This is a genomic window from Mesorhizobium sp. M1307 (assembly GCF_040318155.1).
GTDB lineage: Bacteria > Pseudomonadota > Alphaproteobacteria > Rhizobiales > Rhizobiaceae > Mesorhizobium.
Genome location: NZ_JAMYLR010000010.1, coordinates 56009 through 113679 on the forward strand (window position 1 = coordinate 56009; position 57671 = coordinate 113679).

Below are 57671 nucleotides of genomic sequence, written 5' to 3' on the forward strand. Positions count from 1 at the left end.
AGCCAGCGGCGGTAGGCGATGGAGGACCCGTCGGCGCGGGTCGGGATTTCCATCCGCGGCTCGAGCGGAAGGCGCAGCGGCCGCTGGTTCTCCACGATGATCCGATCCTGCAGGAAGATGACCTGTTCGAAGTTGAGCAACGCCGTCTGCGTCGAAGCGGAGTCGAACAGATACATGACCGGCTGGGCGCGGCAGAGGTCTTCCTCGATGGGCTGAATGAACAGCGCGATCGCGTCGAGCCGGTCCGGCGCTCCAGGGCATACACGGTAAAGCATGACAACGAATGGGCTCGGCACACGATAGGTCAGATGCACAAACGCGCCGGAGCTTTCCGTTGCGGCAATGCGCGGCTGGAAGAACGTGCAGTTGGTCGCCCAGACCTCGTCCACCTCGCGACGTATCTCGCTCAGATAGGCCGGCACTTCCGTGTGCGGCTCCGAACCGAGAATGTCGGTATGCACGAACGGGAAATGCGCCATGTCGAGGAAATTCTCTACGACGCGCAAACCCGACGCCCGCATCGTCACCCAGCCGCAGGGCACGTAGCGGCGGTCGGGTTCCGATGCCTCGGCGATCTCGAAGATTTCCTTCCCGGGCAGGCCCAGCGTCGTCCAGACGCAGCCGTAGCGCTGCCGGACGGGCAGCGCCGGGCCGCGGTTGCCATCGTCCAGGACCTCCCGAACCGTGATTGCACCCGTGATGTCACGGACCAGTTCGATGTCCTGGCCGAGCAGCCGCGTGCGGCTCGGCGCGCCACCCAGGTCGGCCACCGTCGCCACCGCGTACCAATCGTCCAGTGCCGCGCTGTCCGTCGTCTTCATCACCGAGGCCGCCCTATTGTGTCCACTGCAGGCTGCCGCCGGAATTCTCGGCGAGGAAGGCGGCGCGCCGGGCGAACAGGCCAGGCGCTACGCGATGGATTTCGGCGATGATCTCGCGCAGGTCGCCGGTGCGCAGCACGCCGTCCTCGACGAGGATCTCGCCATCGACCATCGTCAAAGACACGTCGCTGCCGCGCACGGCGTGGACGAGATTGTGGTGGAAGTTGAAATAAGGTCCGTCGCGGAAGACCGGCGTCATGCGCGGCGTATCGGTGCGGACCGCGATGATGTCGGCGCGCTTGCCGACTTCAATCGAGCCGATCTCGTGGTCGAGGCCGATCGCCCTGGCGCCGAGGATGGTGGCCATCCGCAGCACCTGCCAGCTATCCATGGCGGCGGCGTCGAGGTCCTTCAGCTTGCCCAGCAGCGATGCCACCTTCATCTCTTCGAACATGTCGAAATTGTTGTTCTCCTTCTCGCCGTCCGTGCCGATCCCGACAGGCACGCCGGCCTTCAGCATCTCTGCCACCAGCGCGATGCCGCTCGCCAGCTTCATGTTGGAAACAGGGTTGTGGGCCACCGAGACGCGGCGCTTGGAAATGAGCGCTATCTCCTCTCGATCGAGCCAGACGGCGTGGGCGATCATGGCGCGCGGCGTTTCGAAGAAGCCGAGGTCGTCCAGCGCGAACATCGGCCGTTTGCCGTAGCGCCGCTCAAATTCCGCGATCTCGATCTCGGCCTCGCTGCAATGTGTGTGGAAGCCGGTCTCGTATTTCCTTGCGAGTTCGATCGCCCGGCGCTGGCCGGCTTCGTCGGCATAAAACAGATGCTCCAGCCCGACCCAGACGTTGATGCGGCCGCCCGCCTTGCGATGCCAGCCCTCGATCATCGCCTCGTTCATGTCGAGCGTGTCGAAATAATTGTAGTCGGGATGCTCGCCGACGTAAGGCACGGCGACCAGGCGGTTGCCGATCGCCTCGGCCGCCCTGGCGCTGCCTTCCATGAACCGCCACATGTCGACGACGGTGGTCGTGCCGCCGAGCACGGATTCCGCGTAGCAGAGCCACGACGCCGCCTCGGCCTCGTGTGGCCGCAGCACGCGATGCATCGGATTGATATGGAGCGTCAGCCAGTCCCAGACCGGCAGGTGCTCCGCCGTGCCGCGCAGGAAACCGGAATGCGCATGCGCATTGACCAGCCCGGGCAAAAGCACCGCATTGTCGAGCTTCTTCACGGCCACGGCCGGATACGCAGCGCGCAATGCTGCGAGTGCGCTGACCGCGGCGATACGACCATCCTCGACCAGCACGGCGCCATCAGGCAACACGTGGTTATCTTCATCCATGGTGAGCAGCGTGTCGGCAGCAAGGATGAGGCCTTGGGTCATCGCAGGTACTCCGTGTGCAGTCCGTCGGTCATGACATCCTCAAGCTGCCGCCGCGAGCAGGAAATCGGCGGCGCGCTCGCCGATCATCGTGGCGGGCGCGTGGGTGTTGCAGGTCGGGATCGTCGGGATCACCGAGGCATCGGCAACATGCAGGCCGTCCAGCCCGTGCACGGCGAGACGGCTGTCGACGACGGCCATCGCGTCCTCGCCCATCTTGGCTGTTCCGCAGGTGTGGAAGAACGTCGTGCATGCCTCGCGGATGAAGGCGATTGTCTCGGTGCGGGTCAGTCGGCGGTCAGGTGCGGCAAAGTTGCGGAAGACACCGGCGTTCGCCTTTGCAGACGCCATCTCCATCACCATCTCGACCGCAGTGACCATGGCGTCGAGGTCTTCCGGTTCCGCCAGAAAGTTCGGTTGGATTTCGAGCGGCCCGCCGGGCTTGCCGTCGAGCAACTTCAAGTGCCCGACGCTCTTCGAGCGCATCAGGCCCGCACCGAAGGAAAAGACATCGCCGGATAGATCGTAGCGCGCGCGCATCGCCGGTTCGGCGCTGTTGCCCTGGACGGGGAAGGCATGCAGGTCGGGCTGCGGCAGGTCCGGCCGCGACTTCCAGTTGACCATCGAGCCACCGCCATTGCCCACTATCGGTCCGATCGGTCGTTTCGCGCGGAAGACGCAGGCCTGCGCCAGCGGATGGTCCTGAAGATTCCTGCCGACACCCGGCAGGGCGCGAACGACCGCAATGCCAAGGCGCTGCAGTTCGATCGGATCGCCGATGCCCGACAGCATCAGCAGGCGTGGCGTGTCGATGGCCCCGGCCGCGAGCACGATGCTCTCTTGCGCGCGCGTTTCGCAGATTTCGCCGCCGACGAGGTGCTTGACCGCGACGCATCGGCTGCCTTCGACCGTCAGGCCGATGGCCGCGGATCCGGTCAGCACCGTCAGCATCGGGTGATCCAGGATCGGCACGAGATAGCCTGTCGCCGAACTCCAGCGCTTGCCGTCGCAGATGTTGAAATTCGCGGCCGCCGCCCCCTCGTTGCTGGGGCCGTTCGGATCGTCGATTACGGGGATGCCGATCTCGGCCGCGCCATCGATCAGCGCCTGCGCGACCGGGTGCAGTGCCGTCGGCCGCTCGATATGGAGCGGACCGCCCGCTCCGCGAAACTCGCTTGCACCGTCGCGCCAGTCCTCGCAGCGCCGGAAATAGGGCAGCACGTCGGCGAAGCTCCAGCCCTTGGCGCCGCCAGCCTCCCAGGCATCGTAATCATGCGGATGGCCGCGATACCACATCATCGCGTTGATGGCGCTTGAGCCGCCAAGCAGGCGCCCGCGCGGGATTCCGATGGTACGGCCGTTCACGCTCAGTGTCGGAGCATAGTCATAGCCCCAGTCATAGGTGCCGCGACCAAGCGGCACCCACTTGCCGGGGTCCTCGATCTCTTCGACCCCAAGACCCGTCGGGCCGGCCTCGATCAGGAGGACGTCGGCGCCGGCATCGACCAGTCGCCGCGTCACCGCACAGCCACCGGAACCCGAGCCGACCACGACGTAGTCGTAGCTGGGTTTCAGCGCGCGTCGGGGGACGACAGGTCCGAGGGTGCTCATGATCTCGTCAGTTGTGCTCGCTCGGGCCCATGATGACGATGCCTTCGCTCGCCTCGACGTGGCGGACGAAGATATACTTGTCCTCGCGGCCGTCGCTGTATTTGCGCTTGATGTCCGGCTGAACCGTTCCCGAGACCTTGGCGACCACCACATAGGGAGCGTCAAAGGCGAGCCCCCTCGCGCAATGCGCGTCGAACTCCTCCACGGTGCGCGCCGTATGGGCGTTCTCGACGCCGGCGCCGCGCGCGATCGCGGCAAGGTCGACGCGGCCCAGCGCCGTATGCGTCGGCGGGCCGCCGATCGACTGGTAGCACTCATTGTCCCAGACCACGATGAAGAGGTTCTTCGGTTGTTCGTTTCCGAGCGTGGCCAGGATGCCGAGATTGAAGAGCAGGCCGCCATCCGTATCGAGCGAAACGACGCGGCGGTGCGGCAGGCCGGCGGCGAGCCCGAAGGCCTGCGGCGTGACGCAGCCGAGTTGCTGCTGGAACAGGCTCGCTTCGCGCATATGCGGCGCGGCGTTGTACCACTCGTCGACGCTGCCGCCGAGCGAAAGGATCACCAACTCATCCTTCAACCGCGCGGCAAGCGCCTTCATGCAGTCGAATCGTTTCATCGCACCACCTCGCCGCCGAGCGCCACGGCCGAATGGTAGTAGGACGCATAAGACCAGGAATAGGCGTCAACGATGGCGCGCTCGATCTTCGCCTCCTCGGTGACGATCCGGTACGGAACGCGCAGCGCATTCAGCACCGGCTCCATGGTGATGCCATGCGGGATTGCCCACCAGTTGTTCTCGCCAAGCTCGCCGCGATAGCTCATCAGCATCACGACCGGGATGCCGGCTCCGAGGCCCATGCGGGCCAGCGGCTCGACCGAGGCGCGCAAGCCGGAGTTTTCCATGACCAGCGCCGCGCGCTTGCCCGACAGGAAGACCCCGCCGCAGATCGCCGCGCCCTCACCCTCGTTGGTGACGCGGATCGTGCGGATATCCGGATCAGCATCAAGGGCCGGGTAGAGCTCCTTGAACAGCGAATCGGGCAGGTAGCAGACGATGCTCACTCCCGCCCGCTTAAGCCCCCGAATGACCGCGTCGACCGCACTCTGCTTCATGACATCCCCTTCGGCCGGGAAGTCTCGCAAAGCTCAGTTGTTCGAGATAGGGACAAATTGCTCTCTTTATCGATGCGCAAAATGCAACAACTAATCATGCAACGCCTCGACCATGCGGGCCAGCAGCGCCGCGAATGCGGAGGCCGCATCCGACATTTCGCGTTCAAGTCGGGCGAGCAGCATCAGTCGGTGCGGGTTCATGCGAGAATCGCGCAACGGCACGAAAACGATCGATCCGTCAGCCACTTCCGGTTCGATGCCGAGCTTGGTGCGAAGCACCACGCCGAGGTTGAGGCGCACCATCTCGGTCATCAGTCCGATCGAGTTGGTCCGCGACCGTCGCGAGATGTCGATCATGGAGCGCCCGATCGCATCGTCGATCGAAATGCCCAAAGCAAGGCTGTTGTCCGAGACGATGACCTGTTCGCCGGCAAGATCGAACAGCTTCACTTCCTTGCGGCCGGCAAGGCGGCTGTCCGGATGAGCGACGACGCCCAGCGACAGAGGCGTGCTCGCGATCTTGCGCACGTTGCGCGGCACGCGCACGTCGAAAGCAAGCGCCAGATCGCATTCGCCGTCGGCAACCGCATCGCAGGCCCGCTGCGACCCGGCGACATGCACATCAACCGAGATCTGCGGGTGGCGCTTCCAGAATTCCTTCAGCGCGTTCGGCACCAGCCCACGCGCCGCGCTCTCCACGATTGCCACGGACAACGAGCCGCGGTTGAGGCCACTGAGATCGTTGATCTCGGACGAGGCGCGCGCCAACTCGGTGATGCTCTGACGCGCGTGGTAGAGCAGAAGCTCGCCTGCGCTGGTCAGTTTCAGTCGCTGGCGCACGCGTTCGAAGAGCGGTGTGCCCAGTTCGTCCTCCAAGCCCTTGATGACGCGGCTGATAGAGGATGGCGCCACGTTGAGCGCCTGCGCGGTCTGGCGCACCGAGCCCAGCCGCGCGACCATTTGGAAATAATGGATGCGCGGTGAGACCAGGCCAAGCCGGAAGGGGTCCACTCAGACGGCCTCGAAGGCGGGGACGATCTCCATTTCCGGCACCAGCACGAGACCCTTGTCGGTGATGCGGATTTCGGGGATGACCGAGAGCGGGATGAGGTTGAAGCCCATATAGGGGATGGAGCAGCCGGCCGCCTGCCATTCCCGCTTGAGGACCTTCACCTCCTCCGCGACCTCAGTGACGCGCTTGTCGGACAGCAGACCGGCGATCGGCAGTTCGACCATGGCAGTCACTTTGCCGTCGACGACGACACAGACGCCGCCTTGCGTTTCCTCGATCGCCCGCAGCGCCACCCGCATGTCGGCCTCGTTGAGGCCGGCGATGATGATGTTGTGGCTGTCGTGGCCGACGGACGATGCGACGGCGCCGCGTCGCAGCGTGAAATTGCTGAGCAGCCCGTAGGCGACGTTGCCGTCCGACTTGCCATGTCGCTCGACCACGGTGACGAAGCACAGGCCGTGGCGGTCGAAATGGTTCTGCCAATCGTTGGCCGGATCGAGCGTGATCTTCTGGTGGCCGAGCGTGATCCCCGGCAGTTCGGTGCGGATGGTATGCGCCACCACCTTGCCGGTTGGCAGGTCCGGCGTCAGCTTGATCTGCTTCGGCAGCTTCACTGTGTGGTAGGCCGTGTCCGGATAGCGGTAGCGGGTCGAGAGGGCCTGATCGAGCAGCGGCGTGATCTTGCCGTCATCGACGACGAGTTCGCCGCCATACCACGTGCTGACGGGATCGAAGCCGTCGTCGAGCAGCACCAGGTCGGCACGGCGGCCACCACCGAGGCCTCCGATTTCGCCTTCCATTGCAAAGCGCGTCGCGCCATGCAGCGAGCCCATCGACCAGGCCTGCTCCGGCGTCATGCCGGCCTTCATCGCCTCGCGCGTCACCCAGTCCAGGCCGAAGAGCATCAGGTCGTCAGCATCGCGGTCGTCGGTGCAGACCGCGATGCGTTTGTGCGAGGCTCCGAGTTCCGTAATCGTCTTGATCGCTGCGGGCAGGCTGTGCCACGGTGTCGTCGGCGGGCCGCCACGCAGGAACAGCCAGATGCCGGCCTCGAGCATGTCGTCGGCGATCTCGCGGTCGATCGCCTCATGGGTATCGGTGACGCCGGAGGCCGCATAGGCCGACACGAATTCGCGCCCATAGACGTGTCCCGACACCGGGCGGCCGCGTCTCAGCGCCGCAGCGAGGATGGCATGGCTGCGTTCATCGCCCATAGCCACTGGCACGAAATCCATCTTCTCGCCGAGCGCCACGGCTTCCGGCCATTTGTCGAACAATGCGCCGATCTTCTCGGCTGTCAGGTCGCCACCGGCCGTTTCCAGCAACGGCGAAGTTGCCGGGACGGTGCTCGGAACCGTCAGGAAAATGGACAACGGCGCCAGGCGCGCGTCCTCCAGCATCGCCTCGATGCCAGCAACGTCCATGACGTTGCCGATCTCGTGGCTGTCGCAGAAGAGGGTCGTGGTGCCGTTGAGCAGCGCCGCCTCGGCATAGGCGCAGGCCGTCACCATCGAGGATTCGATGTGAATGTGCGGATCGACAAGGCCGGGCGCGACGATGCCGCCCCTGGCGTCATATGTCCGGGCGCTGCCGCCCTTGTAGGTGCCGGCCGGCTTCACGGCGGCGATCCGTCCTCCCGACAGCCAGATCTCGCGGCCTGGAAGAATGCGCTCCGAATAGGTCGACAACACGCGTGCGCCGGCAATGACCAGATCGGGATCGGCTCGCCCGGAAGCGACACCGGCCAGTCGCCGGGTCATGGACGAGAGCGGCTGGACGGACAAGCGCGTGAGAGAGGTCATTCTGTTGCTAGCCTCGTTCTCGAATGTTGGCGTCAATGGTAATCGGGGATGCCCGGCATGGTCATGAAGCCGGGAAGCGCGCGGAAGCGACGCGCCCAGCGGCGCAGCGCCGGATACTCGTCATGGTCGACGCCGAAATCGCGGCTCAGCGCAAACGCCGGAAAAAGCGCGATGTCGGCGATGGTCGGGCGGTCCGCAGCGAACCATTCTTTCTTCTCGAAACCCCGCGCGGTCATATGGTCGTCCATGGCGCGGAGCGCTTGCGCCGCACCGGCACGCAGCCCAGCCTCGTCGCCGGCGGCACCGAACATGGCATGGCGGCGCGCGGCGCCGGCAACGCCGAGATCGCCGGCAGCAAAGAAAAGCCACTGCATCACCTTGGCGAAATCCGCACCATCCGCCGGCAGCCATGCACCCGTTGAATCGTGGCTGCGCGCCAGATGGGCGATGATGGACTCGGCGCCGAACATCGTCATCTCGTCGTCGTGGAGAATGGGCAGGCTGCCCGCCGGGTTCATGGCCAGGAATGGCGGCGTCTTCTGCTCCGCCCCCGGAAATACATCGACTGCAACGGTCTGCCATTCCAGGCCGAGCATGGAAAGCGCCAGCCGCACCTTGTAGCAGTTTTCGTCCAGCTCGTAGTTGTAGAGCGTGATCCTCGCCATCATGCGGCCCACGTCGTCGAGGTCGCGCCGGTACGCCCGGTCTCGAGATGATGACGCAGCTCGCTCGTCCAAGCGAAGAAATGCTCCTGCCCCTTGCCGGCATACTTGGCCGCCGGTCCGTCAATCACGACGTGCAGGGCCGATCGTTTGCCGGTCAGCTCTTGCAGGCCAAGAAGCAGCGTCTCTTCGCCGACCTTCAGGCTGAACAGCGTCCCGCTCAGCGCCTTCAGATCAGCGAGCCCGGATCCGCCGGAGGAAGATGTGGGCGGCATGGCCTGCACGACATCGATCACCATCCCGGCGGAACAGTCGAGATACAGGCTGCGGACCGGCACCACCTCCTCTGGCAAGGCAGGCAGTTCAGGCAATGCTGCTGCCGGGTCCAGCGTCGTCCAGATCATGCCAGCCGCCTCGGCCGTGCTGTAGACCGACACGGTAATGGACGCCGGCACCCTGAGATCGGGGTGGGCCGGAATGTATCGGCACTGGCCGGCCGTGTCGTACTGCCAGCCGTGATAAAGGCAGGCGATATGGTCGCCGCGGACAAAACCGAAGCTCAGCTTCATGCCGCGATGCGGGCAGCGATCCTCCCACACATGCGCTGCGCCACTGTTGTCGCGCCACACCACCAGTTCGTTTCCGCCAAGGCGGATCCCGGCCGAACTGCCCGGCTCGATCGATCCCGACAGCGCCACTGGGTGCCATCCAGCCTGTATCGTCATCCTGCGTCTTCCTCTCTGGAATATCCCCGAATTTCGGCCCGTTCGCAGTCCATCACCAGACAGTCGATTGGTCCCAGGCTACATGCCATCTCGAAGGCATCGATGAGATCGGGCTGGCCCGAAACCTGGACGACAAAAAAATCGTCCGCGGCTTCGTGCACCAGCAGATCGAGATTGAGCCGAGCGGCACGCCTGTCGGCGAACTCGCTAAAGCTCGACGACACCAGTTGGCCGACGAAGCGCAGGCGCGTTGTTTGAGGCGGAGGCGCAAGGTTCTGCGCTTCCAGTAAGTGCTTCATGCCTATATTTCTCCCGGCCTGCACATTTTTTAAGCAATTTTAGAATGTGTCTAGTTAGGCATCATTTTTTGGCTTGTGCAAGCCCCGTTTCCCTGACATCTGTTGCGTATCAGGTGATTGGACACTTGGAAAAAGCCGCGATTATCGAACAACTCGGCAGCCGTCCGTCGCCCAAGAAAACCAGGTGCGGCTTGGGATTGCCGGTCCGGGCGGGTGAGCGTCGATGTCGTTGTCAAGTTTCATTCAGCTTATACCCAAGGTCGAGTTGCACTTGCACCTCGAGGGTGCCGTCTCCACAGAGACATTCGCCGAGCTGGCGGCGCTGAACGCGGTGTCGCTGCCGGACGGCAGACCGACATCGGAGCTCTACAGCTACGGCAACCTGCTGGATTTCCTGAAGATTTACGATCTGGTTTGCGCCTCGATCAGGACTGCGGACGATTTCTCTCGCATCACCTTCGAGGCACTGGAGCGCTGCGCGAAGGCCAGTGCGCGCTACGTCGAACTGTTCTTCAGCCCGCATGCGCATCTGGCTCATGGCGTGGCCTATTCGACTATGCTCGAAGGCATCCTCGACGGCTTTCACCGCGCAAAGGAGCGCTATGGGCTTATAGCAAAGCTGATACCGGCGCATGCGAAGCCGCTCGGCGCGGCCGGTGGGGAGCGCTTCCTGGACATGGTTCTGGCCGAGCGCCCGGCAGAGGTGATCGGCATCGGCTTCGATTACGACGAACGCCCGAACCCACCGCCGATGTTTGCGCGCATCGTCGAGCGAGCGCGGGCGGCCGGGCTCAATGTCACCAACCATGCGGGCGAGGACGGCCCGGCGGGCTACGTCCGCGATACCGTCGACGTCCTCGGCCTGAGACGGATCGACCACGGCTACCACGTGGTCGACGACCCAGCGCTGATGGAACAGTGCAGGGAAATGGGTATCGTCTTCACCTGCTGTCCGAGCACGACGCTGGCCACCACTGTCTGGCGCGACCTTTCCGCGCCCGACCACGCGATCCGCCGCATGATCGAGGCCGGGCTTACCGTGACGATCCACTCCGACGATCCGCCCATGTTCGCCACGACGCTCGACCGCGAATACGCGCTGATCGCGGAGAATTTCGCGCTCGGGCCGCCGGCACTGAAGCGGATCGCGCTGGCTGGCCTGTCCGCCGCATGGCTCGACGACGACATCAAGCAGGCATGGCTGGCCGACTGGTCGGCAGAAATCGACCGCCTCATGGAAACCGAACTGTCTCTCCCGAACTGAACACAACACGGAACAAAGGACCGACGCATGATCGACCTGCGCAATCTCTCCCGCCGAGGCTTCCTCAACATGGGCGCCGCAGCCGGCGCCTCGCTGCTCCTGCCGAAATCCGGCCTTATCACGCCCGCCCATGCACAGACGCCGCTCGCCGCCGTCGCCGAGGAAAACGCTGTCATCGCCTTCGGCCACACCGGTCCGGTGACCGATGAAGGCTGGACCTGGAGCCACGACCAGGGCATGAAGGCCGTGCAGGAAGCGTTCCCGAAGCTGAAGACGCTGTTCGTCGAAAGCATCCCCTATTCGGCCGACGCGACCCGCACCTTCCGCCAGTTCGTCTCGGAAGGTGCCAACATGGTGTTTGCCACCTCCAACTATGGCGACTTCCTCTACGACGTGGCCAAGCGTTCGCCGGACGTCGCCTTCTATGAATGCGATGGCCGCAACCCGCTCGAAAATCTCTCGACCTATTACCTCGCCCATTGGTACCCGACCTACGTCACCGGTGTCGCCGCGGGCCTGATGAGCAAGAGCGGCAAGCTCGGCTACGTCGCCTCCTTCCCTGTTCCGTCGGTCTTTTCCGGCACCAACGCCTTCCTGATGGGCGCCCGTTCGGTCAATCCCAACGCCACGGTGCAGACCATCGTCATCAACTCGTGGTTCGATCCGCAGGCTGCCACCCAGGCCGGCACCGCACTCATCGATAACGGCGCCGACCTTCTGTTCGGCATCATGGACGAAGCAGGCTATCTGCAGGTGGCCGAGCAGCGCGGCGCGAAGGCCGTCATGTGGAATACCGACATCCGCCGCTACGGGCCGAAGGCCTACGTCTCCTCGATCGCCATCGACTTCAAGAAATTCTATGTCGACCAGGTGCGCCTGCGCCTCGAAGGCAAGTGGACGCCCTCGCAGACCATCCTGCCGATGGGCGGCGGTATCGACCGCGATGCCTGGGGCGAGACGGTGCCCACCGAGGTCGCAAAGCAGGCCGATGCCGTGCGCGACAAGATTCTCGGCGGCTGGAGCCCGTTCGAGGGCGAGATCAAGGACACCAAGGGCAACGTCAAGGTGGCTGCCGGCCATCGCATGACCGAAGAGGAACTCTACAACTGGGATTGGTCGATCGAAGGCGTCAGCGGCCTCCAAGCGTGATCCCGAAAGATTGCAGAGTTTTCGGATAGACTATGCGGCAGAAGGCAAAGAGCTGAGCGGGATGAATGATTTTGTTCCAGTTCATCATGCTTCGAGCGAGCACCGCTACGGCGGCATGGAGGTGCCGTCCACCTCCCCGGGGCGTTACGAGCCTGGCTCCGGCGCGCCGCCGCTCGTGCTGCTCAAGGGCATCAGCAAATATTTCCCCGGCGTCGTTGCCAACCAGGATGTCGACCTGGACGTGATGCCGGGGGAGATCCACGCCTTGCTTGGCGAGAATGGCGCCGGCAAATCGACCTTGATGAACATCCTCACCGGCATCTATCAGCCGGATGCCGGTGAGATCGTCGTCGACGGCTATGCCAAACGTTTCGCATCTCCAGTCGATGCGATCTCCGCCGGTATTGGCATGGTCCACCAGCATTTCAAGCTGGTGACCGCCTTCACGGTTGCCGAGAATATTCATCTCGGCTGGTCCGAAACGCCCAAGCGTATTGGCTCGTCGGTGCTCGAGGCGCGGACTGCCGCACTGGCCGACAAGCTGAACCTCGCGGTACGGCCATCCGCGCGCGTCGCCGATCTTTCGACCGGCGAGCAGCAGCGCGTGGAAATCCTACGCGTGCTCGCGCGCAACGCTCGCGTTCTGATCCTCGACGAGCCGACTGCAGTGCTTACTCCGGCGGAAGCGCGCGAGCTCTTCAAGGCGCTCAAGCAGTTCGTGTCCCGGGGCAATGCGGTGGTCTTCATCAGCCACAAGCTCGACGAGGTCCTGGAGATATCCGACCGCATCACCGTGCTGCGCGGCGGCCGCAAGGTGGCCACCGAAAAGACTGCGGACTGCGGCGAGAAGATGCTGGCGCGCCTGATGGTTGGCCGTGAGATCGTGCTTAGCAATCTGCGTGCCAGGCAGCCAGGCGCGGCCGGCATCTCCGCCGAGCCGGTGCTCAGCCTCAAATCCGTCGTCGCGCGTGACGACGTGGGCGGCATCCTTCTCGACCAGGTTTCGCTCGACATCCATGCCGGCGAGATTCTCGGCATCGCCGGTGTGGCCGGCAACGGCCAGAAGGAGCTGACCCAGGTCGTCACCGGCTTACGGCCGATCCACTCCGGCCAGATACTGCTCGGCGGAAAGGACGTCACGACCGCCGGCGCGGTCGATTACGCGAAGTTCGGCGTCGGCCACATTCCCGAAGACCGGTTGCACAGCGGCCTGGCGCCGGCGCTTTCAATCACCGATAACGCCATAATCCGCGAATATGCGTCGCCGCCTGTTTCAAAGGGCTTTGCGTTCCGACCGCGCCTTGCGGCAGCTCTCGCGCGCACGATCGCCGAAGCGGCATCCGTTGCGGTGCCCGATTTCGGCATGCCCATGCGCAACCTTTCCGGCGGCAACCAGCAGCGCCTCGTCGCACGCCGCGAGATGCGCATCGCAAGCAAGGTTCTGATCGCCGCCTATCCGAGCCGCGGCCTCGATGTCGGAGCGATCAACACGATGATGCACTACCTCGTCGAATTGCGCGATGCCGGCGTCGGTGTGCTCTTCATTTCCGAGGAGCTGGAAGAGCTGTTCAACCTGTCGGATCGCATCGCCGTGATGTTCCATGGCAGGATCATGGGCGCGGTGGAGACTGCCTCCACCGACATCGAGGAAATCGGCCTGATGATGGGCGGGCAGATGCGGTCCAGTGCTGGCGCCCAGGCCGCTGCCGGGAAGCACTGACCTTGGCGATCAAGCTTCAGCGCGTTCCATCCGCGCAGCCCTCCGTTGCCTTTGCGGCACGTGCCCTGGCGATCGTGCTGGCGCTGGGGGTCGCCGGCCTGGTTCTGGCCGCTCGCGGCAATGCTCCCGTCGAACTCGCCTGGGAGGTGCTCAGCTCGACTTTTGGCTCGAGCTTCGGGCTGGAAGACGTCGGACTTCTGGTCACTCCCCTGATCCTGACCGGCCTGTCGGTCTGGGTAGCGCTGAGAATCGGCGCCTGGAACATCGGCGCGGAGGGCCAATTCTATGCCGGCGCCTTCAGCGCCACGGCGGTCGCGCTGTTCATTCCCGGCCCGACCTGGCTGATCCTGCCTGTTATGTTCACCGCTGGCGCGCTCGGCGGGCTGCTCTGGATACTGGTGCCGACGCTGGCGCGCGCCTACGCCGATGTCAGCGAACTCATCACCACCCTGCTTCTGAATTTCGTGGCGACGCTGATGGTTTATTACGTCGCCACCGGCCCATGGCTCGACCCGAGCGGCCATGCGCTCGCGACCACTGCACGTCTGCCGCATGACGTGCCTGAATTCTGGGGTATCGTGCACTACGGTTTCCCGCTGGCGATCCTGCTCACTTTTGTCATCGCAGGACTGCTCAACTACACGCGCTGGGGTTACGAGGTGCGGGTCGCTGGGTCGAACCCGAGCGCGGCGCTTTATGCGGGCATGCCGTTCCGGCGCCGCCTGATCGTCGTCCTGCTGATGTCGGGAGCGATCGCCGGCATCGCCGGTATGCTGGAAGTAGCTGGCACGGTGCATCGCCTGCAGGGCGGCATCTCCAACAATTTCGGCTATCTCGGCATCATGGTCGCGGTGCTGGCGCGCGGTTCCTCACTTGGCGTGCTCGCAGGCGCGGCTTTGATGGGCGTCATCCTGAATTCGGGCATCATCCTGCAGACGCAAGGCATCACCGTCTCGGCCGTGCTCGCCATCACCGGACTGATCCTGTTCTTCACGGCGATCGGCAACGAACTCGCTCACTACCGCATCACGCGGACCGAACCGGCCGCGAGCTGAGGAAACACCCATGGACATGATCGCCGGACTGATCCAGACCTCCATTCTCGCCGGCGGCGTGCTGGCGCTGGCGGCGCTGGGCGAGACGCTCTCCGAGCGCGCCGGCGTCGTCAATCTCGGCGTCGAAGCGCTTATGGCACTCGGTGCAATCACTGGCATCGCGGTCGTCGTCGCCACGCCGCACCCTATGCTCGGCTTCGTCCTTGCGCTTGCCGTCGGTTTCCTCGTTGGCTGCGTCTTCGCTCTTGGCACCGTCGTCGTCAAAGCGAACCAGGTGTTGTGCGGCCTGGCGCTGACGCTGATGGGCACCGGCATGGCCGCAACGATCGGTCGCGCCTATTCCGGCATGCCGGCGCCGGCGACCTTCGCGCCGATCGCTATTCCCTATCTTAGCGACATCCCGCTGCTCGGTCGCGCGATTTTCACGCAGAACATCCTTGTCTACCTGATCTACATCGTCCTGCCGGTTGCGCTGCACTACATCATGTTCCGCACGCGCCACGGGCTGAACATGCGCGCGGTGGGCGAAAACCCCGCGGCAGCCGACGCCGCCGGCATTTCGGTGCAAAGCATCCGCTTCTGGTATGTCGCCGCGGGCTCGGCGCTGGCGGCCGGCGCCGGCGCTTACCTCACGCTTGCCTTCGTTCCCTCTTGGTCGGAAGGCGTCGTGGCCGGCCGCGGCTGGATTGCCGTCTCTCTCGTCATCTTCGCAGGCTACCGGCCCCTCAACGCCGTGCTGGCCGCTCTGCTGTTCGGTCTCATCACCTCTCTCGGCTTCGTCGGCCAAGCACGCAACTGGCCGATCGCGGCGCCGATCCTGTCGATGCTGCCCTATCTCGGCACGATCGCCCTGATCATCGTGCCGGTGCTTGCCTGGCAGCGCATGCGCCGGGTAATGGCCGCGCCGGCTGCTCTCGGCGAACCCTATTTCCGCGACATGCGTTGAGACCATCATGCCCCGCCTGCTTGTCAAGAACATCGATCTGCTCGCCACCTTCGATGGTACGCGCCGCGAGATTTCCGACGGCGCCTTGTTGATCGACGACAACGTCATCGAAGCGGTCGGCACCACCGCGGAACTCAGTGCCTCCAGTGCCGACGAGGTGCTCGACCTATCGGGCCATGTCGTCATGCCGGGCATGGTGAACACGCATCATCATATGTACCAGAACCTCACCCGTGTGATGGCTCAGAACGACGAGCTGCTTGTCTGGCTGAAGACGCTCTATCCGATCTGGGCCGAGCTCGACGACGATGCGATAGGCGTCTCGGCGCGCGTAGCGATGGCCGAGCTCATCCATTCGGGCTGCACGACCAGCTCCGATCATCTCTACATCTTGCCCAACAACTGCACGCTCGACGCGACGATCGGTGCGGCCCGCAATATCGGTCTGCGTTTCCACGCTGCGCGTGGAGCCATGTCGCGCGGCGAAAGCCAGGGCGGCTTGCCGCCGGATCGCTGCGTCGAAAAGGAAGAGGATATCCTGAAGGATGCCGAACGGCTGATCGGCGGCTATCACGACGCGTCGCGGCATTCGATGAGCCGAATCATCCTGGCTCCTTGCTCGCCGTTCTCGGTGACTCCGGAGTTGATGCGCGATGCGGCATCGCTGGCGCGCAGCCACAAGGGCGTGAACCTGCATTCGCACCTTGCCGAAGAGCTTTTCGAGGAGAAGTACTGCCTCGAAATCTATGGCAAGCGGCCGGTCGAGTTCGCCGAATCCGTCGGCTGGCTCGGTGACGACGTCTGGTTCGCCCACTCGATTTTCATGACCAGCGACGAGATCGACCGCTTCGCCGAAACCGGCACCGGGGTCGCCCATTGCCCGTCGGCTAACATGCGCTGCGGCCAGGGCATCGCGAAGATCCGCGAGATGCTCGAAAAGGGCGTGAAGGTCGGCCTTGGCGTCGACGGCTCGGCCTCGAACGACACGTCGAACCTGTTCATGGAAGCGCGGCTGGCGCTGATGCTTCAGCGTGTCGCGCCGCACCACTACCTCTCCGAAAAGCCCGGCGGCCGCGGCGGTTTCGGCGGCACGCCGACGGCGCTGTCCGCGCGCGAGGCCCTCGAAATGGCGACGCGCGGCGGCGCTGCCCTGCTCGGTCGCAATGACATCGGCCATCTCGCGCCCGGCATGTGCGCCGACTTCATCGCGGTCAAACGCAGCCAAGTCGGCCTTTCCGGGACCGAGCGCGACCCGCTCGCCGCGCTGGTGCTTTGCGGACCCTTCAAGGTCGACTATTCCTACATCAACGGCCGGCAGATTATCGCGAGAGGCGACTTCGCCTCTTTCGATGTCGAGGCGGCGATGGCCGACCACCGGGCTGTGATGGACCGCATCTATCGGCAGTGAGATAGCACAGGAAGGACGCAACAATGACCATTAAGCGAGCTGCGGAGCAGGCGGCCCTCGATCAATGGTATTGCATTGACGCGCTGAACGAGATTCCGGTCGGCACGATGGCGAGCCGGCTTCTGGGCATCGATCTGTTGGTAGCCCGCGATACGGCAGGCGCGGTCAATGTGTCGCGTGCCGGCGACGGCAGCCAAGTCCCGGCCAAGGAACGCTACGGCTATCTATGGATCACGCTCGGCATGCCGGCCGGCGATGTGCTGTCGATCCCGGAGGCCTATGAGGACGATCGCCGGCCTGTCGTTTGCGGAGCGATCGCGGTAAAGGCGTCCGGCCTGCGCATCGTCGAGAATTTCCTCGACATGGCGCATTTCCCCTTCGTCCATACCGACATATTGGGCGCCGAGCCGCACACGGAAGTGCGGCATTACACAACCGAAATCCGCCGCGACGTGGATGAGGTGTGGGCGACCAACTGCGAATTCTTCCAGCCGCAGGCAGCACTCTCGGCGACCGGCGGCATCATGACCCAATACATGTACCGGGTCGCCAATCCTTTCGCGGTGATGCTCTACAAGACCTGCCCCAACGCGGCTACCCGGTGGGACGTGATCTGTCTGTTCGTGCAGCCCCTCGATCCGGACCGCTGCCGCGCGCACCCCGTCATGTTCCTGATCGACGACGTATCGACCACGACCGAACTTGTGCAGTTCCAGCAGCTCATCTTCCTGCAGGACCGCATCATCCTGGAGAACCAACGGCCACTTCTTTTGCCGCTCGAGCCGCGCGCGGAAATCCCGACGCGGGCCGACGGCTCGTCGATCGCCTATCGCCGCTGGCTGAAGGAGAAGGGCATCACCTACGGCACGACGGCGCAAGCCGCATGAGCGGCAGCCCTTCCGATATTGTCATCGGCACCGACGGACAGGCAATCGCGCTCTGGCGCTTCGCGACGGCAGTGCGTAGCTGTTCTTCGGCGGAGGACAGGTGAGCGACCTGAGCGGCAAGACGCTTCTGGCCAGCGGCTTTCACGCGCCAGAGCGCGGGCTCGTGGAAGAGTTGCTCCATGCCCTGATCGCAATCGATCAATCAGGCATCATCGTCTCGGTGCTGCATCCGCATGATGCCGGCTATGACGAGGCGCTGGAGGCCGCGCGCCGGACCGGTTCGCTGGCGACCTTGCCGGCGCAGAGTTATCTGCTGCCCGGCTTCGTCGATCTTCACGTGCACGCGCCGCAATATCCGCAGCTCGGCCGGGCGCTGGACGTGCCGCTCGAGGCCTGGCTCCACAAACACACGTTTCCCCTGGAGGCGCGCTACGCCGATCTCGCCTTCGCGCGGCGCAGCTACGGCCTGCTGGTCGACGACCTGATCGCTAACGGCACGACCACAGCGCTCTACTTCGCAACCATCCACCAGGACGCGACAAGGCTGCTCGTCGACATTTGCCTCGAACGCGGGCAACGTGCGCTGGTCGGCAAAGTGGCGATGGACAATCCCGACGAGTGCCCGGCCTATTATCGCGATACCTCGGCGGACGAGGCCATTGATGGCACGCGCGCTCTGATCGACTACGTGCATGGGCATCCAGACAATGCCACGGGACGGGTAAAGCCGGTCATTACGCCGCGCTTCATCCCCTCCTGTACCGACGCCGCCCTCGAAGGGCTCGGCACGCTTGCGCAGGAATGCGGCTGCCATGTGCAGACGCATTGCTCGGAGAGCGACTGGGCGCATGGCTACGTGCTGCAGCGCCACGGGATCAGCGACACGTCTAGCCTTGATCGCTTTGGCCTGCTGCGCGCCGGCAGCGTGCTCGCGCACGCCAATTTCATTACGCTTGCCGACATGGAGACGATCCGCGTGCGCAAGGCGGCCGTGGCGCACTGCGCCGTCTCCAACGCCTACTTCGCAGGCGCCGTGTTCCCATTGAGGGCGGCCCTCGAGAAGGGTGTCAAGGTCGGGCTCGGCACCGACATTTCCGGGGGACCGAGCGCCTCGATGTTCGATGCGATGCGCGCGACGGTCATGTCGTCGCGCATGCTGGAAACCGGCACCGACCCGGCGCTAGCGGCCGAGACGCGCGGCACGGCTGGAACGGCACGCGTCGACTTTCGCGAGTCCTTCCACCTGGCGACGGCAGGCGGTGGCGCGGCACTCGGCTTGCCTGTGGGGCGATTCTCTCCTGGCTACCATTTCGATGCGATCCTGGTCGACACCGCCGCGCCCAGAGGCACAATTCACCTGTGGGACGAACTCGACGACGGCGACGGCATCCTTCAGAAGATCGTCTACTCCGCTTCCAGGGCCAACATCGCGTCGGTCTGGGTCGGCGGGAGAGCTGTTCTCGCCTAAGCGGACGGGAGGCTGTGCCGAGAACCAGGAATCTTCCCGTGTTATTCCTTACGGTCGGGGCACGTCATGGATTTTGATCAGTATTCGCCGACGTCGATGACAGCCTGGGCAAAGGCTTGCGGGGCTTCTTGAGGCAAGTTGTGGCCGATACCGCCGGTGATGATCCGGTGCGTGTATCTGCCCGAGAATTTCTTGGCGTAGGAACTGCTGTCGGGATGGGGTGCGCCATTGGCATCACCCTCAAGGGTAATGGTCGGCACTGTGATCACGGGAGCTTCGGCCAGCCGGTTTTCCAGAACGTCATATTCCGGCTCGCCCTGTGCCAGGCCGAGCCTCCAGCGGTAATTGTGAATGACGATGCTGACGTGATCCGGGTTGTCCAGTGCTGCGGCGCTGCGCTGGAAGATGTCATCGTCGAAATTCCACTGCGGCGAAGCGAGTTGCCAGATGAGTTTGGCGAAATCGCGCGTGTATTTCTCGTAGCCGGCGCGGCCGCGATCCGTGGCGAAGTAATACTGATACCACCATTGAAGCTCCGCCTCCGGTGCCAGCGGCACCATGCCGACGCGCTGATTTCCGATGAGATAGCCGCTCACCGAGACGATCGCCTTGCAACGCTCAGGCCAGAGCGCGGCAACGACATTGGCCGTTCGGGCGCCCCAGTCGCAGCCGGCGATCGTGGCCTTTTCGATCCCCAGCGCATCCATCAGGGCGATCGTATCCGCGGCGAGCGCCGACTGCTGGCCATTGCGCATCGTCTCGTCCGACAAGAATCGTGTGGTGCCGTAGCCGCGCAGGTAGGGCACAATCATGCGGTACCCCTTTGCGGCAAGCAGAGGAGCGGCGTCGGTGTAGGTGTGAATGTCATAGGGCCAGCCATGAAGCAGGATCACTGGAGCACCTTCGGCAGGCCCCAGCTCCGCATATCCGACGCTCAGTTTTCCGGCATTGACCTGTCTGAGCGAGCCGAATGATTCCGGCCTGGCTTGCGTCGCGGACGCCCTCGCCTCGACCATCCAAGTGGCTGCCGGCGCGCTCAAGCCGAGTTCGGTGGCGGCGAACGTCATTGCTGTCGCACCGACAATGCGCCGGCGGCGATGATCGACCGTGTCGGGAGCCTTACTCGCATTCATGATGAAGCCTCTATGATGACCAACAAGCGGGAACAACTAGACCGGCCGCCGCATCGGCCAACAAGAAACATTGCGCTTATTTCGACGGTGACTGCGGCGAATCCAGGATTGTAACCCTCGGCCAGGAGGCAGTGGGGCGAGCTCTGACTGAATGTCGGTAAGGTCCAGCGTTTCCTCGATTTCCCTCCGGAGAAATTCGAGACGTAGGCCATCCCCGCGGTTGGAAGCGGCTGGATGTAGCATCCGCAGGAACGGCAGCATGAGAATGACTCCTGATCTTCTGTTGGGGCGAGAGGATATGTTGCATCTGATCTTATGCTCGAAGTCGCCCTCAGCTTCAGACGAGGCCCTCACGATCCATTGCGATGCGCACGGCCGGCCGGGCAGCCATTCGGGCGCGAAGGGCTTGCAAGGGCGCGGGAACAGGGACGTGGAAGCGCGCCGCCCAAAGCAGCATCACGAAAAGATAAAAATCCGCGACGCTGGGTTTGTCGCCGAACAGATAGTCGGTCTCGAGCCCGTCAGCGAAGAACTCGAGTTGGCTCGTAATCGTCGCGCTCGCCTTGGCCTTTTCGGCATCGCTGCTTTGGTGCCACATCGGCTTGAAGCTTCGGTGTATTTCAGTTGAGACGTAGGTCAGCGCTTCGAGAAGGCGGGTACGGCCCAACGGCCCCGCCACTCCCAGTGGCGGGTATTGCGACGCAATCCAGTCGAGGACGGCGATATTTTCCGTCAGCGTTTCGCCGCTATCCAGCACGAGGGCTGGAACGTAGCCCTTGCGCGTGACGGTAGTGAAATCATCCCCGGAGCCTGTTCGTTTGGTCTTGAGGTTGACACTTTCGCGCTCGAAGGAAACACCGGCCTCTTCCAGAGCGATGTGGTCCGCCAGGCTGCAGGCGAGAGGGCTGTAGTAGAGTTTCACCGCTTTTCCCTTTTCTAAACCCGATTGAATCCCGCAACTGGTCGTCGCCGAGCGGAAAACCTGCCCCGCGCCACGCGAGACGACCGCTCCAGAAACTCGCATTTGGCGGAGACGACGACTACGACACCGACAGCTAGACGTGCCTATGCCGAGGTATGGTCGGGCTGAAGTTCGGGATCGCCGTGCGCAATGCCGGGGCGTATGCCAGCTCAGTGGGCAACGGTTACCTGGAGGAATCCAGAACCTTCCATGATGGCATCGCCAGGCCAGCCAGTCCTTCGCTCAGGAAATCCTAAACGAAAGTATTGGACGCACGTGCCGTTGGCACGATGGCTCACATCCGGCCACGGCCGGCATATTCCGCGCGGCATGAGCAGACTGGAAAGGCGAAAGCCGTGGTCTGCTTTTGCTCGATTGCCACCAACGCGATGACGCAGCTTCCGACAATAGGAGTCGCCATCATGGCCGACCTTTCCGAAACCTCCACAGCCGAGCACACATTGCGCGTCGAAGCGCCCGCCGCGATCGAGGTCGACGTCTCCTCGCTGACGCCGGGAACGTCGCTGATCGTCGACTGGCACGGCAAGCCGGTGGTCGTGCGCAACCGCACCGAAAAAGAGAGGAAGGACGGCCAGGCAGTCAGTCTCGCCGAGCTCAAGGATCCAATTGCCCGCAACGCCAATCTGCCGGCCGATGCGCCGGCAACCGACGCCAATCGAACTATGCCGGGCAAGGAAGCCTGGGTGGTGATGATCCAGGTCTGCACCCATCTCGGCTGCATCCCGCATGGTCAGGAAGGCGATTTCGACGGCTGGTTCTGCCCCTGCCATGGTTCGCAATACGACACCGCCGGCCGCGTCCGGAAGGGGCCGGCACCCGAGAACATGGCGGTACCGGTGTTCCAATTCGTTTCCGACACCAAGATCCGTATCGGCTGAGGCAAGGGCATTTCGATGAGCGGCGACAAACACTCGACCTATACGCCCAAAACCAGAATCGAACGTTGGTTCGACGCCCGCCTGCCGCTGCCGCGGCTGGTCTATGACAGCTTCATCGTCTATCCCGTCCCGCGCAACCTGAACTACGCCTATACGTTCGGCGGCATTCTCACGATCATGCTGGTTTCACAGATCCTGACCGGCATCGTGCTGGCGATGCATTACGCTCCTGATACGGGGCTGGCCTTCAACTCGGTCGAGCAGATCATGCGCGACGTGAATTCGGGCTGGCTGCTGCGCTATCTCCATTCCAACGGCGCGTCGTTCTTCTTCATTGCCGTCTACATCCACATCTGCCGCGGACTCTACTATGGTTCGTACAAGGCGCCGCGGGAGCTGCTGTGGGTGCTCGGTTGCACCAATCTCCTGCTGATGATGGCGACGGCCTTCATGGGTTACGTGCTGCCTTGGGGGCAGATGTCGTTCTGGGGCGCTACTGTCATCACCAGCTTCTTCACCGCAGTCCCACTGATCGGCGACTGGCTCCAGCAGCTTTTGCTCGGCGGCTTCGCGGTCGATAATCCGACGCTGAACCGCTTCTTTGCGCTGCATTACCTGCTGCCATTTGTGCTTGCGGGTGTGGTGACCTTGCACATATGGGCGCTTCACGTCGTCGGCCAGAACAATCCGACCGGCATCGAGGTCAAATCGAAAACTGATGTCGTGGACTTCACGCCCTATGCAACCGTCAAAGATGCCTTCGGCATCCTCGTGTTCCTGTTCTTCTTCGCCTATTTCGTTTTCTACGTGCCGAACTACCTCGGCCATCCCGACAATAGCAGCATCGCCAATCCGCTGAAGACGCCGGCCCACATCGTCCCGGAATGGTACTTCCTGCCGTTTTACGCGATCCTGCGGGCCATCACCTTCAATATCGGGCCTATCGATTCCAAGCTCGGCGGCGTGCTCGCGATGTTCGGCTCGATCGCCGTGCTGTTCCTGGTGCCGTGGCTCGACACCTCGAAGGTGCGCTCGGCGGTCTATCGGCCCTGGTACAGGGTGCTCTTCTGGCTGTTCGTTGCCAATGCCCTCTTTCTCGGCTGGCTCGGCTCCCGGCCGGCGGAAGGCGCATACGTCGTCATGTCCCAACTAGCGACGCTTTACTATTTTGCGTTCTTCATCATCGCGATGCCGGTGCTCGGGCTGATCGAAAAGCCGCGACGGCTGCCGAATTCGATCACCGAAGCAGTTCTCGAAAAAGACAAGGCCAGCGGCAGAGGCCCGATCGCCGGGCCGGAGACCAAACGTTGAACTGCCATGGCGGTGATCGTTCATGAACTGGTGGAACTCTCCTCTGGTCTACATCGTGTTGCTCGGCCTCGCCGGGATCGTCGTTTGGACCCTCATCCCCAGCCGCTTCGCCAATGCGAAGCTGGTCGTCCAACTCGGCTTTTTCCTCGCGATGTCGGCCATGGTTCTCCACCTGCGCGTCGTGCCATACGAGGCCGCAGGAGACAACGAGACAACCGGAGGAGCGATCCTCATCGGCTCGGTGAAGCTGCTCTGGTGGGTTCACCTTGCCTGGGCGCTGATCGGATTTGTCCGTATCTATCTCGTCTTCGAGCGACAGCCGCGCGAGGCACGTCTCCTGCAGGACGTCGTGGTCGGTGTCGTCTACGCTGGAATGTTCCTGTCGATCCTGGCGTTTGTCTTTGCAGTGCCGGTCGGAACGCTCATTGCCACGTCGGGCGTCTTTGCCGTCATCCTGGGACTGGCGCTCCAGAATACGCTTGGTGACGTATTTTCGGCGATCGCGCTAAACCTCGGCCGCCCTTACGTGCTTGGAAACTGGATCATTCTGGGCGACGGAACCGAAGGCCGCGTTGTCGAGACCAATTGGCGGTCGACCCAACTTTTGACCCCGACACACAATGTCGTGGCGCTGCCAAACAGCCTTCTCGCCAAGATCGGGGTAACAAATCTAAGCGGTCCGGACGAGAGCCATGGACTTGCCGTAACCGTCAAGGTGGCGCCAACGAAGACGCCGGCGATCATCGTAGACCTCATGCGCACTGTCTTGCTGAGCTGCAATTCAATCCTCCAGGAGCCTTCGCCTTCGGTCACCATCAGAAGCCTGGATGCCGCAGCTATCGAGATCGAGTTGTTTTTTCGCGTCGCAAGTATCGACCAGCGAAGTGCCGCTCGGAACGAAATCTTCGATCTCATTTATCGCCATTCAAAGTCGACCGGCATGCTGCTGGCGGAGCCATTTTCGGGCTCGATTGCCATGACCAACCGGCCGGGCCACGAGACGGCGGCCTCCCAAGGCTTCACCCCGATCGAACTCATCAATTCCATACCGGTATTCTCGGCGCTAACGGATACCGAGCAGGAGTCGCTCGCCAAAGCGGCCTCGGTTCGCACCTACCATAAGGGCGAAATCATCGCACGACAGGGAGAGATGCTGCCGTCGCTCATGATCGTACGGAGGGGAGTCATCGTCCGGCAAATTGGCCAGGGCGATGATCAACTGCAGGAGATCGGCCGGCTTGCACCCGGCGATTTCTTCGGCGAGACCGGTTTGCTCGCCGGCATTGGCGAGATGTCAAGTTTGCGGGCAATGACCCCCATCACGGTTTACGAGATAGACCAGGAAAGCTTTGCGCCGCTGCTGCACGACAGGCCCGAAATGGCCGAAGATCTTGCCGCGATCCTGTCGATGAAGGTGTCGGCTCTTAATGAAAGCGGCATCGCCGGACAGCACCACGCGGGCTCCAAATTCGCGCTCCTCAAAGCCATTCAGACAGTCTTTCGCGCCGCTCCGTTCAAGCGCGTTCGAGCACCTGGCTGATAAGGCATGCAGAAGGACAGAGATCCATGACCCATCCGCCAAAGCGATATCACAGGCATCGATACACTCATCCAGCCGGCTATCCGTGATTTTGCGGACGGACTGAAGATAAGGCGCGTATTGCCGTCCTCGAATCGCCTGATGATCGGGCCCTTCATCCTGTTCGACCATTTCGGCCCCGCTATGTTCGACGCAGGTCACGGTTTCGATATGGGACCGCATCCGCATATCGGCGTTGCGGCCGCGAGATCGTCCATTGCGACAATTTGGGTAAAGTGCAGACCATCCGTCCTGGCGAGGTCAACTGGATGACGGCCGGGTCGGGCATCGTCCATTCCGAGCGCACGCCACCGGACGTTCTCCGACATGGTCTATGCCGAAATTGTGCTCACGAGCGGCGCGCGCTACCAGGTGAAACCCGAACACCGTGAGCGTGCGATCTACATCGTCGCCGGTGAGGTTGGAATTGTCGGCCAGTTCGGTACGTTTCATGAGGCCGAATTAGTAGCTCTGGCGCCCGGCGCTGAGATTGTGCTCCAGGCGCCTGCCTTCCATGCGGCGAGACTGATGCTGATAGGAGGTGAGCCCCTGGCCGAGCCACGTCATATCTTTTGGAACTTCGTCTCCTCTTCAGCCGAACGGATCGAGCAGGCAAAGGCGGATTGGCGCGAACGCCGCTTCCCCGGCGTGCCGGGAGAGCACGAGCTCATGCCTCTGCCAGATGGCAGCGTGTGAGGGATAAGGCAGCGGATGGTGACCTCAGCGCCGCGACAGCTTTACGCCGGGTGGCGCAGGCAGACCACTACGATATCAAGTAGAGATCGTTCATCGTTTCCTCATCGAGCAAACCGTCGAACCAGACGTCGAAGATTGTCTCGAGCAGGAACTCGTCGTTGCTTGCTTCGGAAAACAGCGTGAGGGACGCGTGCAACTTCTTCGCATCAACGTCACCGAAGACAGCGCGAGCGCTTAGGCCGGAGAGCCGTTGCAGGGTGCCAACGCATTCCCGATAACGGCCTCCGAGGATCGGAAACGAGAGATAGGCGCTGGCTTCGTCGAGCGATGTGATTGCATATGGCTCAGGCGCTGTACCACTTCGCCTTGTGGCCAACCTTGGGAAGATGAACTCCATGTAGGGAGTGCACATCATCCCTCGACGTAGAATGGCCAGCGCGTCGTCGTAGACCGGATCCTGTGCGCTGACGAATCTCTGCAAATCATACTCGTCAGGCATTTGGATAGATCCTTGGGAAACCCTCAACATTCGTGCCCATGACTAGCCGCCGACGACATCTGCATAGTCCGGGTGCTTGGCGAAAAAGCGGCTCATGAGGGGACATTTCAAGATCGCTTTACGGCCGGTCTTGCGGAGCAGTTCGAAGGTTCCTTGGGCCAATTGCGACGCGATCCCTTGTCCGGAAAATTCCGACGGGACTTCGGTGTGTATCAGCGCAACCTTCCCGCCCTCGAGCCGATAATAGGCCGCCGCAAACATATCGCCGGCGATCGGCAGCTCGAAACGGTGCTGTTGGACGTTTTCGACGACTTGTGCATCCATCTTTATCTCTCGATTGTATGTCACGTTTGTCACCGGAGGCAGATTGGCGGGCCGCTATCGCATCGCAGGCAACCGCAGAGTGACGGTCGTGCCTGCCCCAAGTGTGCTCTGAATATCGATGCTTCCGCCTGATTGCTCGGCAAAGTGCTTCACCATCGGCAAACCGACGCCGCCGAGGCCTTCGCTTTTGGTGGTGAAGAACGGATCGAAGGCGCAGACCATCGTCTCGCTGGTCATCCCGATACCGTTGTCCGCGACGCGGATGTCTACCTGACCGGCGGCAGAGTTCTCAGAGGCCAAGCCGGCATCGATCGAGATGAAACCGCCGTCAGGCATTGCATCGCGCGCGTTGAACAGAAGATTCAGAACCGCATTTTGCAATCCAAAGCGATCGCATCTCACCAAAGGCAGGTCGGATCCAACCCGAAGCTCAAGACCGAAATTGGCATCCAAGGCGCTCCGTACGAGGGTTTCGATCTCAGCCAGGCAAGCACCTACGTTTGTGTATTCGATTTCCGCGTGGCTCTCTCGGGCCAGGCTGATGGTTTGCCGGACAAGGCCACCAGCCCGCTCCAAAGCCGTTTTGGCGCCGGCTATTACAGGCCCGAGCGCCGGAGCCGCTTGGATGCTCGGATCGCGGGCCAGGTGGTTCAACGCCGACGAGGCGACCTGAATGAGATTGCCCAGGTCATGGACGATGCCGGCCGTCGACATTTGCACGGACATACCACTTCCAGGGCCATCGGGCGGGCCGTCGAAGACATCTTCTTTTATGTCCGGACGAAACATTTCGTTCCCCGCTGGCTAAGTCGGCACCTATTGGCTTCAACACGCTATAATTTATGGCTTTTATTTTCCATTATATCTAAGCAGTCGCCGATACATACTTCCGTATATTCAATCGCGAGACGATGCTCTATTGATAGCCGATCCCGCTGATGTAGTTGGCAAGCAGCCGTTCCTGCAGTTCCTCTTGTTTGAAGAGCGCCTTCATCGCATCACGGATATCGAGGACGCCTAGCGGTTTCGAGTCGGCCCCGAGCACCGGCACATTCTGAAGGCCTTGCGCGGCCATGGTCTGCCAGACTGAATGAAGGTCGTCATCGGGACCACAGGACACGATGGACCTGCTCATCAAAGCCGCAATCGGCGCTTCTGTTGGCCCTGAATTCGCCAGATGGCGGACAAGGTCGGACTTGCTCAGCACGCCTGCCGCCTCCCCACTGCCGTGGCACACCACGACCAGGCCTATTGCGGGCCTGGAAAGTGAGAGTGCCGCACTGCGGAGTGGAGCGTCGACATCGACCACCATGAGACGGGCCGATATTACTGGATGCAGACTGTCAATTCGCATGACGCCCTCCTGAGAGCGCCTCGCGGCCGCGGCCGCGGGGCTGGGATCGGTTCCAGTGTTGGTCGCCGAGCTCGGCGCCTTCGTCCGGTCGGTCAGAATGGCGCGCAAACAAGCGCCATTCTGACCCATTCCAAAGATTAGCTCAGTGCTGCTTTGCTCAGGCCAAACTTCGCATCGCCCGAGCCCGGGACGGGTTTGAAGCCGATGTTCAGACGGTTCCAAGAGTTGACCGCCATGACAACGAAGGTCAGATCGGAGATTTCCTTCTCGGAAAGCTGCGACCTGACCCGATCGTAGATCTCGTCGGGGACACCCTGCTCGGGCAGCTTGGTCAAGACTTCCGTCCATGCCAAGGCTGCGCGCTCGCGAGGAACGAACAAGGTCGAATCCCGCCAGGCTGCCAGGTGGTAAAGGCGCAGTTCGCGCTCGCCATGGATCTTCGCCTGTTTGACGTGCATATCGAGGCAGAAGGTGCACCCGTTCAGCTGCGCGGCTCGGACTGCAACAAGGTCGCGGATTGGCTCTTCGATCGACCCCTCTCGCGTCGCACCAAGAAATTCAATAAATTTCTTCAGAAGTTCCGGCGACTGCTCGGCATAACTCGCGCGTTGGGCGACGGCTTTTCCTTTCGGAGCGACCGGTGGCGCTGCAATATTCATTACTTATCTCCTTGAGGTGTTTGCAATCCATTGCAGCGTAAGGATGACCGGTGAGACGAACTGTTGCTATCGTGCCGATGATATGTATTGCCACTCGATTAGGTTGGGGCGCCTAAACCGAAGTATAGGAGGTGGAAATTGGCACCTGACCGCTGCCCCCGGCAATTCGCTTTGGCGCAGGCATGCGACGGGCGCACAGCGTTTGGGTCACTTGAAGGGCGAGGCTGAACCGACCGGTGTCGATAGAACCTGGATCGAAACTGCGTTCACTCTTCGAAGGGAGCGTTCATCACAAGATCAACTGCCGAAGTCGCCTTGTAGCCTGAAACAAAGCGCTCGCCGAAGTCCCGGGCAAAGTTGTCGTAGGTGGTTTCCGGCCTGACCTCGGCGATATGGCAAAAGCATCGCGTCATCCGTCGCTTCATTTGGAGGCGTGGAAACTCACCGATGATCTTTGCAATCTCGGCTGACGAAACGAGGCTGTATTGCAAGCCGACGACATCGAGACAGATGCCGGCTGTGCACAGCGCCACCTCAGCCTCCTTGTAGAGGCCGATTGACGGCGTCGAGTTGAGGGCGACGCTGTCCCAGATCAATTGGGCGCGCCGCTCGTCGAAGCCGCCTTCCCGAACGAAGGCGCGGGCGAGATCGGCGCCTTCCACTTCGAAACGGCGCGGCCCGGCGAAGTCCTCATTGAGCGTGACGTCATGCAACAGGGTTGCAACCGCAACAACCTCCGCGTCGTGCTGGATATTCTGAATCTGTCCGATCCGGGCCGCGAAAAGCCAGGATCGGACCACGTGGTTGAACAGGTAGGGTTCACATCGAGCGCGGGCATGTTCGATCGCTCGGCCAACAAGCGGAGTATCGGGGACCAAAATCCCCGCAAGTGTGCGGATGGCGATCGAATTCATGTCACTGACCGTCCCTTCGCGTACGCCCCGATGGTCCCGGGGCTACGATTTCATTTAGCGTTCGTCGTCAGTTCCGTCTCGCTGGTGTCGACGACGAAAATAGCAAGCAGACGAGCGCCTTCCGTCTTGCTGGCGTTTTCGCTGACGGCATGACGGTCGCCAGGGAATTCCGAGAAACTCTCGCCGGCGCCATAAGTCTTCACCGGCCCGTCGTTGACCTGGCTTCGGATCGCCCCCTCCAGGACCGTGGCATAGATGAACGCGGATTTGGGATGGGTATGAGCCGGCGACGTACCCCCAGGCGCGTACTCGACGAGCACGGCTTTCATGCTCTTGCCGGGCACGTTTGGCAGAGCCTGGTCGTAGACAAGCTTCACGCTGGCGGCGTCATTGGCCATTGCTGCGGTGACGGAAGCGGAGGTGAGCGCGGCGCAGAGAAGTGTTTTGATCATGTCTGGTCTCCTTGTTGTGCGAATGGCGGGCCTATCCGATGACTACTTACTTCGGTGGTGTGTATCGGCTGAGCCAATCATCGAAACGCACGGCGCCGATGCGCGCGTTCTCGCCGGGCACCAGCGTTCGATCGTCGATTGCCACTTGGCCGTAGTAGAGCGCGCCGGGATCCGGGACGACTTTGCGCGGGTCGTTGGTGGCCTTCAGGAAGCGCTCGACAAGTTCGCTCATGCGAACACGCTCCGGGCCGGCAATTTCGATCATGCCATTCAACGGCGCGGCAAGCGCGACGTCCGCCATCGCATCGGCAACATTATCAGCCGCCATGGGTTGGAAGTAGGCCGGCGACATATGAATGGTATCCCCGACGGCGCCCGTGTTTGCGATGGCGGCGGTGAATTCGAAGAATTGAGTGGCGTGAACGATGGTGTAAGGAATTCCGGACTCCCTGATCAGCTTTTCCTGAAGCAACTTGCCGCGGAAATAGCCCATGCCCTGCAGCCGGTCGGTACCGACGACCGACAGCGCCACGTGATGACGGACGCCGGCGGCCGTTTCGGCAGCAAAAAGATTACGCCCGGATGCCTCGAAGAACTCCAGGGCAGCCTTTTCCTCGAACGACGGCGAGTTCGCGAGGTCGACGACGACCTGCGCACCGGCAAGCGCGGCCGCCAGACCCTCTCCCGTAACGGTGTTGACGCCCGAATTCGGCGACGCCGCAAGCACGTCGTGTCCTTTGTTTCGCAGTCTCTCCACGGTCTTTGAACCGATCAGCCCGGTTCCGCCGATGACGACGATCTTCATGTCTAGTCTCCTGGTGTTGCGTGTCTATTTTCGTTGCTAGATCGGATGCTGGGCGTTTCCGGCCTGCTACTGACTGACCGATGCAGCAGCATCCTCGATGAGTGACGTGACCTCGTCGGGATGCGAAACCATGAGCGCATGGGACGCACCCTCGATGACGACGGTCTTTACCGCGTGCGCACGCTTGGCCATGAAGCTCATGACGGCTGCCGGGATGTTGCGGTCATCCGAGCCGTAGATCATGTAGGACGGCAGCGTCTTCCATGAGGCGACGCCCGAGGCTTCAGCCAGAGCCGCCTGCGCAACAGGGCGTTGAGTGGCAGCCATCAGCAAAGTCTGCTCTTGCGGAACGTCGGCGGCGAACTGGGCGCGGAACTTGGCCGGCTCGATGAAGAGGTCTTGTCCGCCGTCCGGCAACGCGACGGGAGCAAGCGCGCCCCCCAAGGTGCTGCCGGGAAACATGCTGGACAACGTAAGGCTCGATTCGCCGGTATCCGGCGCGAAACCCGCCACGTAGACCAATGCCTTCACATTGGGATTGCCATTGGCGGCCTCGGTGATGACAGGCCCGCCGTAGGAATGCCCCACCAGCACGACCGGCCCGGAAACCGACCGGATGATGGCTGAGACTGCTTTCGCATCGCTGGCAACGCCGCGGAGCGGATTAGCCGCGGCTATCGCTACATAACCGTCTTTGCTGAGCTTGGTGATGACTGCATCCCAGCTCGACGATTCCGCGAAGGCGCCGTGCACCAGTACGATCGTCGGCTTGGGCTGAGAATTCGCGGCATGCGCCATCCCGCCGCCCGACGCGGCAAGCGCTGCGGTGAGGGCCAGGACTCGAGTTATGTTTCGCATTTGCTTTCTCCCGTGTGGCCTGTGGTGACCAATGCTCAGGAGCATGCGCCGACGCGGCCCGCCAACCTATTGTGCGGAAGGGTCTGTCATACAATGCCAAGGTGCAGGGTAGGTCACCAAGGAGATCAGGTGCCCTGCAGCATGATTGAGGTATCTATGCGGGGTGTGCATTGTCGGCGGTCGCCGGAACAGACACTGAGGGCGCGCCGCAAAGCCTCCTCTCGTCAACGACATAGTCCCTGGCCTTCGGCCTGAATCGCCCAATGCCTTCGTATGGATCAAACAGCCGGACCGTCTGATCGTGTCGCTGCGTCACGACATTTATATTTGTATGGGTGAATATCATCCAAGCCATCAATGGAGTTACTGAAATGAAAATGACAGTCCTTGCTGTCGCCGTGCTTGTTATTACAGCAGGAAGCGCCACTGCCGGAAGCGACCACTATGGATCAAACGGATCCCAGCAGCCTGCGACTGCGTCTTACAACATATATACATCCTCGATCAAAAAATGAACAATGATATCGGGGTGCCGAAAACCGTACGCAAGCCGACTGTTCCCAACGATGAATATGGCCAGGGCATCTGGGGTCACTGATCCCGACCTACAGAAAAATTTGAAGGACCGGGGCGTGACCTCGGTCCATCCGCCGTATCGGCGAGCCGGCTTCTCTCTTGCGCGTCGATCCCTGCAATGCGACTTGCCATTTACGTGGCTCAATTTGCACCACGTCGACAAAACGTCTCGCCTCCGACCTATTTGGCGGGATTCGTGCGGCAGCTTCCCGGAAAATCGTCGTGAGGAAGACCGATTGTTCCGGCGTTATTCGCCAGTCTATTGGCGCGACATCGCAGTCGTGGCTCAGAGCACTGCCATCCCGCCGTCGACCCGCAGATTGATGCCCGTGACGAAACTGCTCGCGTCCGAGGCAAGGAACAGGGCGGCTTTTGCCAGCTCTTCCGGCTGCCCCATCCGGCCCAAGGGTATTGCCTCCGCCATCGCCTTTTCAAACAGCCCGCGCTGCTCAAACGGTACGCCTAGCTTATCGAGAATAGCCGTATCCACCGGACCTGGGCTGAGCACGTTGACCCGGATGCCGCGAGACTTCAGTTCGATCGCCCAACCGCGCGCAAAGGCATTTATGGCCGCCTTCGAGCCCGCGTAAACAGCATGACCGTCCAGAACCTTCTCGCTGGCCAGCGAACCTGTGAGGATGATTGCGCCGCCATTCCGCATGACCGGAATCAGCTTCTGGACGCCGAAGAAGACGCCTCGCGTATTGACGGCAAATTGCGCATCATATTCTGCCTCGGAGACGTCGGCCGAGTGCGTGATGGTGTTTATGCCGGCGTTCGCCATATAGATGTCGAGCGCCCCGAACCTCTGGCGGATCTGCTGCGCTACCTCGTCATGGTGCGACACGTCGGCCACATTTCCCTGAATGCCCAGCGCGCCTGCCCCGATCTGTGCGACCGCTTCCTCAACCGCCTGCCGCCGGCGGCCGGTAATGACGACTTGCGCGCCCTCGGCCGCAAAGATTTTTGCAGCCGATAGTCCGATCCCGCTGTTTCCGCCGGTGACCACCGCGATCTTGCCCGAGAGTGCGCCCATTTCGTTCCTGCCTTCGAAAAATAGTGCCGGTGCTGCTGCGATAGTCGCAACTGCTGGCCAAGAAAATTTCACGCCGAATTGAGACCGCCAAAATGAGCGGCAATCGCAAACGGCTACCGATTGATAAACTCCCGGTGCTTAGCCAGTTTGACGTCTTGGAGAGCGCTTTGGCCTTCAAGGCAGAACAAGCGCGCGGCGGCGACCCCCGACAGCGCGACGTAGTGTCGAACGCCGGCGATCGCCTCCGCGCTGCACAGGCGCAGTTGCCCGAGTGGCAGCCGTGGCGCAGCATATGTTTCGCGCCTCTGGCAGCGCTCCAGCTCGATGGCGCAGTGGTTCGGTTCCACAATCCGGGACATGAGCCGACAGAACCAGCATTCAGGCCACCGCCCGGCTATGCGAGCGCACAAGGTTTGACCTGGCGCGCCACCCGAAATGCGGTTCAGGGCGCGCGAAATATTGCCAAAGGTAGTCATCGGCGGCTCCAAGGAATTGCGGAGAACATGCGGTCGTGACTGAGGGCGTGCTATCCTTTGATGAAGGCGAGCAGATCAGCATTGACCTGATCTTGGTGCGTGGCCGTGATCCCGTGGGGCGCGCCGGGGTAATAGATATCCTTTGCGCCTTTGATCAATCGGGCCGACTTGACTGCCGAGTCCTTGACGGGGACGATCTGATCGTCTTCGCCATGCAGGACGAGGGTTGGTACGTCGAACTTCTTGAGGTCCTCGGTAAAATCGGTCTCGGAGAACGCCTTGACGCTTTCGTACGCGTTCACGAGACCCGCCTGCATGCTCCAGAGCCAGAACTGATCCAGAGTCCCCTGGGAAACCTTGGCGCCCGGCCTGTTCGCGCCATAAAACAACGGTGCGAGGTCCCGGTAGTACTGCGAACGATCCTTGACGAGGCCAGCCCTTATGCCGTCGAATACCTCGATCGGCAGACCTTCCGGATTGGCCGGCGTTTTCACCATGATCGGCGGAACAGCGGCGATAAGAACAGCCTTGGCCACCCGCTTCGTCCCGTGCCGTCCGATATAGCGAGCAACCTCGCCTCCTCCGGTGGAATGGCCGACCAGCGTGGCGTCCCGGAGATCCAGCGCCTCGATCACGGCTGCAAGATCGTCCGCATAGCCGTTCATGTCGTTGCCGGACGTGGCCTGGCTCGATCGGCCATGGCCGCGCCGGTCATGCGCAACGACGCGAAAGCCGTTATGGGCAAGAAAGAGCATCTGGCCGTCCCAGGCGTCGGAATTCAGCGGCCAGCCGTGCGAGAACGTGACGACAGGACCCTTGCCCCAATCCTTGTAGTAGATTTCGGTGCCATCCTTGGTCGTGATGGTGCTCATCGTCGTGGTTCCTTTGATTGAGGGGGAAGAGGGAAGGTTTTGTTTTCGGCTCGTTGCCGAAGCAGCGCGGGGCAGTCCGGCGGCAACCGTAGAGATCAGGCCTGCCAACAAGACATCGCGGCGAGATCCGCCGACGGAGAAAAGTCCGTCTTTGTTCATCATGTCCATCCATGTGCTTTGAACATCCTGCTCACCATCACGACCGTCGAGTCGGCCTGTGCGGTCGCGTTCGGGGAGGAGCGAGCGAGGAGCGGTAGAAACGCGACGGTCGTGATGGCTTGCGAGGAACAGAATGCACCGATCCGGGCCGCGAACCTACTCTACGGAAGCATCTGTCATACGATGCCAAGGTGCAGGGCAGGCACGCCGAAGCTAGGGCCGGGCTAAGGCAAGCTCTTATAGACACACGTCAATTTAGGCTTGGGTAGCGGCGCGGGGACCGACGCGGCATGGCCGGCGTCAGTTGCTGATGCATGAAATGTTGCGAGTTTGTCGGTCAGACTGGCGCTGCCAAAGAGCGCCGCTCAGTGGTAACCGATGTTTGGCGCGGGCCTTGCCGCGAAACACCAACAGGACCACCGATGTACATCAGGATCACCCGCAGCAGCACGAGCGTACCAACAGGCAGGAAGGCCTGGGCGCGCTGAGAAAGCACCTGAAATGGCCGGGCGCGCCGGGCGATCCTATTGGATGGGGCATGGATCGGCTTGTGCCAAATTCTAGACCTCGCGCATCGGCGCGGGCAGCGTTTCCCACGCCCGGATCAGCTCACCGATGGAAGCGGCTTCCATCTTGCGCATGACATTGCCGCGGTGAAGCTTGACCGTCACTTCACTGATGCCGAGGTCGAAGGCGATCTGCTTGTTGAGGCGCCCGCGCGCCACTTCACGCAGGACCTCGCGCTCGCGCGGCGTCAGCGTCTCGACGCGCTCGATATTGCGCTTGACGATCACGGCATCCGTCCGCCGCTTGGCATCCACCGCAATGCCGGCGATCACAGCGTCAAGCAGCGTCTGATCCCGCACCGGTTTGGTGAGAAAGTCCACGGCGCCGGCCTTCATCGCCTGGACAGTCATCGGGATGTCGCCATGCCCGGTCAGGAAGATGATGGGTTTGGGGTTGCCGTTTTTCGCAAGATGGTGCTGCAGATCGAGACCGCTCGTCCCCGGCATGCGCACGTCGAGGATCAAGCAGCCGGGGCTCTCCAACACGTCGGCGTCAAGCAATTCACGGGTTGAGGTAAAGCACACCGGCAGGAAACCCGCCGACAGGATCAATTCAGACAGCGCCTCCCGAACAGAGGCATCATCATCGACAATAATGACCAGCGGCTGCTCGGCTTCAGCCCTTCGCTGCTGTGATGATGGCGTCGATCTCGGTAAGGGCAATTGGTCAACTCTCATGTTTAGCCTCCGTTTCTGGGTTGCGTAAAGCGTCGCCGATCGCCGCAAGCAGTGCCTGGCCATCGAACGGCTTGCGGAAAAGCCCGCCAATGCCCTTAGCGCGGTGCTGATCCACTATCTCGTGGCGGCCGGTGATCAGGAACACAGGCAAATCCGGACGCGCCTTCTTGACCAAGTCGCGAAGTTCAAAGCCGTCCATGCCGGGCATCCCGATGTCGGTGATAAGCATGTCCAATCCAGACAGGCCGCTGACCAGCAACGACCCTGCCGACGAGAAGCTGCGGGCCACATAGCCGGCGGACTCCAGAAGGTCCTCCAGCGACTCGAGCAGTCTTGGGTCATCGTCGACAATCGCCACGACAGGCCTCCGCTTGCTCACCCTCAGTTCCCCCCTGCCCGGCGCGAGTGCGTGATCGGTATTCCCAATCGCTCGGCGATGCGAACGAGGTCGGCGAGCGACGCCGCGACCATCTTCTGCATGACGTTCCTTCTATGAATTTCCAGCGTAACTTCGCTGATCCCCAGTTCAGCGGCGGCCTGCTTGTTGAGCAGGCCGCTGACCACCAGCGGCAGCACCTCACGTTCGCGCGGCGTCAGCTCGAGATAACGTTGCTTCAACACGCCCAGCTCGGCGCGCTCCGATCGCTGTACCCGATCCTGGGCAATCGCCGCATGGATTGCGGCCATGAGGTCTGCATCGCTGAAGGGCTTAGTCAGGAAATCCACGGCGCCGTGCTTGATCGCACGCACCGAGGACGGGATATCGCCATGTCCCGTCAGGAAAACGATCGGCGGATGATCGCCCTCGGCAATCTGCCGCTGCAGATCGAGGCCGTTAATATCCGGCAACTCGATATCGAGGATGAGGCAGGCAGGGAAGTCCGGCTTGTCAGCGCGGATATAATCGCCCGCCGATCCGAACGCTAGGGCACACATGCCGTGTGTAGCCAGCAGCTCACTGAGCGCCTCCCGGATGCGTTCATCGTCATCTACGATGAAGACAATTTGGCCGTCCGTCGTCATGACGCCGCTTTCGCTTCAATCGGCAACGTGAAGATAAACGTCGCTCCACGTGGTTCGTTCTTCTCGACCCATAAACGCCCGCTGTGCGACTCGATGATCGAACGGCAGATCGCCAGTCCCATGCCCATCCCTTGCTCTTTCGTGGTAAAGAACGGTTCGAATATCCGGTCGGGAAACGCGACGCCCCGGCCGCGATCTCTGACTTCCGTCTGGACAACATCCCCGATATGGCGCACTCGGATGCTGATAACTCCGTCATCCGCACCAGAGTCCATCGCCTCCATGCCGTTGCGGATGAGATTGACCAGAACCTGCTGGATTTGGACGCGATCGAACGCGACTAGCGGAATGTCGCTTCCGACATCAACGCTGGTGCGAACGCCCCGACGCATCGCTTCCTCGGCCACGAGGTCGCGTGCCTCTGCGATGACACTGCTGAGCGTCGCATTGGTCCTCGTCTCGGTGGATTGCTTGAACAGCGCGCGGATGCGGCCGACGACGTCCGCCGCCGAATTAGCGTCCCGGATTATGCGCTCGGCCGTAATCTTCGCGCGTTCGACGTTCGGAGGGGCGGCGGACAGCCAACGGTGGCATGCATGGGAATTGGCGACGATCGCGGCCAGCGGCTGATTCACCTCGTGCGCGATCGAAGCGGAAAGCTCGGCGAGACTTGCAGCCTGAGTGGCTTGCGCGAGTTTGTCGGAGGCTTGTCGCAGCGCTTCCTGGGCGCGCACCTCTTCGTCGATGTCGAGGGAAACCCCGTACCATTGCACAACCGCCCCGTCTTCATCACGCCGCGGCTCGACCCTGCACTCCGCCCAGCGATAGCCATCTGTTTCGCGCCAGCGAAACCGCATCGCGGAACCGCCGCCTGTTTCGAAACAGCTCAGCAACGTGCGCAGCACCTCGGGAGCATCTTCGGGATGAACCAGTTCTTGCAGCAATTCCTCGATGCGCGGCTCTCCGAGTGTTTCGAAATTGGCGATGACGGCGCGGAAATGGTCCTGGTATCGCTTGTTGAAGTAGACCGGCCCGCCGGTCGGCACCGCGCTCCAGATGCGGACCGGCACAGCGTCGATCATCTGCTGAAGCTGCAATTCGCTCCGCCGCAGCGCCTCTTCGGCTTGCATCTGATCGTCTATGTCGTGACAGAGGCCGTACCACTGCACGATCAGGCCAGCGTGATCGCGCATCGGCTCTGCCCGGCTCGACATCCAGTGATAGACGCCATCGGCACGGCGCAGGCGATACCTCATGGAGAAGCGCTCGCCGGTAGCAAGGCAGTGACTGAGCGTATCGCCGAATGCTGCTGCGTCGTCCGGATGGACGGTGGCCGCTATCATCGCCGCCAGCCGGCCGATGCCCTGTTTGTCCAAATCCGTTACGTCAAGGCCGAGAAAGTCGACCATTCGCTTGTTGAAAAAGGTCGGCTCGCCGTCCGGCGTCAGGCGCCAAACGTGGCTCGGAACCATGTCGACAAGCTGCGAGAGCTCCCGCTCCCGGTCGCGCAATGCCTCCTGCGCGCGCACCTCATCGTCGATGTCGATGCTGGCCGTGTACCATTGGACGATCGCTCCACTCTGGTTCCGCAGCGGCTCGGCGCGGCCCTCCCTCCAGCGATACACGCCATCCGCGCGACGCAGGCGATACCTTATGGGATAGGGTTCGCCGGTGGCGAGCGAGCGGCTGAGCCATTCTCTCATCCTGGGTCCATCGTCGGGATGGACGGCTGCCGCGACCACGGTCGCCAGGCGGCTCGTGCCCGGCTTGTCCCAGCCCGCGATGTCGTTGAGGCCGATATAGTCTGTCGTGCGCTTGCTGAAGAAGGTTGGTTCGCCGTTGGGCGCCATACGGGCGATGTGAGCGGGGATCATTTCGACCAGCAACGAGAGTTCTCGCTCCCGCTCCCGCAAGGTCTCCACACTTTGGCGCAAAGTGAACACCGCCGCCTGATGCTGCCTGGAAATGGCGGCCACGACGAGCGCCGAAAATGCAGAGATGGCCAGAAAAAGCTGCAGCATGATCTGGTTGTGCTTCTGGGATTCGGGATCGCCGGCAAATTGGCTGGCGCCGGATATCGTGAATACCGCCGTGATCAGAGCGAGAACGGTCAATGCTACGGCGGCGCCTCGGAACTCAAAGCGCACCGCGGCCCAAAGAAGAGGCGGCATGATGATGTAGGCGAAGGGCAGATAGCCGCTCAAGGAAAGGGCGGCGATACCAAGAAAGATCAGCCCCAGGACGCAAGCTTCCATCCACCGCGCCGCCGAGAGCTGCGCCTTGCCGCGCCAGTTCTGGAACACGACCAGCGCCAGTGGCGCTACGATCAGGACTCCCGTCGCGTCTCCGATCCACCACAGCGGCCAAGCCGTCGCAAAGGTTTGCGATTGTATGCCAAACCACGAAAGCGCCGCACTTCCCACCGTCGCGCTTGCAACTGGCGCAACTCCAGCGGCCAGTGCGACGAATGCGAGAACGTCCCGCAACGTTTCCAGCCGAACTGGGCGCTTGCAGGCCTGGTTCACAAGCCATGCGCCGGCCACCGCTTCAAGAGCGTTGCCGGCAAAGATCAGGAAGGCCGCGGGCAGCGGAGTGTGGAACCACAAGAAGTTGCTGAACAGTTCTGCCACACAGGCCCCCAGCACCCACCACGGCCAGCTATACCTGGAGGCGAAGACAAGCGTAGCGATGAAAAGCCCGCTCGGAGGCCAAATGGAAATCCCTGTTCCAGGTATGATTGCGAGCGACTGGGCGAAGCCGCAGCCCAGGACATAGGCCGTAATAAAAAGCCCCAGATGTAAGAATTGGGGACGGTGCGACCAGACGCGCGACAACCTGCCTCTTTCAAGATCGCTGATCATGTTGCCGCGAATCAGGCCCGGTTCATTCGTCGCGAAAGATCGGCCACTTCCCGGTCCGGATCGGTCCAAGTCATGCGTTAACGCGCGCGTTGCGCTGGAATCGGTCTCGCCAAGTGAGTTGGGCGCTATCGTCATCGGGTGCCCCTGACGGACAAACAAACTCTGGAGATTGTCGGCGCTTCGTGTAGCACCTGCTCTTGATAGCTGGACTGGGCTGACGGACTCACGTAGCCACCCTAATCCCGCCACGCCCCAACCGCACCTCATGGAAATCCATGCATTGCACGGGGCGGCGGCGCCCCTTCACCGAGAGCCGAAAAACCAAGCGCTTACTGAGCGCCGCCAGTTATTGCGCAGCTTTCGCTTCAACCGGGAGGGTGAAGATGAATGTCGCCCCACGCGGCACGCTATTCTCCGCCCAAAGGCGTCCGCCGTGAGACTCGATGATCGAACGGGAGATCGCGAGCCCCATGCCCATTCCGTTCCCTTTCGTTGTAAAGAACGGCTCGAATATCTTGTTGGGACGTTCGATACCCGGGCCTCGGTCGCTGACCTCGGTCTGGATCGTGTCCTCTATCCGGCGCACCCGCATTCCGAGAACCTTGTCGCCCGCCGTGGTGTCCATCGCCTCCATGCCGTTGCGAATGAGGTTGACCAGGACCTGCTGGATCTGGACGCGATCGAACGCAACCAGCGGAAGGTTGCTTTCGACGTCGATGTCCATGCGAACGCGACGCCGCATGGCTTCCTCGGCCATAAGGTCACGTGCTTCGGCAACGACGCTGGGGATCGGCGTGCTGGTTCTCATTTCAAGCGAAGGTCTGAACAAGGCACGGACGCGGCTGACGACATCCGCCGCCGAGTTGGCATCGCGGATGATACGCTCGGCCGTGATCTTCGCGCGCTCGACGTTCGGGGGCTCGGCGGACATCCAACGGTGGCATGCGTTGGAGTTGGCGACGATGGCGGCCAGCGGCTGGTTCACCTCATGAGCGATGGATGCGGATAGTTCGGCAAGGCTCGCCGCCTGGCTCGCACGCGCAAGTCTCTCTTGTGCCAGCCGAAGCTCCTCTTGTGTCCGCACCTCATTTTCGATGTCGAGGCAGATAACGTTCCACTGCACTATGGCGCCTTCAGCGTTCCGCATCGGCGCGGCGCGCGTCTCGACCCAGCGATATTCACCATCGAAGCGCCGCAGACGGTGCCGTCGCGCATACGGCTCGCCTGTGGACAGACAATCGGCATATCTCTCTTTGACACCTGTCAGGTCGTCGGGATGAACACCGGCGTCGAGTGTGCCAGCCAGCCGGGACTTTCCCGCTTCGTCCAATTCCTCAAGATTGTATCCGAGGAATTCACGGAGCTGCTGGCTGCGATATATCGGTTCGCCATCCGGCGCGGCGCAATCGATCATTGCCGGCAGCGTTTCAACGAGATGCCAGAGAGCCCGTTCTCTCTCGCGCAGCGCCTCTTCGACGCGCAGCTGATCGTCGATGTCGTGCGTAAGGCCGTACCATTGGACGATGTGTCCACCCTGGTCCCGCAGCGGCTCCGCGCGGCCCTCATCCAACGATAAACGCCATCGGCACGGCGCAGGCGATACTTCATGAAGAAGCGCTCGCCGGTGGCAAAGCAGCTGTCGAGTGCTTCCTTCAGGCTGGCTGCATCGTCGGGATGGACGACGGTGGCAATGAAGGCCGCCAGCAGGCTGGTGTCCGGCTTTTCCGCGTCCGCTATGTCCAGGCCGAGAAAATCTATCAGGCGCTTGTTGAAGAAGGTCGGCTCACCGTTGGGAGATAGCCGCCAGAGGTAGCTCGGAACCATGTTGACGAGTTGCGAGAGCTCTCGTTCCCGGTCGTGCAATGCGGCTTGCGTGGTCACCAGGTCATGGATGTCGACGCTCACGCCGTACCATTGGAGAATGCTGCCATCTTCGTCGCGCAGCGGCTCGGCGCGAGTCTCGGTCCAGCGATAGCCGCCGTCGGTCCGCCTCTGGCGATATCTCTGAACGTAAGGCACGCCGGTTGCGAATGAATGGCGGATCGCCTGCCGTGCGGTGTCGATATCGTCTGGATGGATCACGCTCAGCGACGGCGAGCCGTCCGGGGCGGTGATGTCGCGGAGCGTGGCCCCGGTTACATCGGTGAACCGTTTGTTGACGTAGGAAGGCGTCCCTTCCCGTGTCGTACTCCAGATCAAAGCGGGCACGGTGTCGATCAGCTGCTGAAGGCGCCGCTCACTTTTGCGCAACGCCGCCTGCGCGCGCACCTCATCGTCGATGTCGAGAGAAACCCCGTACCACTGCACGACCGTTCCGTCGTCATCGCGTCGCGGCTCGACCCTGCACTCAGCCCAGCGATAGGTGCCGTCTTTTTCGCGCCAGCGAAACCGCATCGCGGAGCCGCCGCCAGTTTCGAAACACCTCAGCAACGTGCGCTGCACCTCGGGAGCATCTTCGGGATGAATCAGCTCGTGCAGCAACGTTTCGATTCCCGGCTCGCCGAGCGCGTCAAAGTTCGCGATAACGGAGCGGAAATGGTCCTGGTATCGCTTGTTGAAGTAGACCGGCCCGCCGGTCGGCATCACACTCCAGATGCGGACCGGCACCGCGTCGATCATGTGCTGAAGTTGCTGCTCGCTCTGCCGCAACGCCGCTTCGGCGTGCGTCTGATCGTCTATGTCGTGACAGAGGCCGTACCACTGGACGATGCGGCCAGCGTCATCGCGCATCGGCTCCGCCCGGCTCGACATCCAGCGATAGACGCCATCGGCACGGCGCAGGCGATAGCGCATCGCGAAGCTCGCCCCGGTAGCGAAGCAACCACGGAGTGCATCGCCGAATGCTGCCGCGTCGTCCGGATGAACGGCGGCCTGTATCATCACCGCCAGCCGGCTCATGCCCGGTCGGTCCAGATCCGCTACATCGAGGCCGAGAAAGTCGACCATGCGCCCATTGAAGAAGATCGGCTCGCCGTCGGGATCGAGCCGCCAGATGTGACTCGGGACCATGTCCACGAGCTGCGAGAGTTCCCGCTCCCGGTCGCGCAATGCTGACTCGGCCCGCTTCTGGTCCTCAATGTCTATTGTCGTGCCGTACCATTGAACGATGCGCCCCTGGCTATCGCGAAAAGGTCGTCCTGAGCTTCGAAACCAGCGATAGACGCCATCGGCGCGCCGCAGGCGATGCTCGGTATCATAGGGATCGCCGGTTTCGAGGCAATGCCGCCATCTGGCGGCTACAGGATCATAATCGTCGGGATGGATGGCTCGACGCCAGCCGAACTCATCGTTGTCTTCGGAAGTGTTGAGACCCTCATGCGTGTTGCCGAGGAACGCCAGCGTGTTTGGGCTGACATAGGTGAATCTTCCGGCGGCATCGGCTGCCCACGCGTGGCCGGGCATGCTCTCGATGATTTGCAGCGCAAGCGTTGCTTCGGGGTCGATTTCGCCAAGTGAGTTGGACGCTGCTGTCATTGGCTTCTCCTGTCGGACAAAAAAGCCTGGGGACGGTCAGCGCTTGATATAGCACTTGTTTTCAATATCTGGACAGGCGAACTCACCGCCTAAATCTAGTTCCGCCATGCCTCGGCTGCATCTCATGGAAATCCATGCATTGCGCGGAGATATCGCCGCTACGGGGGCCCTAACGATGGCCTCGCGCGAGCAGCGACGCGGATCGATGCATCAACACCTACCACCGGGAATACGAGCCGGACAGGTAAGACGCTACCGCTCGTCGAAGCAGACAGCAGCCACATCGCGCCTGCGAAGAGCAGAATGCCAAATGGCGCAAGCGTGATCAGGCGCATCCCGGTCCTTTGGATGACGAAGCCGGACAACAGAACCTGATCGGTAGTTCGTACTGAACCTCAGCACAGGTCGTATTATCAGTCAGCCGGATTCAGGCGCGCGAACGTGCCGGCGCGGATCTCCGTAGCGCCGAAGACCGCCCACGAGAAAATCCACTTTGAAGTGTTTCCGGATCATCCTGTGGCAGCAATGATCGCAGAGAGCGCCCTCTTGAAGAGTTCGGTTGTCTTAACGTTCACCTATTTTGACAAGCGCAACACGCATTCGCTGTGCGCAGTTGCGAGGGTTCATGAAAACAACCCGCTATCTTGCCGCCGGCTAACGCGGTGCGACACGCAGCCCGGCGGCATCGAAGAGATGCATGCGCTCCGGCGGCAGAGCGAGGTTGATCGGCGGCCCTTGCGATTCAACGCCCTGCTGCTTGAGAACGGCGATAAGTTTGCTGTCGCCGGCAATGGTGGCGTGGACAACTGTTTCCGGGCCCAACGCCTCGGCCAGCGTTACCCGCGCTTCCACCGATCCCTTGCCGCCATTCGAAAGTTGGATGTCGTGTGGCCGGATGCCAAGCGTCGCGTCGTCTCCCGGTTTCAGCGCGACCCCGTCGGCCGCGATCGAGGCCGACAGCCCGCCTGGACCTTCGACACGCACCTCGGCGCCGCTTGCCGAACGCACCTTCACCGGCAGCAGGTTCATCCGCGGCGCGCCGATGAAGCCGGCGACGAACAGGTTGGCCGGCGCGTTGTAGAGATCGAGCGGCCGGCCGACCTGTTCGATCCGCCCCGAGCGCATGACCACGATGCGGTCCGCCAGCGTCATCGCCTCGATCTGGTCATGCGTGACGTAGACCATCGTGGTTGCCAGCCGCCGGTGCAGGCCCGCCAGTTCAGCGCGCATGGTGATGCGCAGTTCGGCATCGAGGTTGGACAGCGGTTCATCGAGCAGAAAGGCGGTCGGATTGCGCACCACCGCACGGCCGATCGCCACGCGCTGCTTCTGGCCGCCCGACAATTGGCCGGGCCGGCGGTCTAGATAGGGAGCAATTTCCAGCATGCGCGTCGCTTCCGTGATCCGCGTGTCGATCTCGGCCTTCGGCATACGAATGTTTTCAAGCCCGAAGGCGAGGTTCTGGCGCACGCTCATGTGCGGGTAGAGCGCGTAAGACTGGAACACCATCGCCAGACCGCGTTGCGCGGCCGAAACGTTGGTGACGTCGACCCCGTCGATCTCGACCTTGCCGTCGGTCGGCCGATCGAGCCCGGCAATCAACCGCAGCAGCGTGGACTTGCCGCAACCCGACGGGCCGACGAGGACCAGCATCTCGCCGTCACCGACGTCGAGGTTGATACCGTGCAAGATCTTCATCTTGCCGTAAGCGCGATCGATGTTGGTCAGCGTTATCCGTCCCATGACATCCTCACTTCAGCCCGGTGCCGGCAATGCCGGAAGTGATGTAACGCTGCAGGAAGACGAAGACGAGGACGACGGGGATCATCGTCACCACGGTCATCGCCAGGATGTAGTGCCACTGCACGTTTAGCTGGCCGGCATAGGTGTTGAGGCCGACCTGGAGTGTGTAGAGTTCCTTGCGCGACAGCACCACCAGCGGCCACAGAAAGTCGTTCCAGCGCCAGACGACCGAGAAGATCGCCAGCACGGCGAGCGCCGGTGCTGCAAGCGGCAATACGATGCGCCAGTAGATCTGCCATTCGGAAGCGTTGTCCATGCGCGCCGCATCGAGCAGCTCGTCGGGGATGGTCAGCATATATTGGCGCAGCAGGAAGACGCCGGTTGGCGTCGCCACCGTCGGCAAGATCACGCCCCACAGCGAATCGAGCAGTCCGACGGCGCCCACCACCGAATAGAGCGGCACCAGGATGACCGACAGCGGCACCATCAGCGTACCGACGATCACAAGCATCGTTAGATCGCGACCGCGGAACTTGTATTTCGACAAGGCGAAGGCGGCCATCGAATTGGTGAGCAGCGTGATCAGCGTTGCCATTGCCGTCACAAAAACCGAATTGCGCAGATAGCGCAGGAAGTCGAAATGGACGAAGGGCTCGGTGTAATTCTCCGTTGCGAAGCCGATTTCGCGCACCGGCTGCCGGTCGGCGATGTTGACCTTCACGATATCGTTCGACGCCTGCGGATCCACCATCTGCGCCACGATGCCGATGCGCCGCACCTCGGCCAGCACCTTGGTCGAACCATCCGGCAACTTCACCCTGTAGAGGGTCAGCGGCTTGTCGTAGCCTTCGACCCTCGCGTGTTGGCTGACATAAGGCATTATGGTCGGCGGGAACTCGGCGAGCTGTGCCGGCGTCTTGAATGACGAACCCACCAGCCAGACGGCCGGGCCGAACATGATGACAACGCCGCCGAGCAGCCACAGCCAGCTCACGATATCCGTCCAGTGCCAGCCGCGACCACCGCGCCGGCGGGTCAGGAATGTCACGACCCGGCTCATTCGCGGGCTCCTTTCCGCTCACCCCGGCGTCCGACCTGCAGCTGAACCAAGGTCAGCACGACCAGCACCAACCCCATCAGGATCGAAGCCGCCGAAGCCAGCCCCGGATTGCGCAACAGGGAGGCGAAGCCGATCTCATAGATGTACTGCGTGATATAGAGGGTCGAGGTTCCCGGCCCTCCACCCGTCAGCACATAGACTTCGTCGAAGATCTGCACGGCGCGGATCAGCGCCAGTACGATGACGACAAGCAGATTCGGCATCAGCAGCGGCAGCGTGATGCGCCAGAACACCCGCGCCGGCTTCGTGCCGTCCATCTCGGCCGCTTCGTAAAGGTCGCGCGGGATCGCCTGCAATCCGGCAAGCAAGATCAGCGTATAGAAGCCCGTATGTGCCCAAACCGAAACGCTGACCGCGGCGGTGAAAGCCCAGAAACGGTCTGTCAGCCAGTTGTGCGGCTCGCCGCCCAGATCATGGACGATCAGGTTGAGCAGGCCCTGGCGCTGCAGGATCCAACGCCAGATCAGGCCGGTGACGACGGGCGACAGCAGCACCGGAAAGAAGAACACCGCGCGCCAGAAGCTGCGCCCGACGATCTCGCGGTTGAGGATCAACGCTGTCGCCATCGACACGACCGTCATCAGCGCCACCTGCACGACGACGAACAGGCCGGTATTGTGCACGGCCTTCCAGAAGAGATCCTCGTGGCAAGTGGCAGTGTCCAGGTAGTTGCCGCAATCGAGCAGGCGCTGATATTGCTCGAGCCCCACATAGGTTCGGTCCTGCAGGAAGTAGGCCGTTCCCGACGTGGCCGAATAGAAAAAGTTGATGATCATCGGCACCAGGACGAAAATGCCGAAGATCGCCATGTTTGGGGCGAGGAAGAACGCGGCCATGCCGCCGGTGCCCGTCGCTCGCTGCCAGAACTTCAGCGGCACGTTGACGATCGACGCCAGCCACACGACCGGCGCCGCGAGGGCGGCGCCAATCCATGCCTTCAGTGTCGCGGCGGCGGTCACTTCGCCTCGGCAACCTTGTCGGCGATATCCTGGTCGATCCTGCCCCAGGCATCGTCGAGGCTGAGCTCGCCGGCCATCACCTGGCTGACGCGCGTCACCAGCGCGGCGAAGTAAGCGTTGGCCCACTTCCACGGCGGCAGTGCATCGGCCGCCGGCAGGGTTTCACCCGCCGCCTTGACGAACTTGTCGAGCGCCGGACCGACGTTCTTGTCGGCCGAGACCCATTTCAGCCCGCCCTTGTCTACGACGCCCTTGTGCGCGGGCAGAAACAGCGTGCGCTCGCTGAACTCTTTTACCACGTCTTCACGGGCCAGATAATCCATGACCTTGGCGACGTCCTTGGGATTCTTCGTGTATTTGATGGCGACCAGCGCCGCGCCGCCCTTCACGCCCGAACAGCCTGCGGTACCGCAGGGCGAGCCGGTCGCCACCCAGTCGAAACTATCGCCGATCTTGGTCGATAGATTGGCGACCTGCCAGCTACCCGAATAATAAAACGGGATCTGGGCGTTGATGAAGTCGTCGGCGGCCGCGCGATAGGTCGAGCCTGCCGCCGAAACCCAGGTATCCTTCAGCATCAGGCCCTTGGCGGTCCAGTCGACGAGCCTGCCGACGAAAGCCTTGGTGCCGTCGTCCACTTTCGCCGGCATGCCATCGGGGCCGATATAGTTCGCTCCGAAGGAGACATTCGGGCCCGAAATGCGGTGACCGGAACGGTCGATGGCGAAGGCAGCCGGAAGCTGCTGGCTCTTCGCCACCTCGGCGGCGGCGTTGATCCAGTCGTCCCAGGTCGCCTTGTCACCGGGCAGCGGCACGCCGGCCTGTTCGAACAGCGTCTTGTTGGCGAAGCCGCCGGTGAGCGTGAGCTGGGTCATGAAACCCGGGATGGCGTTGGAGCCGTCGGGGCGCATCCAGTCCAGCGTGTCAGCGAAATTGTCCTCCCAATATTTCGGATCGGCCACCAGTGGCCTGAGATCGAGCCAGTGCTGGGCAAGCTCCTTGATGTTTGTGACGCGGGCGATGTCCGGACCCTGGCCGGCTTCGAGCTGGATGGGCAACTGCTCCTGGATCACCTTGTAGGCGACGTTGTCGAGCGTGACGTGGATGTCGGGATTGTCCTTCATGAAGCGGTTCAGAATGTCCTGGATGACATCGCCCTCGACACCGTCCGAATACCACATGATGCGCACGTCGCCGGCAAACGCGCTGGTCGATGCGAGCAGGCTGACCGACAGCGCGGCCAGCAAAGTGCGGGTCTCATTCATGCTTCGTCTCCTCCTTTAGCGGGGCGGCGCCCCGATGGTTCAAGCCTGCTACGCCCTCCTCCTCTTGAGCGTCGCAGCCGATCTCCTCCCTACTCTCTGTGCTTCATGCGCATCGCCTCACCGCGCACGGTCCAGTTGGCCGGATCGAGTGTACGTCCCTCTGCCACGATCCTTGCGTCGGCGAGGAAATGCACCGTGCCGTATTCCGGATCCTCGACGATCAACTGGCCGTCGATACCTGGCCGCACCGACAGGTCCTCAAAAACGGCAGTCCAGGCGTCGAGGGCCGGCCGATTGGCATTCCGGTCACCGAGGCGAACGATCCATGTCGTCCTGCGTCCCGCCGCCCGCAGCTCGTTGCCGGCGGTCGGGCCGGCCACTACCTGCATGAGCGGCACATCCGTCTTCAGCATGACGAAGGCGTCGCCCGATTGCGCGAACGCCCGATCGCCACCCACTTGCACGGCATCGAAGGCACGTGCGGGGAACCAGGCGTGCGTGAAGTCGGGCTGTTCATCCGAGCAGGAGAAGCTGACGACTGCGAGGTCGCGGTATTGGTGAAGCCGGGGCAAAGTGCCTGAGCCACCCCAATATGATGGTCTGCCATATCCCGACTGCAGCACTTCGCCGGGGTGGTTGATCCAGATCTGCGCATCCGGATTCTTGCCCAGCCGGGCGTGAATGACGGTCTCCTGATAACCCCATTGGTTCCAGCGGTAGCCAGCGGCGCTGCCCATCGCATGGTCGCACGTCTTGTAGTGGTAGAGCCGCGCGAAGCGATCTTGTCCCTGCGCAAAAGTCCATTCCCACGCCGTATCATCGGTGAGGGAAGCAATTGCTGCCAACCCGTCCGGAAGGCTCAAATCGTGATCCCGCAGGCACAATGCCAGCTGCGGCAGCGCGTGAAAGCGCATGCCGTAGTTGCCCTTGCCCCAAAGCATGCGGCAGATGCCGGATAATTCCAGGGAACGCGCGGCGCGCAGCGTGTGCTCATAGGAGCGGCCCTGCGCCCCGGTGAGGATGCCGCGATGCGCCGAGCGGGCGACGATTTCAAGCAGGCGTATGATTGCCTTGCCGGCACGTTCGGCGATGTCCTTGTCCGGGGCCAGCGCGTAGAGCGCGCACAGGCCCTTGAGGTCGATCGGGAAATAAGGCGCCGAGTTGAACTCGGCCATTTCCCATGCCTCGAAATGGTCGAGCCAGGCGCGTACACGCGCGGCTCCAACCGCGGACTGTTCGCGGCCAAGGCGGCCCGACCGCACGAACCGCACATCAGGCAACAGGCCCCCGGCAATATAGGCGGCGGTGTGGAAGAGCAGCGCGTGGTTCTCGGAGAAGTACCACCGTGGCGTTGATCTGCGTGTCCAGCACGCCGAGCAGACGGTTCGACCTATTTCGAGCACGCCCGCTTCACCGCTGCGGTGCGCGGACAAGGCAAGGTGGAAGTGACCTTGCAAGACGGCTGGTGGGCCGTCGTCATGGGTCTTGCCGCCCAGAGATCGGCCCGCGAAGGCCGCGCCATCGAACTCGCCGGTGAATTCGCGTTGCCGACCTAGGCCGACGACGCATTACCGGACCACCGAGTCAGATGCGCCGACCGGTTGCTGCGTCGAACAGATGCGCACATGCGCGGTCGATCTCGATCCGCACCCCTTCGCCTTGCTTGAGCGCAAGCCTTTCTCGGAACAGGCAGGAAATTTCTTCACCGGAGCAGTCGACCTTGGCGAAGATTTCCGAGCCTGTCGCCTCGAGAAGCGTGATCGTGCCCGGCACGCCCTGCCCGGTTGCCCGGATATGTTCCGGTCGAATGCCGTAGACGAGTTCGCGTCCCGCGGCATCCGCCGGCTGGGCGCCTTCCGGCAACGGCAGGATCAACCCGCCGGCGCTGCGGAACACGCCCTCCTCGATGCGGCCGGCAATGAAGTTCATAGCGGGCGAGCCGATGAAACCGGCAACGAAGAGGTTGGCCGGATGGTCGTAGAGGTCCAGTGGCGCGCCGATCTGCTCGACCAGGCCGTCATGCAGCACGACGATCTTGTCGGCCATCGTCATGGCTTCGATCTGGTCGTGCGTGACATAGATCGTCGTGGTACCCAGCCGCTGGTGCAGGGCCTTGATCTCGCCGCGCATCTGGACGCGCAACTTGGCATCGAGGTTGGAGAGCGGCTCGTCGAACAGAAAGACCTGCGGGTCGCGTACGATCGCGCGACCCATGGCAACGCGCTGGCGCTGGCCGCCCGAAAGCTGGCGCGGATAGCGGTCAAGCAGCTTTTCCAGGCCGAGGATGCCGGCTGCCTTCCTGACCCGGCCAGCGGTATCGGTCGGGTCGGCTTTCTTGATCTTGAGGGCAAAGCCCATATTGTCGGCCACAGTCATATGCGGATAGAGCGCATAATTCTGGAACACCATGGCGATGTTCCTGTCCCGTGCCCGCAGATTGTTGACCATACGCTCGCCGATGGCGATCTTCCCGCCGGAAATCGTCTCAAGGCCTGCGATCATGCGCAGCAGCGTCGATTTTCCGCATCCCGACGGGCCGACCAGGATGACGAACTCGCCGTCGGCGATATCGACGCTGACGTCGTGAATGATCTTGGTGGCCCCGAAGGCCTTCTGCACGTTGTTGATCGTTACCGATGCCATTGGATCTTTCCTGGAAAAAGAGTGATGTCAGGGCGCGCCCTCAGCCGCCCTTGACGGCGCCGGCGGTCAGCCCCGCGACGATCTGTCTTTGCGCGAACATGGTCAGGATCAGCACCGGCAACGTCACCACCAGCGCCGCCGCGGCGAGCGGCCCCCAGCTGACCTGCTCGTAGGACAGCATGTTGTAGACGGCGACCGGGAGTGTGCGCGTCTCACGGCTGGCGAGCACCACGCCGAAGACGAAATTGTTCCACGAGAAGATCACGGACAGGATGAAGGCGACGACGATGCCCGGCTTGGCGATGGGCAGGGCAACCAGCCGGAAAACCTGCCAGGAGCTGGCGCCGTCGATGTTGGCCGCCTCTTCCAGTTCCATCGGCGTGGTCTCGAAATAGCCGATCATCACCCACACCACGATCGGCACCGTCACCACCAGATGGATGATGATCTGCGGCCACAGCGTGCCGAGTATCCCGATCCATTGGAACAGCAGAAACAGCGGGATGAGATAGGATAGCCCAGGCGTCATGCGGGCGATCATGATGACGACCGCCGATCGTTCAGCCTTGAGCCGTGCGATGCCATAGCCGGCCGGTACGCCGATCAGCAGCGCCAGCAAGGTCGCCGTGCCGGTCACCAGAACCGAATTCCAGAGATAGAGCAGGAAATTGTTCTCCTCGAACACCTTTACATAGTTCGACCAGGCGAAGCGTTCGGGGATCAGGATCGGCGGATAGGCACCGTTGTCGATCTCGAATTTCAGCGACAGCGAGATCATCCAGAGGAAGAACAAGATCGCCGGGGAGACGAAAACCAGGGCAGCGAAAAACAGACCGATCTGGTTGAGCAGCCGTGAACTCATCTATTTGCCCTCCGTATCGATCCACTGCGAGCGTTGGCGCAGCATCAGCAGGACAAACGACAGGGCCACGATGACAATGAAGAACACCACGGCCATGGCCGAGCCGTAGCCGATATCGTAGTAGGAGAAGGCGGTGTTGTAGAGATAGATGTTGATGGTCTCCGACGCCGTTCCCGGCCCGCCCTGGGTCATCGCGTAGATGATGTCGAAGCTCTTCAGCGCATCGATGGTGCGGATGATGACCGCGATCATCAGGAACGGCGCGATCATCGGCAGAGTGAGATAGCGGAATTGCTGCCAGGCATTGGCGCCGTCGATCTCGGCGCTTTCGAAGGGCTCGCGCGGCACCGAGGCCAGCCCGCCAAGCACGATCAGCATGACCAGCGGCGTCCACTGCCAGGTCTCGACCGCAACCAGCGACGGGATGACCGTGTTGGCGTTGAATATCCATTCCTGAGCCGGGATGCCGACCAGCGACAGCAGGTAGTTGAGCACGCCAAGCTGAGGATGGAACATCATTGTCCAAACCAGTGCGACGGCAACGGGTGTCGCCATCATCGGCATGACGAAGACGCCGCGCAGCAAGCCGCGCAGCGGAAACCTGGCATCGAAGATCAGGGCGGCCAGAGTGCCCAGCAGCATCGGCGCTGCAACCGAGAGGAAGGTGTAGGTCAACGTATGAACAAGGGATTCCCAGAAACGTGGGTCGCTGGCCAGGCGGAGATAGTTTTCCATGCCGGCAAAGCTCCGCGACTGGCCGAGCGTCCAGCGATTGACGCTCATCCACAGGGTGAAAGCCCAGGGGAAAACGATGACGGCGCCGACGACGACGAGTGCGGGGACAACGAAAGGCCAGGAGTTGGGAGCCAGCCGGATCGTCTGGCTCCCGTCGACAACCGGCATCGTCACCCCGGTCTGTTCTGGGGTGGTGGCCGACATCAGCCCTGCTCGCTCCTGTCGAGAACCGGCTGGAATTGTTCGGTGGCCTTCTTCAGCTCCGCGGCTGGATCGGCGCCGGCAATCATGTTGGTCAACGCCACGCCATAAATGTCGCGGAATTCCGTGACGGGGATGATGACCGGCAGTGCCAGCCGACTGATATTGCCCGAGCCGACCACGGCATCAAGCCAGCTTGCCGGCATGGTGACGCCTTCGCGCACCTTGGGATCCTCCAGCACGGATTTGCGGAACGGAACGCCGGCGCCGGCCTGCAACAGCCGTGCACCCATGGTTGGCGATACCGCCCACTGGCAGAACAGATAGGCAGCCTCCTTCTTCTCGCTGGCGGCGGTAACGCCAATCCCGTCGCCGAAGGTGCCCGAGGCATGCGCCTTGGGACCCTTGGGCATCACGCCGTAACCGACCTTGCCGACCACCCTCGATTTTTCCGGATTTTCCATCGGCGGGGCAAAACCCACGCCGTCGAGCCACATGCCGATCTTGCCCTGCAGGAAGGCCGACTGTGCTTCGGCCCAGTTGAACCCGGTAACGCCCGGAGGGGCGGACTTGGTCATCAATCTTTGATAGAGCGCGGCAGCCTCGATCGCCTCGGGAGCCTCGGTGCGCAGCTTGCCCTTGTCATCTAGCGGCGTCATGTCGTACCCGAGCATCAGCGACGTCCACACCGGCGTGTTTGCGTTCTTGAGCCCGCGGGCGACGAAGCCGTATGTATTGGTCGAGGGGTCGGTCAGCGCTTCGGCGGCTGCCACCAGTTGCTCGAAGGTCTCTGGGTATTTGAGGCCCTTGGCCTCGAACAGCTCCTTGTTCCAATACAGGATCCAGTAGTCCACCGAGAACGGTAGCGAGCGCAGCACGCCCTGGCCGTCCTTGGCAAACAGAATGCCGGCTTCGGCGAAGTCGCTTTCGACCAGCGCCGGGTCGGTGAGCGACGGATCGGCGAGATAGCCGGCGATGTCGGCCAGCCAGCCACCCTTCTCGAACTGGCGCTTCTGCACGTGGTAGCTCAGATGCACGACGTCGAAGCTCGGCTTGCCCGAGCTCAACTCGATCACCGTCTTCTGGCGCTGCTGCTGCTCGGGCGTTGCCTCGGCATTGACCTTGATGCCGGTCAGTTCCTCGAACTCGGCGAGATATTTCAGGATGGTGTCGCTGCGCGGGCTTTTCACCAGATTGACGTCAAGCGTCGTCCCGGCAAAGCGTTTCCAGTCAACGCCTGCGGCAAAGCCGGGGCGAAGCCCCACAAGGCCGGCAGCGGTTAGCGCCGCGGTTCCGGCAAGGAGTTGCCTCCTGGTTGGGTTGAACAGATTGGACGACATTTCTTCCTCCCGGTTGCTGTCGTTGTGGATGCGCCGCGAACCGCGGCGCGGCTATATTTCCTCAGATCTGGAGCGCCAGCCGGCGCGCATTGTCGATATGCAGACTGATCGCTTCAACCGCTTTTTGCGGATTGCGGCTCTCCATGGCTTCGATGACCGCCAAATGTTCGCGCATCACCGGCACCACACGACCGTCGATGCGGAAACGCTCCTGGTGGATCAGCCGGATTTTCACCGAGTTGACCAGATAGGCCTTGGCGATAATCTCGTTGCCGAGCGCATTGATGAAGGTGTCGTGCATCGCCCAGTCGATGTTCTGGGCCTTGGCTTCCATTTCCGGCGTCGGCGCCTGCCCGAGAGCTTGAGCCAGCATCTCTTCATGTTCGCGCCGCATGCGGGCAAGTTCGGCATCAGAAGCGCTGGTCGTGAATAGCGCCACTGCCTCGCGTTCCATGAACAACCGAAACTGAAACGCCTCGCGGATCAGATTGATATCGATATGCGCGATCTGCATGCCGCGCTGCGGGATGGTGGTCAGCAGTCCCTCGGCCTCGAGACGCGGGACGATCTCGCGAATGGCACCCAGCGGCAGCCCGGTAAAAGCGACCAGTTCGCGCTGTGACACGAACTGCCCCGGCCGCAGATCGCGGGCCAGCAAATGCCGCGTGAAGCTGGCATAGGCCTTCTCCCGGAGAGTGATCGGTTCGCTGCCGTCTTCCACTTCAGCTCGCTTCCTTGTCGGTCAGTCCGGCCTTGTCGGTCAGGCGGCCTCTGTCGCAAACAGCCTGTCGTAGGCAGCGGCAAGCTGCCGCTGTCCCTGCGGATCGATCGCCTCTAGGGGCGGGCGGACCGCCAGCCAGCGCTCGTCGCCGGTCTTGCGCGCGACCATGACCTTCACCGCCGGCGTGACCGGGTATTTGAGCAATTCGAGCACGAAGTCTTCGACGCGTGGGTCGTCGCCCCCGTTTTCGACCATTGCCCGGATTTCGCCGGTAACAAAATTAGCCATGCCGGAAATCGCGCCCTGTCCGCCGCGGCGCACGCTTCTCGCCAGATGCCGTTCGTCGCCGATGAGGATCACCAGATCGCCGTGCGCCTCAAGCAGCGCCTCACTGTAGCTCCAGTCCCCGCCGGAATCCTTCACCCCGGCCACCACTGCGGGAAAAGCGGCGCGCAGCCGGCCGATCAGCCCAAGCGGGAGCGGCACCATGGTGACTGAGGGGATGTTATAGAGCAGCACGTCGCGCGCCAGCGGACCCAGTGCGGCGAAGACGGCGGAAAACCATCCGAACAGCCCGTCCTCGCCGACATTCTTGAAGTAGCTCGGCGGAGCGAGCAGAATGTTGCGAACGCCGCGCTGCAAAGCGTGCCGGGCCTGATCGGCGGCATCTTCGGCTGCATCGACCAGCACTCCGGCGACGAGCTGATGTGGCGGAATACCGGCCGCCAGCATGGCCTCGGTGACGATCCGTCGCTCGTCGGTGCCGACCGAGGCTCCTTCGCCGGTGGTGCCGAACAGCGTCGCGCTGCTGCAGCCGGCGCCAAGGCAGGCTCGGGCATGCGCGATCATCGGCGCGAGCGCTATCTGCCCCGACGGGTCGAAGGGTGTGGTCAGGGCAACCGAAAGACCAAAGCGGGAAGCCAATGCGATCTCCGTTGAAATCAATGTGGACGTAGCGTTAGCACGCTAACATGTCAGATGTAAACGGGTGATCTTGCCAACTGGTCACTGCCGCACGGCGCCGGCGAGGGCCGATCACATCCGATGACACATGCTGCTGCCCCCGAGCGTTCTTGCTAGATCGGCCGGAAACTTTGGGGTAGCCGCTATGGTTCGCCGTGGAATGCGTAATAAATCCACGTTCGCTGAGCGCGCCGGACAAACGCGGTTCGCTACCATTCAAAGCAACGACTTTAATATCGGTTTACCTGAATCTGCTAGCAGCAATGACGCCGGTTTTTCGTCGGTTAAGCAAAGGGTTCCACCTTGCCGCAGCAATTCAGCACTCCGTTCGGTCACCGGGGCGATCGCAACTGGCCGAGGTTACACGGCTTCATGGGCGTCGAGTTGGAACGCGCGCCCGATGTTCTCGTGCCTCGTGTCGCCTTGGCCCGGAAGCTCGGTGGACGGGACTTTGGTGGCGGGAGCCGGGCTTGAGCGTCATTCGCGCCTTGCAAGGCGCCGATCTCCCGGCAGTTGCGAACATGTTTCAGCGCGTGCTGTTGAAGGAGAGGACCGAAGCGCCGGCCTCTCTCGTGGAATACATGAAACGGTTTTATCTGGATGCGCCCGGTTGCGCAGACAACCTCCGGTCGCTTGTCCATGTCAACGACGCCGGTCGCGTCTCCGGATTTGTCGGCGTCCACGTCCTGCCGATGACGTTCAACGGCCGACAACTACGCGCGGCCATCTGTAGCTCGCTCATGGTCGAGGACCATGAGCACGACCCGCTGGCCGGCGCCCGCTTGCTGAAAGCTTACCTGGATGGTCCGCAGGACATCTCCTTCAGCGAGACGGCCAACGATATTTCCGTGAAATTGTGGACCCGGCTGCGCGGCGTGGTCCTGCCGCAATACAGCCTTGACTGGGTCCGCGTGATGCGCCCCGCGGCCTTCATGCTCAGCCTTTCCGCCAATCGCATGGCGCTTGCGCGAATGCTCAATCCGCTGGCGCGGACAGTCGACCGATTTTACTGCAGAAGGATGACGTCCAGCGAACGACGTTGGTCGGGTGTGGCGGTGGACGGGGCAGGCCACGGAGCATTTCGTACATCCGAAATCGACAGCCACGCATTTGCCAAGCTCATCGAACCGTTTACCGCTCAATTCGCCCTGCGCCCAGATTGGACGGAAGACCAACTCGACCACATCCTGACCGATGCCGCACAAAAGCCGGATCTGGGCGAGCTTGTGTACGTTTGCGTGACATCGCCAGTCGGCACCAATGTCGGCGCTTTCGCCTACTACGCACGAAAGTATGAAATTGGTCGCGTGCTGCAGATCTTCGCCCTCCCCGGCCAGGCGGGCTCGGTGATTGACTGCCTGATCGATCACGCCGCCGCGCGCGGCGTCAGCGGCCTGCGCGGACGTATTCAACCTGCACTTCTGGAGGCGATGCTTGGACGACGCATTGCTTTCCTGACCGTTGCCTCAACGGTGGTACATTCACGTGATCCAGAGCTTTTGGACGCGATGAAGAACTCGCAAGTCTTCCTGAATGGGCTTGCGGGCGAGCAGTGGAGCCGGCTGATCGGCAGCCGTTTCAGCTGAGGCGGGATGCTTTCAAGTTGAACCGAGCATCCCGCTCTATCT

At 62.2% G+C, this 57671-nt stretch carries 50 protein-coding genes and 3 pseudogenes (1 of these 53 cut by a window edge); 14 read left to right on the forward strand and 39 right to left on the reverse strand.

The window, feature by feature from the left end; translation table 11 throughout:
* The 10 genes from NKH16_RS14495 to NKH16_RS14540 all read right to left on the reverse strand — a co-directional run.
* Nucleotides 1-821: the 5' portion of an aromatic ring-hydroxylating dioxygenase subunit alpha gene (locus NKH16_RS14495; protein WP_352900132.1), read on the reverse strand. The gene continues 46 nt to the left of window position 1, outside the view; 821 of the gene's 867 nt are visible here — the first part of the coding sequence; its start codon is at nt 819-821; its stop codon lies off the left edge, out of view.
* A 13-nt stretch (nt 822-834) separates the two neighbouring features.
* Nucleotides 835-2208 carry an amidohydrolase family protein gene (locus tag NKH16_RS14500; RefSeq protein ID WP_352899974.1) on the reverse strand — a complete coding sequence of 458 codons (1374 nt, stop codon included), beginning with the start codon at nt 2206-2208 and terminating at the stop codon, nt 835-837.
* A 39-nt stretch (nt 2209-2247) separates the two neighbouring features.
* The gene (locus NKH16_RS14505; protein WP_352899977.1) at nt 2248-3816 is read right to left on the reverse strand and encodes a GMC family oxidoreductase; all 1569 of its coding nucleotides are present in this window, start codon (nt 3814-3816) and stop codon (nt 2248-2250) included.
* Between the two features lie 7 nt (nt 3817-3823).
* Nucleotides 3824-4432 (reverse strand): thiamine pyrophosphate-dependent enzyme, encoded by a 609-nt coding sequence (locus tag NKH16_RS14510; protein WP_352899980.1) that lies wholly within the window; start codon nt 4430-4432, stop codon nt 3824-3826.
* A complete protein-coding gene (locus tag NKH16_RS14515; RefSeq protein ID WP_023674235.1) occupies nt 4429-4929 on the reverse strand; it encodes a thiamine pyrophosphate-binding protein in 501 nt (166 codons plus the stop codon). Before NKH16_RS14515 ends, NKH16_RS14510 begins: the two co-directional genes overlap by 4 nt.
* Nucleotides 4930-5019: 90 nt before the next feature.
* On the reverse strand, nt 5020-5940 hold the full coding sequence (locus NKH16_RS14520; protein ID WP_352899983.1) for a LysR family transcriptional regulator: 921 nt from the start codon (nt 5938-5940) through the stop codon (nt 5020-5022).
* Nucleotides 5941-7743 carry an adenine deaminase gene (locus NKH16_RS14525; protein ID WP_352899985.1) on the reverse strand — a complete coding sequence of 601 codons (1803 nt, stop codon included), beginning with the start codon at nt 7741-7743 and terminating at the stop codon, nt 5941-5943.
* 32 nt (nt 7744-7775) lie between these two features.
* Complete coding sequence (locus tag NKH16_RS14530; RefSeq protein WP_352899988.1) at nt 7776-8411, reverse strand: glutathione S-transferase family protein; 636 nt, start codon at nt 8409-8411, stop codon at nt 7776-7778.
* Nucleotides 8408-9103 (reverse strand): Rieske 2Fe-2S domain-containing protein, encoded by a 696-nt coding sequence (locus tag NKH16_RS14535; protein WP_352899991.1) that lies wholly within the window; start codon nt 9101-9103, stop codon nt 8408-8410. The genes NKH16_RS14530 and NKH16_RS14535 overlap by 4 nt, the downstream gene beginning before the upstream one ends.
* A gap of 23 nt (nt 9104-9126) precedes the next feature.
* The gene (locus NKH16_RS14540; RefSeq protein WP_352449820.1) at nt 9127-9429 is read right to left on the reverse strand and encodes a hypothetical protein; all 303 of its coding nucleotides are present in this window, start codon (nt 9427-9429) and stop codon (nt 9127-9129) included.
* Nucleotides 9430-9652: 223 nt separating this feature from the next.
* Here NKH16_RS14540 and add point away from each other — a divergent pair, with 223 nt between their 5' ends.
* The 8 genes from add to guaD all read left to right on the forward strand — a co-directional run bounded on the left by add (nt 9653) and on the right by guaD (nt 19326).
* Complete coding sequence (add, locus tag NKH16_RS14545; protein ID WP_352834044.1) at nt 9653-10693, forward strand: adenosine deaminase; 1041 nt, start codon at nt 9653-9655, stop codon at nt 10691-10693.
* Between the two features lie 27 nt (nt 10694-10720).
* The gene (locus NKH16_RS14550; RefSeq protein ID WP_352449822.1) at nt 10721-11842 is read left to right on the forward strand and encodes a BMP family ABC transporter substrate-binding protein; all 1122 of its coding nucleotides are present in this window, start codon (nt 10721-10723) and stop codon (nt 11840-11842) included.
* A gap of 115 nt (nt 11843-11957) precedes the next feature.
* Nucleotides 11958-13562 (forward strand): ABC transporter ATP-binding protein, encoded by a 1605-nt coding sequence (locus NKH16_RS14555; RefSeq protein WP_352834197.1) that lies wholly within the window; start codon nt 11958-11960, stop codon nt 13560-13562.
* Between the two features lie 2 nt (nt 13563-13564).
* Nucleotides 13565-14617, forward strand: a complete 1053-nt coding sequence (locus tag NKH16_RS14560) for an ABC transporter permease (RefSeq protein ID WP_502894821.1) — start codon at nt 13565-13567, stop codon at nt 14615-14617.
* Nucleotides 14618-14627: 10 nt separating this feature from the next.
* Nucleotides 14628-15563 (forward strand): ABC transporter permease, encoded by a 936-nt coding sequence (locus NKH16_RS14565; RefSeq protein ID WP_352899995.1) that lies wholly within the window; start codon nt 14628-14630, stop codon nt 15561-15563.
* A 7-nt stretch (nt 15564-15570) separates the two neighbouring features.
* Entirely contained in the window at nt 15571-16971 is a 1401-nt protein-coding gene (locus tag NKH16_RS14570; RefSeq protein ID WP_352899996.1) for an 8-oxoguanine deaminase, read from the forward strand.
* A gap of 23 nt (nt 16972-16994) precedes the next feature.
* Complete coding sequence (locus tag NKH16_RS14575) at nt 16995-17858, forward strand: aromatic ring-hydroxylating dioxygenase subunit alpha (RefSeq protein WP_352834050.1); 864 nt, start codon at nt 16995-16997, stop codon at nt 17856-17858.
* A gap of 100 nt (nt 17859-17958) precedes the next feature.
* The gene (gene guaD / locus NKH16_RS14580; protein ID WP_352899999.1) at nt 17959-19326 is read left to right on the forward strand and encodes a guanine deaminase; all 1368 of its coding nucleotides are present in this window, start codon (nt 17959-17961) and stop codon (nt 19324-19326) included.
* 77 nt (nt 19327-19403) lie between these two features.
* Here guaD and NKH16_RS14585 read toward each other — a convergent pair whose 3' ends face one another.
* Nucleotides 19404-20459 (reverse strand): alpha/beta fold hydrolase, encoded by a 1056-nt coding sequence (locus NKH16_RS14585; protein WP_352821442.1) that lies wholly within the window; start codon nt 20457-20459, stop codon nt 19404-19406.
* A gap of 337 nt (nt 20460-20796) precedes the next feature.
* The gene (locus NKH16_RS14590) at nt 20797-21381 is read right to left on the reverse strand and encodes a glutathione binding-like protein (protein ID WP_352455799.1); all 585 of its coding nucleotides are present in this window, start codon (nt 21379-21381) and stop codon (nt 20797-20799) included.
* A gap of 428 nt (nt 21382-21809) precedes the next feature.
* Between NKH16_RS14590 and petA the strand changes: the two genes are divergently transcribed.
* The 4 genes and pseudogenes from petA (at nt 21810) to NKH16_RS14610 (ending at nt 25905) form a co-directional block, all read left to right on the forward strand.
* The gene (gene petA, locus NKH16_RS14595) at nt 21810-22319 is read left to right on the forward strand and encodes a ubiquinol-cytochrome c reductase iron-sulfur subunit (protein ID WP_023674218.1); all 510 of its coding nucleotides are present in this window, start codon (nt 21810-21812) and stop codon (nt 22317-22319) included.
* A 15-nt stretch (nt 22320-22334) separates the two neighbouring features.
* Nucleotides 22335-23630, forward strand: coding sequence for a cytochrome b (locus NKH16_RS14600; RefSeq protein WP_352900004.1), 1296 nt, complete (start codon nt 22335-22337; stop codon nt 23628-23630).
* A 22-nt stretch (nt 23631-23652) separates the two neighbouring features.
* Nucleotides 23653-25170 (forward strand): mechanosensitive ion channel family protein, encoded by a 1518-nt coding sequence (locus tag NKH16_RS14605; RefSeq protein ID WP_352900007.1) that lies wholly within the window; start codon nt 23653-23655, stop codon nt 25168-25170.
* 33 nt (nt 25171-25203) lie between these two features.
* A pseudogene (locus tag NKH16_RS14610) lies at nt 25204-25905 on the forward strand (pirin family protein).
* A 67-nt stretch (nt 25906-25972) separates the two neighbouring features.
* Here NKH16_RS14610 and NKH16_RS14615 read toward each other — a convergent pair.
* From NKH16_RS14615 to NKH16_RS14660, 10 genes are all read right to left on the reverse strand, one after another.
* Nucleotides 25973-26404, reverse strand: a complete 432-nt coding sequence (locus NKH16_RS14615; protein WP_352502535.1) for a DUF1810 domain-containing protein — start codon at nt 26402-26404, stop codon at nt 25973-25975.
* Nucleotides 26405-26446: 42 nt separating this feature from the next.
* On the reverse strand, nt 26447-26728 hold the full coding sequence (locus NKH16_RS14620; protein ID WP_352900009.1) for a GNAT family N-acetyltransferase: 282 nt from the start codon (nt 26726-26728) through the stop codon (nt 26447-26449).
* A gap of 54 nt (nt 26729-26782) precedes the next feature.
* Nucleotides 26783-27517 (reverse strand): sensor histidine kinase, encoded by a 735-nt coding sequence (locus NKH16_RS14625; RefSeq protein ID WP_352612467.1) that lies wholly within the window; start codon nt 27515-27517, stop codon nt 26783-26785.
* Nucleotides 27518-27644: 127 nt separating this feature from the next.
* Nucleotides 27645-28082 carry a CBS domain-containing protein gene (locus NKH16_RS14630; RefSeq protein WP_352455793.1) on the reverse strand — a complete coding sequence of 146 codons (438 nt, stop codon included), beginning with the start codon at nt 28080-28082 and terminating at the stop codon, nt 27645-27647.
* A 137-nt stretch (nt 28083-28219) separates the two neighbouring features.
* The gene (locus NKH16_RS14635) at nt 28220-28741 is read right to left on the reverse strand and encodes a carboxymuconolactone decarboxylase family protein (RefSeq protein WP_352449835.1); all 522 of its coding nucleotides are present in this window, start codon (nt 28739-28741) and stop codon (nt 28220-28222) included.
* 266 nt (nt 28742-29007) lie between these two features.
* Nucleotides 29008-29655 (reverse strand): HD domain-containing protein, encoded by a 648-nt coding sequence (locus tag NKH16_RS14640; protein WP_352834065.1) that lies wholly within the window; start codon nt 29653-29655, stop codon nt 29008-29010.
* Between the two features lie 50 nt (nt 29656-29705).
* Nucleotides 29706-30107, reverse strand: coding sequence for a cupin domain-containing protein (locus NKH16_RS14645; protein WP_352900012.1), 402 nt, complete (start codon nt 30105-30107; stop codon nt 29706-29708).
* Nucleotides 30108-30153: 46 nt separating this feature from the next.
* Nucleotides 30154-30912, reverse strand: coding sequence for an SDR family oxidoreductase (locus NKH16_RS14650; RefSeq protein WP_023674205.1), 759 nt, complete (start codon nt 30910-30912; stop codon nt 30154-30156).
* A 66-nt stretch (nt 30913-30978) separates the two neighbouring features.
* Nucleotides 30979-31770, reverse strand: coding sequence for an alpha/beta fold hydrolase (locus tag NKH16_RS14655; RefSeq protein ID WP_352900014.1), 792 nt, complete (start codon nt 31768-31770; stop codon nt 30979-30981).
* A gap of 862 nt (nt 31771-32632) precedes the next feature.
* Entirely contained in the window at nt 32633-33382 is a 750-nt protein-coding gene (locus NKH16_RS14660) for a glucose 1-dehydrogenase (protein ID WP_023674202.1), read from the reverse strand.
* 92 nt (nt 33383-33474) lie between these two features.
* Between NKH16_RS14660 and NKH16_RS14665 the strand changes: the two genes are divergently transcribed.
* The gene (locus NKH16_RS14665; RefSeq protein WP_352900017.1) at nt 33475-33897 is read left to right on the forward strand and encodes a hypothetical protein; all 423 of its coding nucleotides are present in this window, start codon (nt 33475-33477) and stop codon (nt 33895-33897) included.
* Between the two features lie 11 nt (nt 33898-33908).
* On the opposite strand, the gene NKH16_RS14670 is transcribed toward NKH16_RS14665, so the two are convergent.
* The 17 genes and pseudogenes from NKH16_RS14670 to NKH16_RS14750 all read right to left on the reverse strand — a co-directional run bounded on the left by NKH16_RS14670 (nt 33909) and on the right by NKH16_RS14750 (nt 56004).
* On the reverse strand, nt 33909-34892 hold the full coding sequence (locus NKH16_RS14670; protein ID WP_502911702.1) for an alpha/beta fold hydrolase: 984 nt from the start codon (nt 34890-34892) through the stop codon (nt 33909-33911).
* 557 nt (nt 34893-35449) lie between these two features.
* Nucleotides 35450-36133 carry a response regulator transcription factor gene (locus NKH16_RS14675; RefSeq protein WP_352900022.1) on the reverse strand — a complete coding sequence of 228 codons (684 nt, stop codon included), beginning with the start codon at nt 36131-36133 and terminating at the stop codon, nt 35450-35452.
* Complete coding sequence (locus NKH16_RS14680; protein ID WP_352619259.1) at nt 36123-36512, reverse strand: response regulator; 390 nt, start codon at nt 36510-36512, stop codon at nt 36123-36125. The genes NKH16_RS14675 and NKH16_RS14680 overlap by 11 nt, the downstream gene beginning before the upstream one ends.
* Before the next feature lie 2 nt (nt 36513-36514).
* Complete coding sequence (locus NKH16_RS14685) at nt 36515-37156, reverse strand: response regulator transcription factor (protein ID WP_352900024.1); 642 nt, start codon at nt 37154-37156, stop codon at nt 36515-36517.
* Nucleotides 37153-39990, reverse strand: a complete 2838-nt coding sequence (locus NKH16_RS14690) for a sensor histidine kinase (RefSeq protein ID WP_352900136.1) — start codon at nt 39988-39990, stop codon at nt 37153-37155. Before NKH16_RS14690 ends, NKH16_RS14685 begins: the two co-directional genes overlap by 4 nt.
* Before the next feature lie 373 nt (nt 39991-40363).
* A pseudogene (locus tag NKH16_RS14695) lies at nt 40364-43491 on the reverse strand (PAS domain-containing protein).
* Nucleotides 43492-44145: 654 nt separating this feature from the next.
* Nucleotides 44146-45234 carry an ABC transporter ATP-binding protein gene (locus tag NKH16_RS14700; protein ID WP_352900026.1) on the reverse strand — a complete coding sequence of 363 codons (1089 nt, stop codon included), beginning with the start codon at nt 45232-45234 and terminating at the stop codon, nt 44146-44148.
* Between the two features lie 7 nt (nt 45235-45241).
* On the reverse strand, nt 45242-46294 hold the full coding sequence (locus NKH16_RS14705; RefSeq protein WP_352900029.1) for a carbohydrate ABC transporter permease: 1053 nt from the start codon (nt 46292-46294) through the stop codon (nt 45242-45244).
* A complete protein-coding gene (locus NKH16_RS14710) occupies nt 46291-47313 on the reverse strand; it encodes a carbohydrate ABC transporter permease (protein WP_502901447.1) in 1023 nt (340 codons plus the stop codon). The genes NKH16_RS14705 and NKH16_RS14710 overlap by 4 nt, the downstream gene beginning before the upstream one ends.
* On the reverse strand, nt 47310-48578 hold the full coding sequence (locus tag NKH16_RS14715) for an ABC transporter substrate-binding protein (RefSeq protein ID WP_352900032.1): 1269 nt from the start codon (nt 48576-48578) through the stop codon (nt 47310-47312). The genes NKH16_RS14710 and NKH16_RS14715 overlap by 4 nt, the downstream gene beginning before the upstream one ends.
* An 89-nt stretch (nt 48579-48667) precedes the next feature.
* A pseudogene (locus NKH16_RS14720) lies at nt 48668-49924 on the reverse strand (hypothetical protein); the annotation flags it as partial.
* 238 nt (nt 49925-50162) lie between these two features.
* Nucleotides 50163-51221 (reverse strand): ABC transporter ATP-binding protein, encoded by a 1059-nt coding sequence (locus NKH16_RS14725; RefSeq protein ID WP_352743632.1) that lies wholly within the window; start codon nt 51219-51221, stop codon nt 50163-50165.
* Between the two features lie 40 nt (nt 51222-51261).
* Complete coding sequence (locus NKH16_RS14730) at nt 51262-52083, reverse strand: carbohydrate ABC transporter permease (protein ID WP_023674179.1); 822 nt, start codon at nt 52081-52083, stop codon at nt 51262-51264.
* Nucleotides 52084-52986: a carbohydrate ABC transporter permease gene (locus tag NKH16_RS14735; RefSeq protein ID WP_352900140.1), complete on the reverse strand. Its 903-nt coding sequence runs from the start codon at nt 52984-52986 to the stop codon at nt 52084-52086.
* 35 nt (nt 52987-53021) lie between these two features.
* The gene (locus tag NKH16_RS14740; protein WP_352449854.1) at nt 53022-54359 is read right to left on the reverse strand and encodes an extracellular solute-binding protein; all 1338 of its coding nucleotides are present in this window, start codon (nt 54357-54359) and stop codon (nt 53022-53024) included.
* Nucleotides 54360-54420: 61 nt separating this feature from the next.
* On the reverse strand, nt 54421-55080 hold the full coding sequence (locus tag NKH16_RS14745) for a GntR family transcriptional regulator (protein WP_023674176.1): 660 nt from the start codon (nt 55078-55080) through the stop codon (nt 54421-54423).
* A gap of 39 nt (nt 55081-55119) precedes the next feature.
* The gene (locus tag NKH16_RS14750; RefSeq protein ID WP_031211068.1) at nt 55120-56004 is read right to left on the reverse strand and encodes a dihydrodipicolinate synthase family protein; all 885 of its coding nucleotides are present in this window, start codon (nt 56002-56004) and stop codon (nt 55120-55122) included.
* A gap of 509 nt (nt 56005-56513) precedes the next feature.
* Between NKH16_RS14750 and NKH16_RS14755 the strand changes: the two genes are divergently transcribed.
* The gene (locus NKH16_RS14755; RefSeq protein WP_352743630.1) at nt 56514-57629 is read left to right on the forward strand and encodes a hypothetical protein; all 1116 of its coding nucleotides are present in this window, start codon (nt 56514-56516) and stop codon (nt 57627-57629) included.
* Nucleotides 57630-57671 lie beyond the last annotated feature (42 nt).

Excerpts from the sequence above, each read along its gene's own strand:
- NKH16_RS14500 (WP_352899974.1), bottom strand. The coding sequence starts at position 2,208 with ATGACCCAAGGCCTCATCCTTGCTGCCGACACGCTGCTCACCATGGAT.
- NKH16_RS14505 (WP_352899977.1), bottom strand. The coding sequence starts at position 3,816 with ATGAGCACCCTCGGACCTGTCGTCCCCCGACGCGCGCTGAAACCCAGC.
- NKH16_RS14510 (WP_352899980.1), bottom strand. The coding sequence starts at position 4,432 with ATGAAACGATTCGACTGCATGAAGGCGCTTGCCGCGCGGTTGAAGGAT.
- NKH16_RS14515 (WP_023674235.1), bottom strand. The coding sequence starts at position 4,929 with ATGAAGCAGAGTGCGGTCGACGCGGTCATTCGGGGGCTTAAGCGGGCG.
- NKH16_RS14525 (WP_352899985.1), bottom strand. The coding sequence starts at position 7,743 with ATGACCTCTCTCACGCGCTTGTCCGTCCAGCCGCTCTCGTCCATGACC.
- NKH16_RS14530 (WP_352899988.1), bottom strand. The coding sequence starts at position 8,411 with ATGATGGCGAGGATCACGCTCTACAACTACGAGCTGGACGAAAACTGC.
- NKH16_RS14540 (WP_352449820.1), bottom strand. The coding sequence starts at position 9,429 with ATGAAGCACTTACTGGAAGCGCAGAACCTTGCGCCTCCGCCTCAAACA.
- add (WP_352834044.1), top strand. The coding sequence starts at position 9,653 with ATGTCGTTGTCAAGTTTCATTCAGCTTATACCCAAGGTCGAGTTGCAC.
- NKH16_RS14550 (WP_352449822.1), top strand. The coding sequence starts at position 10,721 with ATGATCGACCTGCGCAATCTCTCCCGCCGAGGCTTCCTCAACATGGGC.
- NKH16_RS14555 (WP_352834197.1), top strand. The coding sequence starts at position 11,958 with ATGGAGGTGCCGTCCACCTCCCCGGGGCGTTACGAGCCTGGCTCCGGC.
- NKH16_RS14565 (WP_352899995.1), top strand. The coding sequence starts at position 14,628 with ATGGACATGATCGCCGGACTGATCCAGACCTCCATTCTCGCCGGCGGC.
- NKH16_RS14570 (WP_352899996.1), top strand. The coding sequence starts at position 15,571 with ATGCCCCGCCTGCTTGTCAAGAACATCGATCTGCTCGCCACCTTCGAT.
- NKH16_RS14575 (WP_352834050.1), top strand. The coding sequence starts at position 16,995 with ATGACCATTAAGCGAGCTGCGGAGCAGGCGGCCCTCGATCAATGGTAT.
- NKH16_RS14585 (WP_352821442.1), bottom strand. The coding sequence starts at position 20,459 with ATGAATGCGAGTAAGGCTCCCGACACGGTCGATCATCGCCGCCGGCGC.
- petA (WP_023674218.1), top strand. The coding sequence starts at position 21,810 with ATGACGCAGCTTCCGACAATAGGAGTCGCCATCATGGCCGACCTTTCC.
- NKH16_RS14600 (WP_352900004.1), top strand. The coding sequence starts at position 22,335 with ATGAGCGGCGACAAACACTCGACCTATACGCCCAAAACCAGAATCGAA.
- NKH16_RS14605 (WP_352900007.1), top strand. The coding sequence starts at position 23,653 with ATGAACTGGTGGAACTCTCCTCTGGTCTACATCGTGTTGCTCGGCCTC.
- NKH16_RS14615 (WP_352502535.1), bottom strand. The coding sequence starts at position 26,404 with ATGCCTGACGAGTATGATTTGCAGAGATTCGTCAGCGCACAGGATCCG.
- NKH16_RS14620 (WP_352900009.1), bottom strand. The coding sequence starts at position 26,728 with ATGGATGCACAAGTCGTCGAAAACGTCCAACAGCACCGTTTCGAGCTG.
- NKH16_RS14625 (WP_352612467.1), bottom strand. The coding sequence starts at position 27,517 with ATGTTTCGTCCGGACATAAAAGAAGATGTCTTCGACGGCCCGCCCGAT.
- NKH16_RS14630 (WP_352455793.1), bottom strand. The coding sequence starts at position 28,082 with ATGCGAATTGACAGTCTGCATCCAGTAATATCGGCCCGTCTCATGGTG.
- NKH16_RS14635 (WP_352449835.1), bottom strand. The coding sequence starts at position 28,741 with ATGAATATTGCAGCGCCACCGGTCGCTCCGAAAGGAAAAGCCGTCGCC.
- NKH16_RS14640 (WP_352834065.1), bottom strand. The coding sequence starts at position 29,655 with ATGAATTCGATCGCCATCCGCACACTTGCGGGGATTTTGGTCCCCGAT.
- NKH16_RS14645 (WP_352900012.1), bottom strand. The coding sequence starts at position 30,107 with ATGATCAAAACACTTCTCTGCGCCGCGCTCACCTCCGCTTCCGTCACC.
- NKH16_RS14650 (WP_023674205.1), bottom strand. The coding sequence starts at position 30,912 with ATGAAGATCGTCGTCATCGGCGGAACCGGGCTGATCGGTTCAAAGACC.
- NKH16_RS14655 (WP_352900014.1), bottom strand. The coding sequence starts at position 31,770 with ATGCGAAACATAACTCGAGTCCTGGCCCTCACCGCAGCGCTTGCCGCG.
- NKH16_RS14660 (WP_023674202.1), bottom strand. The coding sequence starts at position 33,382 with ATGGGCGCACTCTCGGGCAAGATCGCGGTGGTCACCGGCGGAAACAGC.
- NKH16_RS14665 (WP_352900017.1), top strand. The coding sequence starts at position 33,475 with ATGAGCGGCAATCGCAAACGGCTACCGATTGATAAACTCCCGGTGCTT.
- NKH16_RS14670 (WP_502911702.1), bottom strand. The coding sequence starts at position 34,892 with ATGATGAACAAAGACGGACTTTTCTCCGTCGGCGGATCTCGCCGCGAT.
- NKH16_RS14675 (WP_352900022.1), bottom strand. The coding sequence starts at position 36,133 with ATGAGAGTTGACCAATTGCCCTTACCGAGATCGACGCCATCATCACAG.
- NKH16_RS14685 (WP_352900024.1), bottom strand. The coding sequence starts at position 37,156 with ATGACGACGGACGGCCAAATTGTCTTCATCGTAGATGACGATGAACGC.
- NKH16_RS14700 (WP_352900026.1), bottom strand. The coding sequence starts at position 45,234 with ATGGGACGGATAACGCTGACCAACATCGATCGCGCTTACGGCAAGATG.
- NKH16_RS14705 (WP_352900029.1), bottom strand. The coding sequence starts at position 46,294 with ATGAGCCGGGTCGTGACATTCCTGACCCGCCGGCGCGGTGGTCGCGGC.
- NKH16_RS14715 (WP_352900032.1), bottom strand. The coding sequence starts at position 48,578 with ATGAATGAGACCCGCACTTTGCTGGCCGCGCTGTCGGTCAGCCTGCTC.
- NKH16_RS14725 (WP_352743632.1), bottom strand. The coding sequence starts at position 51,221 with ATGGCATCGGTAACGATCAACAACGTGCAGAAGGCCTTCGGGGCCACC.
- NKH16_RS14730 (WP_023674179.1), bottom strand. The coding sequence starts at position 52,083 with ATGAGTTCACGGCTGCTCAACCAGATCGGTCTGTTTTTCGCTGCCCTG.
- NKH16_RS14735 (WP_352900140.1), bottom strand. The coding sequence starts at position 52,986 with ATGCCGGTTGTCGACGGGAGCCAGACGATCCGGCTGGCTCCCAACTCC.
- NKH16_RS14740 (WP_352449854.1), bottom strand. The coding sequence starts at position 54,359 with ATGTCGTCCAATCTGTTCAACCCAACCAGGAGGCAACTCCTTGCCGGA.